Source organism: Sphingobium sp. ZW T5_29 (genome assembly GCF_044987515.1).
In the GTDB taxonomy this organism is placed as follows: domain Bacteria; phylum Pseudomonadota; class Alphaproteobacteria; order Sphingomonadales; family Sphingomonadaceae; genus Sphingobium.
This window is the reverse complement of the sequence record NZ_JBJDRM010000001.1, coordinates 1-56,721: the sequence shown is the minus strand read 5'-3', so window position 1 is coordinate 56,721 and position 56,721 is coordinate 1. Positions and strand designations below refer to the sequence as shown.

The 56,721-nt window shown below is 61.3% G+C and carries 51 protein-coding genes, 1 tRNA gene and 1 pseudogene (1 of these 53 only partly in view); 20 read left to right on the top strand and 33 right to left on the bottom strand.

The features are described from left to right. Together ACI3KQ_RS00265 and ACI3KQ_RS00260 are read left to right on the top strand one after the other, a co-directional pair. On the top strand, positions 1–1,659 hold the 3' portion of the coding sequence (locus tag ACI3KQ_RS00265) for a copper resistance system multicopper oxidase (RefSeq protein WP_404953639.1). It extends 60 nt beyond the left edge of the window; only the last 1,659 of its 1,719 coding nucleotides appear in the window; its start codon lies beyond the left edge, outside the window; the stop codon is at positions 1,657–1,659. Between the two features lie 5 nt (positions 1,660–1,664). Beyond that, positions 1,665–2,585 carry a copper resistance protein B gene (locus ACI3KQ_RS00260; protein ID WP_404954050.1) on the top strand — a complete coding sequence of 307 codons (921 nt, stop codon included), beginning with the start codon at positions 1,665–1,667 and terminating at the stop codon, positions 2,583–2,585. Positions 2,586–2,593: 8 nt separating this feature from the next. On the opposite strand, the gene ACI3KQ_RS00255 is transcribed toward ACI3KQ_RS00260, so the two are convergent. The 3 genes from ACI3KQ_RS00255 to ACI3KQ_RS00245 form a co-directional block, all read right to left on the bottom strand. Next, positions 2,594–2,959 (bottom strand): hypothetical protein, encoded by a 366-nt coding sequence (locus tag ACI3KQ_RS00255; protein WP_404953637.1) that lies wholly within the window; start codon positions 2,957–2,959, stop codon positions 2,594–2,596. Then, positions 2,883–3,482: an RNA polymerase sigma factor gene (locus ACI3KQ_RS00250; RefSeq protein ID WP_404953635.1), complete on the bottom strand. Its 600-nt coding sequence runs from the start codon at positions 3,480–3,482 to the stop codon at positions 2,883–2,885. The genes ACI3KQ_RS00255 and ACI3KQ_RS00250 overlap by 77 nt, the downstream gene beginning before the upstream one ends. 144 nt (positions 3,483–3,626) lie before the next feature. Beyond that, positions 3,627–3,818, bottom strand: coding sequence for a hypothetical protein (locus ACI3KQ_RS00245; protein ID WP_404953633.1), 192 nt, complete (start codon positions 3,816–3,818; stop codon positions 3,627–3,629). 116 nt (positions 3,819–3,934) lie between these two features. Here ACI3KQ_RS00245 and ACI3KQ_RS00240 point away from each other — a divergent pair. From ACI3KQ_RS00240 to clpX, 5 genes are all read left to right on the top strand, one after another. Continuing rightward, positions 3,935–4,019: transfer RNA gene (locus ACI3KQ_RS00240), tRNA-Leu, on the top strand. Positions 4,020–4,088: 69 nt separating this feature from the next. After that, positions 4,089–5,690 (top strand): trigger factor, encoded by a 1,602-nt coding sequence (gene tig / locus ACI3KQ_RS00235; protein WP_404953631.1) that lies wholly within the window; start codon positions 4,089–4,091, stop codon positions 5,688–5,690. A 195-nt stretch (positions 5,691–5,885) separates the two neighbouring features. Then, entirely contained in the window at positions 5,886–6,863 is a 978-nt protein-coding gene (locus ACI3KQ_RS00230; RefSeq protein WP_404953629.1) for a glycosyltransferase family 2 protein, read from the top strand. Between the two features lie 89 nt (positions 6,864–6,952). Further along, entirely contained in the window at positions 6,953–7,588 is a 636-nt protein-coding gene (gene clpP, locus ACI3KQ_RS00225; protein WP_404953627.1) for an ATP-dependent Clp endopeptidase proteolytic subunit ClpP, read from the top strand. A 131-nt stretch (positions 7,589–7,719) separates the two neighbouring features. Beyond that, positions 7,720–8,988, top strand: coding sequence for an ATP-dependent Clp protease ATP-binding subunit ClpX (clpX, locus tag ACI3KQ_RS00220; protein ID WP_167302863.1), 1,269 nt, complete (start codon positions 7,720–7,722; stop codon positions 8,986–8,988). Between the two features lie 252 nt (positions 8,989–9,240). Here the strand turns inward: clpX and mtgA are convergent, their stop codons facing one another. Next, positions 9,241–9,936 (bottom strand): monofunctional biosynthetic peptidoglycan transglycosylase, encoded by a 696-nt coding sequence (mtgA, locus tag ACI3KQ_RS00215; RefSeq protein WP_404954048.1) that lies wholly within the window; start codon positions 9,934–9,936, stop codon positions 9,241–9,243. Between the two features lie 271 nt (positions 9,937–10,207). Here mtgA and ACI3KQ_RS00210 point away from each other — a divergent pair, with 271 nt between their 5' ends. After that, positions 10,208–10,411 carry a hypothetical protein gene (locus ACI3KQ_RS00210; RefSeq protein ID WP_404953625.1) on the top strand — a complete coding sequence of 68 codons (204 nt, stop codon included), beginning with the start codon at positions 10,208–10,210 and terminating at the stop codon, positions 10,409–10,411. A 131-nt stretch (positions 10,412–10,542) separates the two neighbouring features. Here the strand turns inward: ACI3KQ_RS00210 and rpoH are convergent, their stop codons facing one another. Next, positions 10,543–11,454: an RNA polymerase sigma factor RpoH gene (gene rpoH, locus ACI3KQ_RS00205; RefSeq protein WP_404953623.1), complete on the bottom strand. Its 912-nt coding sequence runs from the start codon at positions 11,452–11,454 to the stop codon at positions 10,543–10,545. A gap of 77 nt (positions 11,455–11,531) precedes the next feature. After that, positions 11,532–12,482, bottom strand: a complete 951-nt coding sequence (locus tag ACI3KQ_RS00200) for an RluA family pseudouridine synthase (protein WP_404953621.1) — start codon at positions 12,480–12,482, stop codon at positions 11,532–11,534. A gap of 17 nt (positions 12,483–12,499) precedes the next feature. Here ACI3KQ_RS00200 and ACI3KQ_RS00195 point away from each other — a divergent pair, with 17 nt between their 5' ends. Next, positions 12,500–12,901: a Mov34/MPN/PAD-1 family protein gene (locus tag ACI3KQ_RS00195; RefSeq protein ID WP_404953619.1), complete on the top strand. Its 402-nt coding sequence runs from the start codon at positions 12,500–12,502 to the stop codon at positions 12,899–12,901. A 98-nt stretch (positions 12,902–12,999) separates the two neighbouring features. Further along, positions 13,000–13,653 carry a histidine phosphotransferase family protein gene (locus ACI3KQ_RS00190; protein ID WP_404953617.1) on the top strand — a complete coding sequence of 218 codons (654 nt, stop codon included), beginning with the start codon at positions 13,000–13,002 and terminating at the stop codon, positions 13,651–13,653. A gap of 301 nt (positions 13,654–13,954) precedes the next feature. Here the strand turns inward: ACI3KQ_RS00190 and glnA are convergent, their stop codons facing one another. The 3 genes from glnA to map form a co-directional block, all read right to left on the bottom strand. Beyond that, on the bottom strand, positions 13,955–15,367 hold the full coding sequence (glnA, locus tag ACI3KQ_RS00185) for a type I glutamate--ammonia ligase (RefSeq protein ID WP_404953615.1): 1,413 nt from the start codon (positions 15,365–15,367) through the stop codon (positions 13,955–13,957). 98 nt (positions 15,368–15,465) lie between these two features. Next, positions 15,466–15,804 (bottom strand): P-II family nitrogen regulator, encoded by a 339-nt coding sequence (locus ACI3KQ_RS00180; RefSeq protein WP_021239231.1) that lies wholly within the window; start codon positions 15,802–15,804, stop codon positions 15,466–15,468. A gap of 234 nt (positions 15,805–16,038) precedes the next feature. Continuing rightward, a complete protein-coding gene (gene map, locus ACI3KQ_RS00175; protein WP_404953613.1) occupies positions 16,039–16,869 on the bottom strand; it encodes a type I methionyl aminopeptidase in 831 nt (276 codons plus the stop codon). Between the two features lie 89 nt (positions 16,870–16,958). Between map and ACI3KQ_RS00170 the strand changes: the two genes are divergently transcribed. The 3 genes from ACI3KQ_RS00170 to ACI3KQ_RS00160 all read left to right on the top strand — a co-directional run bounded on the left by ACI3KQ_RS00170 (position 16,959) and on the right by ACI3KQ_RS00160 (position 20,890). After that, positions 16,959–17,720 (top strand): competence/damage-inducible protein A, encoded by a 762-nt coding sequence (locus ACI3KQ_RS00170; protein ID WP_404954046.1) that lies wholly within the window; start codon positions 16,959–16,961, stop codon positions 17,718–17,720. Positions 17,721–18,014: 294 nt separating this feature from the next. After that, positions 18,015–19,358, top strand: coding sequence for a UDP-glucose dehydrogenase family protein (locus tag ACI3KQ_RS00165; RefSeq protein ID WP_404953611.1), 1,344 nt, complete (start codon positions 18,015–18,017; stop codon positions 19,356–19,358). 149 nt (positions 19,359–19,507) lie between these two features. Next, positions 19,508–20,890: a family 16 glycosylhydrolase gene (locus tag ACI3KQ_RS00160; protein ID WP_404953609.1), complete on the top strand. Its 1,383-nt coding sequence runs from the start codon at positions 19,508–19,510 to the stop codon at positions 20,888–20,890. On the opposite strand, the gene ACI3KQ_RS00155 is transcribed toward ACI3KQ_RS00160, so the two are convergent. The 16 genes from ACI3KQ_RS00155 to ACI3KQ_RS00080 all read right to left on the bottom strand — a co-directional run bounded on the left by ACI3KQ_RS00155 (position 20,875) and on the right by ACI3KQ_RS00080 (position 37,985). Continuing rightward, the gene (locus ACI3KQ_RS00155) at positions 20,875–21,804 is read right to left on the bottom strand and encodes a glycosyltransferase family 2 protein (protein ID WP_404953607.1); all 930 of its coding nucleotides are present in this window, start codon (positions 21,802–21,804) and stop codon (positions 20,875–20,877) included. The two genes, ACI3KQ_RS00160 and ACI3KQ_RS00155, sit on opposite strands and share 16 nt — an antisense overlap. Beyond that, a complete protein-coding gene (locus tag ACI3KQ_RS00150; protein ID WP_404953605.1) occupies positions 21,801–22,886 on the bottom strand; it encodes an acyltransferase family protein in 1,086 nt (361 codons plus the stop codon). The genes ACI3KQ_RS00155 and ACI3KQ_RS00150 overlap by 4 nt, the downstream gene beginning before the upstream one ends. Beyond that, positions 22,883–24,010 carry an endo-1,4-beta-xylanase gene (locus tag ACI3KQ_RS00145; protein WP_404953603.1) on the bottom strand — a complete coding sequence of 376 codons (1,128 nt, stop codon included), beginning with the start codon at positions 24,008–24,010 and terminating at the stop codon, positions 22,883–22,885. The genes ACI3KQ_RS00150 and ACI3KQ_RS00145 overlap by 4 nt, the downstream gene beginning before the upstream one ends. Beyond that, positions 24,007–24,975 carry a glycosyltransferase family 2 protein gene (locus tag ACI3KQ_RS00140; protein ID WP_404953601.1) on the bottom strand — a complete coding sequence of 323 codons (969 nt, stop codon included), beginning with the start codon at positions 24,973–24,975 and terminating at the stop codon, positions 24,007–24,009. The genes ACI3KQ_RS00145 and ACI3KQ_RS00140 overlap by 4 nt, the downstream gene beginning before the upstream one ends. Next, a complete protein-coding gene (locus ACI3KQ_RS00135) occupies positions 24,975–25,919 on the bottom strand; it encodes a glycosyltransferase family 2 protein (RefSeq protein WP_404953600.1) in 945 nt (314 codons plus the stop codon). The genes ACI3KQ_RS00140 and ACI3KQ_RS00135 overlap by 1 nt, the downstream gene beginning before the upstream one ends. Continuing rightward, positions 25,916–26,845: a glycosyltransferase gene (locus ACI3KQ_RS00130; RefSeq protein ID WP_404953598.1), complete on the bottom strand. Its 930-nt coding sequence runs from the start codon at positions 26,843–26,845 to the stop codon at positions 25,916–25,918. Before ACI3KQ_RS00130 ends, ACI3KQ_RS00135 begins: the two co-directional genes overlap by 4 nt. Next, on the bottom strand, positions 26,838–28,208 hold the full coding sequence (locus tag ACI3KQ_RS00125; RefSeq protein WP_404953596.1) for an O-antigen ligase family protein: 1,371 nt from the start codon (positions 28,206–28,208) through the stop codon (positions 26,838–26,840). The genes ACI3KQ_RS00130 and ACI3KQ_RS00125 overlap by 8 nt, the downstream gene beginning before the upstream one ends. A gap of 3 nt (positions 28,209–28,211) precedes the next feature. Beyond that, the gene (locus tag ACI3KQ_RS00120; RefSeq protein ID WP_404953594.1) at positions 28,212–29,504 is read right to left on the bottom strand and encodes a lipopolysaccharide biosynthesis protein; all 1,293 of its coding nucleotides are present in this window, start codon (positions 29,502–29,504) and stop codon (positions 28,212–28,214) included. After that, complete coding sequence (locus tag ACI3KQ_RS00115) at positions 29,497–30,294, bottom strand: WecB/TagA/CpsF family glycosyltransferase (protein ID WP_404953592.1); 798 nt, start codon at positions 30,292–30,294, stop codon at positions 29,497–29,499. Before ACI3KQ_RS00115 ends, ACI3KQ_RS00120 begins: the two co-directional genes overlap by 8 nt. Next, entirely contained in the window at positions 30,291–31,196 is a 906-nt protein-coding gene (locus ACI3KQ_RS00110; protein ID WP_404953590.1) for a capsular biosynthesis protein, read from the bottom strand. The genes ACI3KQ_RS00115 and ACI3KQ_RS00110 overlap by 4 nt, the downstream gene beginning before the upstream one ends. Beyond that, the gene (locus tag ACI3KQ_RS00105; RefSeq protein ID WP_404953588.1) at positions 31,193–32,551 is read right to left on the bottom strand and encodes a GNVR domain-containing protein; all 1,359 of its coding nucleotides are present in this window, start codon (positions 32,549–32,551) and stop codon (positions 31,193–31,195) included. Before ACI3KQ_RS00105 ends, ACI3KQ_RS00110 begins: the two co-directional genes overlap by 4 nt. Next, entirely contained in the window at positions 32,548–33,978 is a 1,431-nt protein-coding gene (locus ACI3KQ_RS00100) for an ATP-binding protein (protein WP_404953586.1), read from the bottom strand. The genes ACI3KQ_RS00105 and ACI3KQ_RS00100 overlap by 4 nt, the downstream gene beginning before the upstream one ends. Further along, a complete protein-coding gene (locus ACI3KQ_RS00095; protein ID WP_404953584.1) occupies positions 33,975–34,778 on the bottom strand; it encodes a polysaccharide biosynthesis/export family protein in 804 nt (267 codons plus the stop codon). The genes ACI3KQ_RS00100 and ACI3KQ_RS00095 overlap by 4 nt, the downstream gene beginning before the upstream one ends. 25 nt (positions 34,779–34,803) lie before the next feature. Beyond that, positions 34,804–35,967, bottom strand: a complete 1,164-nt coding sequence (locus ACI3KQ_RS00090; protein ID WP_404953582.1) for a hypothetical protein — start codon at positions 35,965–35,967, stop codon at positions 34,804–34,806. A 293-nt stretch (positions 35,968–36,260) separates the two neighbouring features. Beyond that, positions 36,261–36,461 (bottom strand): hypothetical protein, encoded by a 201-nt coding sequence (locus ACI3KQ_RS00085; protein WP_404953580.1) that lies wholly within the window; start codon positions 36,459–36,461, stop codon positions 36,261–36,263. Between the two features lie 132 nt (positions 36,462–36,593). Beyond that, entirely contained in the window at positions 36,594–37,985 is a 1,392-nt protein-coding gene (locus ACI3KQ_RS00080; RefSeq protein ID WP_404953578.1) for a sugar transferase, read from the bottom strand. 978 nt (positions 37,986–38,963) lie between these two features. Between ACI3KQ_RS00080 and ACI3KQ_RS00075 the strand changes: the two genes are divergently transcribed. Beyond that, entirely contained in the window at positions 38,964–40,001 is a 1,038-nt protein-coding gene (locus tag ACI3KQ_RS00075) for a rod shape-determining protein (RefSeq protein WP_404953576.1), read from the top strand. Positions 40,002–40,013: 12 nt separating this feature from the next. On the opposite strand, the gene ACI3KQ_RS00070 is transcribed toward ACI3KQ_RS00075, so the two are convergent. Genes ACI3KQ_RS00070 through ACI3KQ_RS00055 form a run of 4 tightly spaced genes read right to left on the bottom strand, consistent with a single transcriptional unit; the run spans position 40,014 to position 42,592 of the window. After that, positions 40,014–40,808, bottom strand: coding sequence for a sulfite exporter TauE/SafE family protein (locus ACI3KQ_RS00070; protein ID WP_404953574.1), 795 nt, complete (start codon positions 40,806–40,808; stop codon positions 40,014–40,016). Beyond that, entirely contained in the window at positions 40,801–41,244 is a 444-nt protein-coding gene (locus ACI3KQ_RS00065) for a DUF6691 family protein (RefSeq protein WP_404953572.1), read from the bottom strand. Before ACI3KQ_RS00065 ends, ACI3KQ_RS00070 begins: the two co-directional genes overlap by 8 nt. Continuing rightward, the gene (locus ACI3KQ_RS00060; protein ID WP_404953570.1) at positions 41,241–41,678 is read right to left on the bottom strand and encodes a YeeE/YedE family protein; all 438 of its coding nucleotides are present in this window, start codon (positions 41,676–41,678) and stop codon (positions 41,241–41,243) included. The genes ACI3KQ_RS00065 and ACI3KQ_RS00060 overlap by 4 nt, the downstream gene beginning before the upstream one ends. Continuing rightward, complete coding sequence (locus ACI3KQ_RS00055; protein WP_404953568.1) at positions 41,675–42,592, bottom strand: MBL fold metallo-hydrolase; 918 nt, start codon at positions 42,590–42,592, stop codon at positions 41,675–41,677. The genes ACI3KQ_RS00060 and ACI3KQ_RS00055 overlap by 4 nt, the downstream gene beginning before the upstream one ends. 101 nt (positions 42,593–42,693) lie before the next feature. Here ACI3KQ_RS00055 and ACI3KQ_RS00050 point away from each other — a divergent pair, with 101 nt between their 5' ends. Next, the gene (locus ACI3KQ_RS00050; protein WP_404953566.1) at positions 42,694–43,317 is read left to right on the top strand and encodes a peroxiredoxin; all 624 of its coding nucleotides are present in this window, start codon (positions 42,694–42,696) and stop codon (positions 43,315–43,317) included. Next, positions 43,314–43,715 (top strand): ArsR/SmtB family transcription factor, encoded by a 402-nt coding sequence (locus ACI3KQ_RS00045; RefSeq protein ID WP_404953564.1) that lies wholly within the window; start codon positions 43,314–43,316, stop codon positions 43,713–43,715. The genes ACI3KQ_RS00050 and ACI3KQ_RS00045 overlap by 4 nt, the downstream gene beginning before the upstream one ends. Before the next feature lie 187 nt (positions 43,716–43,902). On the opposite strand, the gene araD1 is transcribed toward ACI3KQ_RS00045, so the two are convergent. Both araD1 and ACI3KQ_RS00035 read right to left on the bottom strand, forming a co-directional pair. After that, the gene (araD1, locus tag ACI3KQ_RS00040) at positions 43,903–44,880 is read right to left on the bottom strand and encodes an AraD1 family protein (RefSeq protein ID WP_404953562.1); all 978 of its coding nucleotides are present in this window, start codon (positions 44,878–44,880) and stop codon (positions 43,903–43,905) included. Further along, positions 44,877–46,442, bottom strand: a complete 1,566-nt coding sequence (locus ACI3KQ_RS00035; protein ID WP_404953560.1) for an aldehyde dehydrogenase (NADP(+)) — start codon at positions 46,440–46,442, stop codon at positions 44,877–44,879. The genes araD1 and ACI3KQ_RS00035 overlap by 4 nt, the downstream gene beginning before the upstream one ends. Positions 46,443–46,849: 407 nt before the next feature. Here ACI3KQ_RS00035 and ACI3KQ_RS00030 point away from each other — a divergent pair, with 407 nt between their 5' ends. From ACI3KQ_RS00030 to ACI3KQ_RS00015, 4 genes are all read left to right on the top strand, one after another. Next, positions 46,850–48,454, top strand: coding sequence for a DUF5597 domain-containing protein (locus tag ACI3KQ_RS00030; protein WP_404953558.1), 1,605 nt, complete (start codon positions 46,850–46,852; stop codon positions 48,452–48,454). A 119-nt stretch (positions 48,455–48,573) separates the two neighbouring features. Then, positions 48,574–50,343 (top strand): family 43 glycosylhydrolase, encoded by a 1,770-nt coding sequence (locus ACI3KQ_RS00025; protein ID WP_404953556.1) that lies wholly within the window; start codon positions 48,574–48,576, stop codon positions 50,341–50,343. 57 nt (positions 50,344–50,400) lie between these two features. Continuing rightward, complete coding sequence (locus ACI3KQ_RS00020) at positions 50,401–51,912, top strand: GH39 family glycosyl hydrolase (RefSeq protein ID WP_404953554.1); 1,512 nt, start codon at positions 50,401–50,403, stop codon at positions 51,910–51,912. A 130-nt stretch (positions 51,913–52,042) separates the two neighbouring features. Next, positions 52,043–54,910, top strand: a complete 2,868-nt coding sequence (locus tag ACI3KQ_RS00015) for a glycosyl hydrolase (protein WP_404953552.1) — start codon at positions 52,043–52,045, stop codon at positions 54,908–54,910. A 62-nt stretch (positions 54,911–54,972) separates the two neighbouring features. Here the strand turns inward: ACI3KQ_RS00015 and ACI3KQ_RS00010 are convergent, their stop codons facing one another. Continuing rightward, positions 54,973–55,626 (bottom strand): TetR/AcrR family transcriptional regulator, encoded by a 654-nt coding sequence (locus ACI3KQ_RS00010; protein WP_097093126.1) that lies wholly within the window; start codon positions 55,624–55,626, stop codon positions 54,973–54,975. Between the two features lie 312 nt (positions 55,627–55,938). Then, positions 55,939–56,522, bottom strand: a pseudogene (locus tag ACI3KQ_RS00005) (transposase); the annotation flags it as partial. Positions 56,523–56,721 lie beyond the last annotated feature (199 nt).

Sequence of the window (56,721 nt, the reverse complement as noted above, 5' to 3'; positions counted from 1 at the left end):
CTTGCCGGGCTGTTCGGCGCGGGCGGCGCTTTCCCCGCCTGGGCGCGCAGCGGAACACAGGGCCTGACGCCTTCTGCCGACGTGCTGGGTGGCGACGCCATCGCGCTGACGGTCGGCGAAAGCCATTTTTCGACCGGTGGCCGTTCGGCGCATGCGGTCACGGTCAACGGCACGCTGCCCGCGCCGCTCATCCGCTTGAAAGAAGGCAGCAATGTCCGCATCGCCGTCACCAACCGGCTGAAGGAGGATACGTCCATCCACTGGCACGGCCTGATCGTGCCGTTCCAGATGGACGGCGTTCCCGGCGTCAGCTTCCCCGGAATCGCGCCGGGCGAAACGTTCGTATACGACTTCCCCGTCCGCCAGTCGGGCACTTACTGGTATCACAGCCATTCGGGCATGCAGGAAGCTGTCGGCCATTATGGCCCGATCGTCATCGATCCCGCCGGGCCTGACCCAGTGCAGGCCACCCGCGAACATGTGGTCATATTGTCGGACTGGAGCCCCATTCACCCGCACATTCTGTTGAAGCGCCTCAAACAGAATGGCGGCTATTTCAACATGCAAAGGCAAACGCTGGCAGGGCTGCTGGCGGGCCAGGACCAGAGCCTGGGCGAACGGCTGCGATGGGGCGCGATGCGGATGGACCCCACCGATGTGTCGGACGTCAGCGGGTCGACATATAGCTTTTTGGTCAACGGCCATGGCACGGCGGAAAACTGGACGGGCCTGTTCACCCCCGGCGAACGGGTAAGGCTGCGCATCATCAATGCGTCGGCGATGACCAACTTCAACGTCCGCCTGCCGGGCCTGCCGATGACTGTGGTGCAATGCGACGGCCAGAATGTTCAACCGGTGGAAACCGACGAGTTTCAGATCGGCATCGCCGAAACCTATGACGTGGTGGTCCAGCCCGCAGAAGCAAAGCCCTATGGCCTGATTGCCGAAGCGATCGACCGTTCCGGGCTGGTCCGCGCCACCCTGGCCCCGCGCATCGGCATGACCGCGCCAGTGCCGCCGCTGCGCGCGCGACCGCTGCTGGGGATGAAGGACATGGGGATGGACATGTCCGGCATGGGCCATGGCGGGATGGAGCGGCACGCCATGAAAATGCGCGATCCCACCGTCGCGCCGCAGGTCAGGATGGGGCCAGGCGTCGCCACCCTGTCCCCCATGCCGGTCGATCGCACCGCTGACCGTCCCACCGGCCTTGAACATGTCGCCCATCGGGTGCTGACCTATGCCGACCTCAAATCGCTCACTCCCAATAGCGACCGACGGCCGCCCAGCCGCACGCTGGACATTCACCTGACCGCCAATATGGAACGCTATATGTGGTCGTTCGACGGGGTGAAGCTGTCGGACGGGGCGCAGCCCATAGCGTTCCGCCATATGGAGCGGATTCGCGTGAACCTCATCAACGATACGATGATGCCGCACCCCATCCATCTGCACGGCCATTTCTTCGAACTGGTCACCGGGGCAGGGGATCATAACCCACGCAAGCATAGTGTGAACGTGTTGCCGGGCGGCAAGGTCAGTTTCGACCTGACCGCCGACGCGCTGGGGGACTGGGCATTCCACTGCCACATGCTGCTGCACATGCATGCGGGCATGATGCGGGTCGTCACCGTCCGCCATGACGGAGAAGGGGCGTGAAGCCGATTGCCGCCGCCGTCGCCGCTCTGACGCTCGCGACCCTGCCGTTGCCCGTTTCGGCGCAGGACCATCAGCATATGGACCATGGCGCGATGGAGCAGGATCATTCCTCCCATCAACCTCCTGAAAAGACGCCACCTCCAGACCCTCACGCCGGTCATGGCCCGCCAGCGGCGAGCGTGCCCATTCCACACGGCATCGCTCCACCCCCGCCAACCGATCATGCCGCCGACGCAGTCTACGGCCCAGCCGCCATGGCCCGCGCCCGCCGCCTGATGGTGAAGGAAAATGGCGGCATGATCTTTTCCCGCTGGATGCTGGACCGATTAGAATATCGATCCGCACGGGGGGCGAACGGCTATCATTGGGAAGGCGAAGGTTGGATCGGCGGCGACATCAACCGCCTGGCCGTCAAGACGGAAGGGGAGGGGGCATTTGGCGGACCCTTGGAAAGCGCCGAGCTACAGGCACTGTTCAGCCGGGCCATCGACCCCTGGTTCAATCTGGAGTTTGGGGTGCGCCACGACATCCGTCCCAAACCGCAGCGCAGCTATGCCGTGATCGGCATCGACGGCCTCGCGCCCTATTGGTTCGAAGTCAGCGCCCAGGCGTTCCTGTCGAATCGGGGCGACGCGCACCTGCGGCTGGAGGGCAGCTATGACCAGCGCATCACCCAGCGCCTGATCCTGCAACCCGCAGTGGAGCTGAATATCGCAGCGCAGGATGTGCGCGAATTGAACATCGGCGCCGGTCTGTCGGACATCGAACTGGGATTGCGGTTCCGTTATGAAGTGGCGCGCGAATTTGCGCCCTATGTCGGGCTGAACTGGGAACGCAAGCTGGGTGATACGGCTCGGTTCACCCGCGCTGCGGGCGACGGCGCATCGGCGACCAGCCTTGTCGCCGGCGTGCGCTTCTGGTTCTGATCCTCTACTCAGCGGCCTGTCGCGCCAAAGCCGTAAAGCAGGATAAGCGCCGCGATGACGATCATCGTTCCCGCGACAGCCGCAGCGATCCACCATTTTTGGGAAGTCCGCCGTCTGTGATATTCACCAACGACATCGGTCGGGACCGCCAATGCGATTTTCGTCGCAGCGCATTTCAGCCGTTCTGCCGCGTCCCAGGCGGCCTGCGCCTTGGCAAAGGCGACGGCATGGCGGGCATCCGCCTCGACCCATGCCCAAAGTTCGGCTTCGTCCTGTGGCTTAGGGTCGCTTAGCAGCTTAGCCAGCAGGCGCGCGGCTTCCCTCTCTATCTCGTTCCTGCCTCCGCAGTTTGAACCTGGGCCCGACGCCTGCACGTTCGAAATCCGTTTCCTCGCGTTCCGACCAAGCCCGCATAACTATCCCGATCGCTTTGGCCAGATGTTTTTCAACTGTAGAAACGGACAGGGACATTTCTGCCGCTATTTCCAGCATGGATTTTTCGTGAACGCGGCGCAGGATGAACACCTTGCGGCACTGCGGCGGCAACGTGGCGACGATCCGTTCGACCTGGCGCAGCTCTTCACGGGCTTGGATCTGCGCCTCCAGATTATGCCCGCCTTGCAATAATTCCAGGTCGGCAATCGTTTCGAAGCTGACGATTTTGTTGCGGCGGGCGGTGTCGATAACCAGGTTGCGTGCGATCGTGAACAGATAGGCACGGCCAGTCAGCACATTTTGCCAATTTTCTGTCGCATAGGCGCGGGTCAGGACCTCCGCCACCATATCGTCCAATTCCTGGGTCGCAGGCAATATTCGACGCAAACGACCCCTAAGGGCCGGTTCCTGCGGCAGAATGACCGTTTTGAACCAATCCAACTTGGCGCGAACCTGATGCACGTGGACTCCCTTTTGCCAACCGCGCCTCTCCCGCTACCCATGTTGTTGCGGTTCAATCATGCCTGCAAGGACCTGTCCAGCGCCCGAATATGGAATTCGGGCGGCGTGGATAATTTCGGTGATGCGACAAAAAGTCCCCGCGCCTCAGTCCGGCGGTATCTCTGGAATCGAACGATCGGGCTGGTCGTAATCGGGCCGCGTGGGGACAAAGCCAGGCGGCTCTTCGCGCGGCGTTTCATCAGGCGACAAGGGCGGGGGAGCCTCCGGCGGCGATTGCGGCTGGATGGTGTCCGGCGACGGGACATTGATTGGATCGGGGTCGGGCTGAGTAGCCATATATCTCTCCTTTCGAAGGGCTACGCGCGGACAGGGGCGTGGGTTCCGCGCCTGTTATCCACAATTGCTTGCCTCCCCGGACGCTTTTCTCTATGCCGCGCCGACCGGCGACCGATGCGGGCGTGGCGAAACTGGTAGACGCGCCAGATTTAGGTTCTGGTATCGCAAGATGTGGGGGTTCGAGTCCCTTCGCCCGCACCAGTGCGCCCGGCCTTAGCGTCATACCAGGCGCCACCTGAATTCAGCTGAAGAAAGCGTTTGAGAGAAGAGATGCAGACTGTCGAGACGTTGAACGAAGGCCTGAAGCGCGCCTACACCGTGACCATCACGTCGAAGGATATCGACGCCCGCGTGGAAAAGGAAGTGGCCGCCATCGCCCCACAGGTCCGCATGCCCGGCTTCCGCCCCGGAAAGGTGCCCGCGAATCTCGTCAAGAAGATGCATGGCGAATCGCTGCAGCGGGACGCCCTCAACGGCTCCATCCAGGACAGCATTCAAAAGCTGATTTCCGATAACAAGCTGCGTCCCGCGATGCAGCCGTCGGTCGAACTGGATGAAGGGTTCGAATTCGGCAAGGATGCCGAAGTGAAGGTTGCGCTCGAAGTGCTGCCGGAAATCGCTGCCCCCAGCATTGATGGTTTGAAGCTGGAACGGCTCACCGTCGAAGTCGCCGACGCGCAGGTGGATGAAGCCGCTGGTCGCATCGCCGTTCAGCAGGGCGCGCTGGAAGAACATGCCGCTTCGCACAAGGCGAAGGATGGCGACACGCTGACCATCGATTTCGTCGGCAAGATCGACGGCGAAGCCTTTGAAGGCGGTTCGGCTGAAGATGTGAAGCTGAAAATCGGTTCGGGCCAGTTCATTCCGGGCTTCGAAGAACAGCTGACCGGCGTCAAGAAGGGCGAAGAAAAGACCATCACGGTTCCTTTCCCTGAAGATTATGGCGCGGCCCATCTTGCTGGCAAGACCGCGACTTTCGACGTCACCGTCAAGTCGATCCTGAACGCTGACAAGCCCAAGCTGGACGATGATTTCGCCAAGTCGCTGGGTCTTGAAGGTCTGGACAAGCTCAAGGAGCTGCTGAAGGGCCAGATCGAGCAGGAACATAATGGCCTGACGCGGACCTATATGAAGCGCAAGCTGCTCGACCAGCTGGCCGCTGCGCATGATTTCGATGTGCCGCCCAGCATGGTGGAGGCCGAATTCGACCAGATCTGGGCGCAGCTTCAGCATGAAGCCGGTCATGAGGAAGATCCCGAAGCTGCCATCAAGGAGATGGAGGCGGAGAAGGAAGATTATCGCGCCATCGCCGTGCGTCGCGTCCGTCTGGGCCTGCTGCTCTCTGAAATCGGCCAGGCCAATGGCGTGACCGTTTCCGATCAGGAAATGAATCGTCTGATCATGCAGGCGGCTCAGCAGTACGGCCCGCAGGATCGCGAACGTTTCGTCCAATATGTCCGTCAGGACCCGATGGCCGCCGCCCAGCTGCGCGCGCCGCTATATGAAGACAAGGTCGTCGATTTCCTGTTTGAAAAGGCGGAAATCAGCGAACGCGCTGTCAGCCGTGAAGAGCTGGAAGCCGCGATCGAGGCCGAAGATGGCGATCTGAAGCCGCACGTCCACGGGCCGGGCTGTGGTCATGACCATGATCATGATGAAAAGCCCAAGGCGAAGAAGGCTGCCGCTCCCAAGAAGAAGGCCGCTGAAACCGAAGCTGAAGAGGCTCCTGCTGCCGAAGCGCCTGCCAAGAAGGCGCCGGCGAAAAAGGCTGCGGCCAAGAAGGACGACGCCGTGGCTGACGAAGCCGCCGCCGCAGAAAAGCCCAAGGCCAAGAAAGCGCCTGCCAAGAAGGCTGCTGCCAAGGCAGAATAATCTGACAGGCAGGCCCTGCGCCATCCTTGTCCCCCGGTCGATCCGGCGGGCGTAAGGCCAGGAACATGAAAAGGCGTCCGTCTTTCCGGGGGAAGGACGGACGCTTTTCATTTCTGACTTGGCGTGGCAGATGAAATGTTAATCCAGCCCGTTCATGCGGGGTCTGAATGCAGGGACGTAAAAGGTGTGGGGGCGATGAAGGAATTTCCGGCAGTGGAGGGCGCAGAGGGGATCTCCACGCCCCGGATCGCGGTCATCCTGCCCTGCTACAATGAAGCAGGCGCGATCGTGCAGACGGTCCGGGATTTCCGCCGCGCCTTCCCGGCGGCTGACATCTATGTGTTCGACAATAACAGCAGTGACGGCAGCGCCGATCTGGCTGCCGCCGCTGGCGCGATTGTCCGCCGCGTGTCGCAACAGGGCAAGGGGCATGTCGTCCGCCGCATGTTCGCGGATGTGGACGCGGACATCTATGTCATGGCCGATGGCGACGCGACCTATGAAGCCGCCGCGGCCCCGCGCATGGTGGCGGCGATGCTGGAAGATAATCTCGACATGGTCGTGGGTACGCGCAAGAGCGAAGCCGACGAGGCGTATCGCCGTGGCCACCGCTTCGGCAATTGGGCGCTGACCAGTCTTCTCAAACAGCTGTTCGGTCGCACCTTCACTGACATTCTGTCGGGATATCGCGTCTTCTCCCGCCGCTTCGTCAAAAGCTTCCCCGTCCTGTCCGCCGGCTTTGAGATCGAAACCGAAATCAGCGTCCACGCGCTCGAACTGTCCATGCCGGTGTCCGAAATGCTGACGGCTTATGGCGCCCGCCCCGAAGGCTCCGTCAGCAAACTCAGCACCTATCGAGATGGCTGGCGCATATTGCGAACGATTATCACTCTTTACCGGATCGAGCGTCCTATTCTGTTCTTTGGTTCCTTCGCGGTTTTGCTCGCCGCAACCGGATTAATTTTGGCAACCCCACTCATCCTCACCTATATGGAAACGGGGCTGGTCCCGCGTTTTCCGACCGCGATCCTGGTCACCGGCCTCATGATCCTCGCAACCCTGTCAGGCACCTGCGGCCTCATCCTCGATACGGTCGTTCGCGGGCGCCGCGAAGTGCGCCGCCTTGCCTATCTGGGATTTCGCGCGCCGTCCGACTTCGCCCGCCGCGACTGACGCCAACGTCTGTTCACGCGCCCCCTTGAACCGCCCCGCTTTTGTGCCGATGTAGTGTCCGGGCAAAAGCACTTAGCTGAAAGAGCATAATGACTGATATCATGTCTGATCCCATGGCCGCGCTGGTTCCTATCGTCATCGAGCAATCGAATCGCGGAGAGCGAAGCTTCGACATTTATTCACGCCTGCTGCGCGAACGGATCATCTTCATCACCGGCCAGGTCGAAGATCACATGGCATCGCTGATCGTTGCCCAGCTGTTATTCCTCGAATCGGAAAATCCGAAGAAGGACATCTGGATGTACATCAACTCGCCCGGCGGCGTGGTGACGGCGGGCATGGCGATCCACGATACGATGAAATATATCCGTCCGCAGGTAGGCACCGTGTGCATCGGACAGGCGGCATCCATGGGCAGCTTTCTGCTCGCGGCGGGCGAGCCGGGCAAGCGGATTGCTCTCTCCAATGCCCGGATCATGGTTCACCAGCCTTCAGGCGGCGCGCAAGGCATGGCGAGCGATATCGAAATCCAGGCGAAGGAAATACTGCGTATCCGTCAGCGGCTGAATAGCCTCTACGCAACATATACGGGCCGTCCGCTGGAAGAGATCGAGCGGGCCATGGACCGCGACACATTTCTGGAGGCGGAAGAAGCAAAGGCCTTTGGCTTGGTGGACGAGGTATTCGATCGTCGGCCGGCGATGCCGGACTCGACGGAAAGTTAACATGGATCTTGATCGCGCGCGCCGTTTCTCCCCTTGTGAAACCGGCGTGACGCGGTCTAGGATGATCCTAGGACCGAAATATCCCTGGACTGGCGCGGCGTTCGCAAAGGGCAGGGAGGAAAGATTGGCGAATGACTAAGCTTACGGGCTCCGATTCCAAAAGTACGCTTTACTGCTCCTTCTGCGGCAAGTCGCAGCATGAGGTGCGAAAGCTGATCGCGGGGCCGACCGTGTTCATCTGCGATGAGTGCGTCGAATTATGTAACGACATCATCCGGGAAGAGACCAAGGGTGGTCTCGTCGGCAAAAAGGATGGCGGCGTACCTACTCCGCAGGAAATCTGCGATGTGCTGGACGACTATGTGATCGGCCAAAACCGGGCGAAGCGTGTCCTGTCAGTCGCAGTTCATAACCATTACAAGCGCCTCAATCACGGCAGCAAGCCGGGCGAGGTGGAATTGGCCAAGTCCAACATCTTGCTGGTGGGACCGACCGGTTGCGGCAAAACGCTGCTCGCGCAGACCCTCGCCAAGACATTTGACGTTCCCTTTACAATGGCCGACGCCACGACGCTGACCGAGGCGGGCTATGTGGGTGAAGATGTCGAGAACATCATCCTCAAGCTGCTGCAGGCGTCTGACTATAATGTCGAAAAAGCACAGCGCGGCATCGTCTATATCGACGAGATCGACAAGATCAGCCGCAAGGCCGAGAACCCTTCCATCACGCGTGACGTATCGGGTGAGGGGGTGCAGCAGGCGCTATTGAAGTTGATGGAAGGCACGACTGCCTCCGTCCCGCCGCAGGGTGGCAGAAAACATCCACAGCAGGAGTTCTTGCAGGTCGACACCACCAATATCCTCTTCATCTGCGGAGGTGCGTTTGCGGGACTTGAAAAGATCATCGGTGACCGCTTGGAAGCCAAATCGATCGGCTTTGGCGCCTATGTCGCGGCTCCCGAAGAACGAAAGACCGGCGAATTGCTGCGCCAGAGTGAACCGGAAGATCTGCTGAAGTTCGGGCTAATCCCTGAATTTGTAGGCCGTTTGCCGGTCATAGCGACGCTTGAAGATCTGGACGTGAATGCGCTGGTCAAAATTCTCGTCGAGCCGAAAAATGCGCTGGTGAAGCAATATGGTAAGCTGTTCGACATGGAGAATGTTGAGCTGAGCTTCACCGATGATGCGCTGACGGCGATCGCCAAGCGAGCGATCGAGCGCAAGACGGGTGCTCGCGGCTTGCGTTCGATCCTGGAATCAATCCTGCTCGATACGATGTTCGACTTGCCTTCGATGGAAGGTGTCGGCGAAGTCGTTGTGGACAAGGATGTCGTTGCAGGCACAAAGGAACCGATCCGTGTGTTTAGCGAAAAGGACAAAAGGGCTGAAGACGCAGCCTGATAGCCCTCGATTCGAAAGTGCAAAATGGCTCGCCCGGAGTGGTCCGGGCGAGCATTTTTTATGGGATTCGTTGAACAGGGCCTCGCCGTTGTCGTGCCAAAGGCTCAAAGGGCTGCTGGCACCGAGCCAGTTGTTCTCCATCGCGCCTCTGAGCTGCAAACTTATTTGTGCCGACCGACGACAGGTGGTCTGTAAACGACGATATACGGCCACGTCCTTTAGGGAGCAGCTCGAGCGGCGTTCTGCACATTCTCACCGAAGGCAGCTATCCAATTCGTCGCGGGAGACCACGCGGATACGGCTTGCGATGCTGTTGCCGTAGCGGCGCGTGAAGCCGCCTGGGGCGACGGCGGCGCGCTTTTTGGGCAAAGGTAGTACTGCCGCGATACGGGCCGCTTCGGCCCTGCTCAGTCTGCCAGCGCCGTGATGGAAATAACGAATCGCGCCTGCCTGGACGCCATAGGTGCCAAGGCCGGTTTCCGCGACGTTCAGATAGATTTCCATGATCCGCCGCTTGCCCCAGATTGCTTCGATCAACAGGGTGAACCAGGCTTCAAACCCCTTGCGGATAAAGCCGCCGCCTTGAAACAGGAACACGTTCTTCGCTGTCTGTTGGCTGATGGTTGAACCGCCCCGGATGCGTCTGCCACTGGCATTGTGGCGCAACGCCTGTGCGATGGCCACCGTATCGAAGCCATGGTGGCTGCAAAAACGGCTATCCTCGGCCGCGATGGCGGCGCGTGCCATGTCAGGGTCAATCTCGTCTAGGCTGACCCAATCCTTAGTGATGCCGTTCGGATCAAGCAGCATCGTCAGCGTCACTGGAGGCGGCACGAAGCGATAAAGAGCTACAAGCAACAGCGAAAGAATGACAAACCCGCCGATAGCTTTGAAGAAAATGCCGAGCCAACGGGAAATACGGCGAGGGGCAGCGGCACGGGCAATCATGCCATGCGTCGTAGCGCGATTCAGCACGCGTTCAAGCCGCTGAGTACGATCGGATGCGTGTGGCAGACGCTTCCTGTGGGAATTGATACTATGAGAGGGGGAAGGCCGTTTCTTGCTCGCCTGCTATTTGGCTGGCGTAAGAGTGAACTATGCGCTCTGACATGACGCCCGACTACATCCTGCAGATTGACATGGGAGTCTGGCCATCCAAAACATTGCTGAGCGCAGTTGAACTCGGCTTGCTTATCTAACTGGGGAGCGGGAGTGCAGCTTGAGCGGGCGCTCGACCTGCATCCTCGGGCAAACTACGGCTTCCTCAACGCGCTCGATCAGCACCCTGCAGATTGGTAAACCGCAGAATGAAATCAAACGTTCCGGCACGTCAATGTCTGACGCGCTGTATGATGATGAGGCTCGGCTCGATCAGTTTATGGACGCCATAAGCGGTGTGTCGATGGACAATTCAGAAGGTTAACCCGTCGTCTCAATTTTTCGAGTTATTACGATCTTGAAGACATTGGCGGGACCGCTGAGCAGCTGCCATGCTTCATGGCTACAGAAAGGCCCCGGATGGGTCCGGGGCCTGTCTCTACTGTTAGGCGTCGCTCAGGCGAGCACAAGCCGCATCTTGCCCAGTCGGTCGCCTGCAATCCGCATCATCGCCTTCTGTAGCTTTTCAAAGGCGCGGACCTCGATCTGGCGGACCCGCTCACGAGACACGCCGTAAACCTGGCTAAGTTCTTCGAGCGTCTTAGGCTCTTCAGCCAGCCGCCGTTCGGCGAGGATGTGCTTTTCGCGATCATTCAGGTCGTCCATCGCCTCGACAAGCATGTCGTGACGCAGCGTCTTTTCCTGCTCGTCCGCAACCCGCTCGTCCTGCAACGGATCGGTGTCAGCCAACCAGTCCTGCCATTGACCTTCGCCATCTTCTCGCATGGGGACGTTGAGCGATGTGTCGCCGCCCATCGCCATGCGACGATTCATGGAGATCACGTCTTCTTCGCTAACACCTAGATCAGTCGCGATTTTCCTGACGTCTTCAGGGTGGAGGTCTCCATCTTCGAACGCCTCGATATTGTTTTTCATCCGGCGAAGGTTGAAAAACAGCTTCTTCTGCGCTGCGGTGGTGCCCATCTTGACCAAGCTCCACGACCGCAGGATGAATTCCTGGATCGAAGCACGGATCCACCACATGGCGTAAGTCGCCAAGCGAAAGCCACGCTCCGGCTCGAACTTCTTCACGCCCTGCATCAGGCCAATATTGCCCTCGCTGATAAGTTCGCTAACCGGCAGGCCGTAGCCGCGATAGCCCATGGCGATCTTTGCGACCAAGCGGAGGTGAGATGTCACCAGCTGCGCCGCCGCTTCAGGATCCTGATGCTCGGCATATCGCTTGGCGAGCATATATTCCTGTTCGGGCTTGAGGATCGGAAATTTACGGATTTCCGAAAGATAGCGGTTGAGGCTGGCTTCACCGCCCAGCGCCGGAACCGCGGGGACATTGCTTTTATCAGCCATGTCGCTTCACCTTTCCCTTTCATGCGAGGCTGGACCCAAAAGTGGCATCCAGAACGCCGTCGCAAACTTGTCCAAAACTATACGTAGAGCTCGCTTAACAGTTCCTGCATATCGGTGGGCAGTGCGCTATCGAAGCTGAGCTTTTCCCCGGACACCGGATGTATGAACCCCAGCCTTTTGGCGTGCAATGCCTGCCTTTTGAAACCCAGCGTTTCCAGTATTGATTTGAAACCTTTTCTTTCTCTACCGTAAACGGGGTCTCCGATCAAGGGATGACCCAGATGTGTCAGATGGACGCGGACTTGGTGGGTCCGACCAGTTTGCAATCTGCATTCAATCAGGGCTGCACCCCGCATCCGGTCGATCACGCGATAATGGGTAACGGCACGCTTGCCCCTCCCGTCCGGATGAACCGCCATTTTCTTGCGATCGCTATTCGATCGCCCGATCCACGTATCCACTATGCCAGCTGCTGGATTAGGAATGCCGTACACGATGGCGGAATAGAGCCGGTCGATGTTGTGTGTGCTGAACTGATGGGCCAAGCCTTCGTGAGCCTTGTCCGACTTAGCAACGACCAAAAGGCCGGAAGTGTCTTTGTCGATGCGATGCACAATGCCGGGGCGCGCCACACCGCCTATGCCAGAGAGGCTGTCTCTGCAATGATGGAGCAACGCGTTTACCAATGTGCCGTCGAGATTGCCAACAGCCGGGTGAACGACCATGCCCGCAGGCTTGTCGATCACGATCAGGTCGGCATCTTCATAGACAATGACCAGTGGAATATCCTGTGCGACGACCTCCGATTCGGCCGTGGCTGGGAGTGTGATGGCGAAGACCTGCCCCGCAGCCACTTTGATCGATGGGTTGAGGGCACGGCCGCCAGAGGTCACCTGCCCCTCGACAATCAGCGCCTTCAACCGTTCGCGCGACAAGTCCGGCAGCAGTTCGGCAAGCGCCTTGTCGAGCCGCAAGCCCTGTTGCGCCTCGCCAATCGTCGTTTCGATGATGGAAACCCCCGAACCCATTGGCTAGGGATGTAGGCATGAAAGTGCGTATTGCAAGGCTCTTGCTGCGGCGCGTTGTCGCTATGGCGCAGGCTGAACAGGATGAGGTTTGCGGTCTTTTGCTGGGCGAGGCAGGATGGATAAGCGCAATCAGGCCGACGGCCAACGTCGCGCAAGATCCCGCACGGCATTTTGAAGTCGACCCGGTGGTCCTGATTGCCGCCCACCGTCAAGCGCGGGTTGGGGGGAACTCGGTCATCGGCCATTACCATTCCCACCCCAGCGGCCATGGCGAGCCATCAGCCACCGACGCGGCCAGTGCGGCGGCAGACGGCAGCTACTGGATGATCGCGGCGAATGGCACTGTGCGCCTTTGGCAGGCAGTGCCGGGAGAGCGGGGGGGCGTGCGTTTTGTTGCCATCGGGCTCGATATACTGTGAATGAAAGACGGCAGGGCGGGGTTGCATCGCGAGACAGGGCAGCGCATTAGCCGTTCATCCCCTTTCTTTTCTTCACTATCCCGGCGGCAGCGACATCTATGAATCATCCGACCGATAGCATCGAATTTGCCAGCCTGCTGTGCTCCCGTCTTTGCCATGATTTGTTGAGTCCTGTGGGTGCGCTCAACAACGGGCTTGAGCTGATGGCTGATGAAACCGATCCTGAAATGCGCCAACGCTGCCTGGAACTTCTGGGAGATAGCGCGCGGACATCGGCCAATAAACTCAAATTCTTTCGGTTGGCGTTCGGGTCAGCTGGAGGTTTTGGCGACGCGGTGCCTACGCACGAAGCACGTGTCGCCATCGAAGGAATATTCGCTGGGTCGGGCCGGGTGAAGATTGGCTGGCTGGTGGGCGAGGAAATGCTTGAGAAGTTGCCGGTCAAGGTGTTGCTGAATCTGGCCCTTATAGCGGGCGACGCGCTGGTGCGTGGAGGGCAGCTGGATATTGGCGCCGAACGGCGGCCGGGCGTTACCGAAATCGTTGTTCGGGGAGAAGGGCCAAAACTGGTGCTGGACCCGGATTTGCGTTCCGCGCTGGCCGGGACGCTCCCGGCGGAGGGGCTAGGATCGCGCACGGCGGCGGCATGGATGACGCGTAGTCTTGTGACAGGGGCAGGGGGTGACATTGCACTGTCTGCGCCTGGAGAGCCGATCTTGCTGTTTGGAGCGTCTATTCCAGACCGGGGCTGAAATCGGCACGATCGCGCCGAGGACCGCTCTTAAATCCCCCGCTGAAATCACGGCCCGGTGAGAGGAGGGCTTGCTGATTCTCAATCATCTCCTTCGTGCTACGCATAGGGATGAAGCACCGCAGGGGAGCGGCCAAAGGCTTGAACTTTCGAATTCCCCCTACGTCATATTTATTTGATCAACATCCTCCCACCTTTGGCATTGGAGGATTCGCATTTCTCGTCGGCAGATAAGCCCCTTCTGTAAACGAAAAAAGCCCGGCCGCTTGGACCGGGCTTCCTTTTTGCGAGCTCCCGAAAAATCAGGCGCTGTAATACATGTCGAATTCGACCGGCGAAGGAGCCATTTCCCAACGATAAACTTCCGGCCACTTCAGTTCGAGATAGGCTTCGATCTGGTCCTTGGTGAACACGTCGCCCTTCAGAAGGAAGTCATGGTCGGCGGCCAGCGAATCGAGCGCTTCACGTAATGAGGCGCAAACGGTCGGGACCTGGCTCAGTTCTTCCGGAGGCAGATCGTAGAGATTCTTGTCCATCGCGGAACCCGGATGAATCTTGTTCTCAATCCCGTCGAGGCCCGCCATCAGCAGTGCGGCGTAGCACAGATAAGGGTTGGCCATCGCGTCGGGGAAGCGGAATTCCACGCGCTTTGCCTTGGCACCTGCGCCATAGGGGATGCGGCAGGAAGCCGAACGGTTGCGAGCCGAATAGGCAAGCAGAACGGGCGCTTCAAAGCCTGGCACCAGACGCTTGTAGCTGTTAGTGGTCGGGTTGGTGAAGGCGTTGAGCGCCTTCGCGTGCTTGATCACGCCGCCGATGAAGTAAAGGCACATGTCGGACAGACCGGCATAGCCTTCACCTGCGAACAGCGGCTTGCCGCCGTCCCAGATCGACATGTGGGTGTGCATGCCCGAGCCGTTGTCCTGCGCGATAGGCTTGGGCATGAAAGTCGCGGTCTTGCCATAGGCCTGGGCGACCATCTGCACGACATATTTGTAGATCTGCATGCGGTCGGCGGTCTGCACCAGCGTGCCGAAGGTCAGGCCGAGTTCATGCTGAGCAGCGGCCACTTCATGGTGATGCTTGTCGCAGGGCAGGCCCATTTCGAGCATGGTGGTGACCATTTCGGCGCGGATGTCGGTGGCCGGATCGACCGGAGCAACCGGGAAGTAGCCGCCCTTGGCGCGCGGACGGTGGGCAAGGTTGCCACCTTCATATTCCCTACCGGTGTTGGTCGGCAGTTCGATATCGTCGATCTTGTAGAAAGATTCGTTGTAGTCCGAGTTGAAGCGGACGTCGTCGAACATGAAGAATTCGGCTTCTGGACCGACATACACGGTGTCGCCAAAACCGGCCGACTTTACGAACGATTCAGCACGCTTGGCGGTCGAACGCGGATCACGGGCGTAGAGTTCGCCGGTGTCGGGCTCAACGATGTCGCAGAATAGGATCAGCATCGGGGTAGCGCTGAAAGGATCGACATAGACGGCGTCCAAGTCGGGCTTCAGGATCATGTCCGACTCGTTGATGGCCTTCCAGCCTTCGATCGACGATCCGTCGAACATCAGCCCTTGGGTCAGTTCATCTTCGCCCAGAATGGATGCGACCATGGTCAGGTGCTGCCACTTGCCCTTAGGATCGGTAAAGCGCAGATCGACCCATTCGATTTCCTTTTCCTCGACCATCTTGAGGATGTCTTTTGGCGTGTTGGCCATGTGCAATCTGCCCTTCTCTATTGATACCCCCCGGAGGGATAGTTGATGCATGCGTTCGCGACCTCCGGTCAGGAGAGGCGAAAAGCTGTTGAAAATTATTAGATAGCGTCGCTGTCGCGTTCGCCTGTGCGAATGCGGACCGCGCCTTCAATCGCGGTGATAAAAATCTTGCCGTCGCCAATGCGACCCGTCTGGGCGGCTGATGAGATAGCCTCCACCACACGATCGGCGAGGGCATCATCGACCACCACTTCCAGCTTCACCTTGGGCAGGAAGTCAACGACATATTCAGCGCCGCGATACAGCTCCGTATGTCCTTTTTGTCGACCAAACCCCTTGGCTTCAGTGACGGTAATGCCGGAAACGCCAACCTCATGTAGCGCCTCCTTCACCTCGTCGAGCTTGAACGGCTTGATGATCGCCTCGATCTTTTTCATCATTCTATCCCAACAAAACGCGCGAACGAAGGCGGATGGAGCCGCCCATTTCATATCTCATCCAGCGACGATCATCATGTCCCTGAGACACGCACCGTCCCCCCTGCAACAATCAATTACCGTGCCAAATAGCGAATCGCCAGAACTCGCTTTCGGCGAAGCGGCATCCTTTGTCCATATTGCCCGTAATACGTGCAATCCTAACGGAAGATGCCTGTTTTTTGGGCAGGCTGTTCAAGCCGCGTAGGGAGGCGCATTCAAGCCAGCAAGGCTTTCAGTGAAGATTTCGCAGCCGGTTTGTGTAATGCCGATGCTATGTTCGAATTGCGCTGACAGCGTGCGATCGCGGGTCACGGCCGTCCATCCGTCCTCCAGCATCTTTACACCGGGTTTTCCAATGTTGATCATCGGTTCGATGGTGAAGAACATGCCGGGCCGCAATTCCGGTCCCGTGCCTGGCCGGCCGACATGGATGACTTCGGGGCTATCATGGAAGACCCGGCCCAGACCGTGGCCGCAAAAGTCCCTGACAACGCCATAACGGTGCTTTTCCGCGTGGCTTTGGATCGCATGGCCGATGTCGCCCAAGTGATTGCCGGGCTTTGCTTGCTCGATCCCCAGCATCAGGCATTCATATGTGACATCAATCAGCCGGCGGGCCTTGATAGAGGCTTCCCCGGCGATATACATGCGGCTGCTATCGCCATGCCAGCCGTCCACCAGAGGCGTGACGTCGATGTTGAGTATGTCGCCTTCCTTGATCTTCTGATCGCCCGGAATGCCATGGCAGATGATCGTGTTCAGAGATATGCAGCAGCTGTGTGTATAACCGCGATAGCCCAGGGTCGCGGGTACTCCGCCGCCGTCCAGGGTCATGCGACGGACTATATCGTCCAGCTCGCCAGTGGTGACCCCCGGCACGACATGAGGCACCAGCGCGTCCAGTATCTCTGCTGCAAGCCGACCTGCCTTGCGCATGCCGTCAAAGCCCGCTTCGTCATACAGTTTGATCGCTGTCGATCGGGAAATCGGCGCGTCGGCCGTCATCGTCATATAGTCGGTCATGAAGCGATTATAGGCAGGAAAACAGGATAATGCGAGTGGCGGTTCGACACGGGCTAGGCAGGGAAGCCAGCGCGGGTTATTGCGAGGCCATGCTTGCACCCGAACGCATATGGACAGCCGCACTGATCGTCATAGGTGACGAGATACTGTCGGGGCGGACACAAGATAGGAACGTCGCGCAACTAGCGTCCTGGCTGAATGTGCAGGGGATTCGACTGGTGGAGGTCCGCGTCGTCGGTGACGACAGTGACGCGATCGTCGAAGCGGTCAATGCGTTGCGGGTCCGGCACGACTATCTGTTTACCACCGGCGGTATCGGGCCGACGCATGATGACATTACGGTCGATGCCATTGCCCGCGCTCTCGCAGTGGATGTTGAGATCGATCCTCAGGCTCGTGCGATGCTGTCTGGCTATTACGAAGCGCGCGGTGGGTTGACTGAGGCGAGGCTGCGAATGGCGCGTGTGCCAGCGGGGGCGAGCCTCATCGAAAATCGCATGTCAGGCGCGCCGGGCATCCGGCACGGGAATATCTTCATCATGGCGGGCGTGCCGCACATCACGGCGGGCATGCTGGACAGCCTGACCGGAACGCTGGAAGGCGGCCATCCAGTCCTTTCGGCACAAGTTGGATGCTGGGTCGCCGAAAGCGAGATCGCGGACTTATTGGCGGCGGTTGAACGTGCGCATGAAGGATGTCAGATTGGTAGTTATCCCTTCTTTCGGGAAGGAAAGACGGGAGCGAATTTCGTCGTACGCTCTACAGATTTGCAGGCGATGGAAGGCTGTGTCGCAGACCTGAGTGCCGCGTTAGAAAATGGCGGGTGGCCGGTCTTCCCCGGCGGGATCTAATCCCCGTCACTCCGGGGCTCGTTTCAGAACTCTCTGCCGAACGCGCGCGATACTAGGCGGATCGCGTCCATATGTGCCCCGAGCGCGGCGGACTGCGTTGCTTTTATCGGGCGGCCCGCATTATGCTGCGGTGCGTCACGGTCGGGCTTGGACCGGTGGTGACGTTGGGCTTCATCGCCGAATATCCGATCTTAATGACGGTCGCTCCGCCTCATCCTGTCCTTCCAGGAGCTGGTTTCGTGCGCCTATGAAAGATGTTCGACGCAGAAGCATTTGGGTTAAGGAGAACTTCTGATGCGGATCGTTATGACGGGTTCGGGCTATGTGGGCCTGGTGTCAGGGGCGTGTCTTGCCGATTTCGGGCACGATGTGATCTGCGTGGACAAGGATGAGCGCAAAATTGCGCTGCTGCAGGATGGCGGCGTGCCCATTTATGAGCCGGGACTTGCAGACCTAATCGATCGCAACGTTAAGGCGGGGCGACTGACCTTCACGACCGATCTGCCGGCGTCCGTTGCGCAGGCAGACGTTGTGTTCATTGCCGTGGGAACCCCCGCGCGGCGTGGTGACGGCCATGCAGACCTGACCTATGTCTATGACGCAGCACGCGAGATCGCATCTTCGATCAGGGGATTTACTGTCGTCGTCACCAAATCGACGGTGCCCGTCGGCACAGGTGATGAAGTTGATCGCATCATCCGTGAAACAAACCCGGCAGCGCAGTTCGCGGTTGCATCCAATCCGGAGTTTCTGCGCGAGGGTGCGGCGATTGAGGATTTCAAGCGTCCCGACCGTATCGTCATCGGAATGGAGGATGAACGCGCCAGGCCGGTGATGGAAGAGGTCTATCGACCGCTCTATCTGAACCAGGCACCGATCCAGTTCACCGGTCGCCGGACAAGCGAACTGATCAAATATGCTGCCAATGCGTTTCTGGCGATGAAGATCACTTATATCAACGAGATGGCAGACCTGTGCGAGCAGGTGGGTGCGGACGTGCAGCAAGTCGCGCGCGGTATCGGCCTGGACAACCGTATTGGGTCGAAATTCCTGCATGCCGGGCCGGGATATGGGGGGTCGTGCTTCCCCAAGGATACGCTGGCGCTCGTAAAGACGGCGGAAGATGCGGGCGCGCCCATCCGGCTGATCGAAACCACGGTCGCGGTGAACGAAAGCCGCAAGCGGGCGATGGCGCGCAAGATCGTGGCCGTGTGCAATGGATCGGTGCGGGGCAAGACGGTCGGCGTATTGGGTCTGACCTTCAAGCCCAATACCGATGACATGCGGGATGCGCCGTCGCTGGCGATCATTCGGGCGTTGCAGGATGGCGGTGCGCAGGTGCGCGCTTATGACCCGGAAGGCATGGAGGCTGCGCGATCGATGGTGCAGGATGTGGAGTTTTGCACAAGCCCCTATGCTGCGGCGGAGGGTGCTGCGGCGGTTGTGATCGTGACTGAATGGGACGCGTTGAGAGCGCTGGACCTTCCGCGCCTTCGTTCGGCGATGAGTGGCGACGCGTTGGTTGATCTGCGCAACATCTATCGCGCGGATGTCGCGGAGGCGGCGGGGTTTTCCTATGTGAGCGTCGGACGGGGAGTGGCGCCGGAAATCGAGCCGTTGGTGCAGGCGGCTGAATGAGTGCATGAATGAAGTATATTATTGATTGAGATTAACGGGTCGTCGCAAATTTGGGTGATTTGCGACGACCTGCGGTTGACCGGAGGCTATTGTTAACCTTCCTATATGATCTTCCTGGGGCGGGGGAATAGTATAAGGGGGTTGCAATAATGAATATGAAGCTGACCGGTCCTGTGGCCGGAGCAGGACTGTCCCTGTTGTTCGTCGCCTTTGCAGGGGCGGCGACAATGTTGAGTGGCGGTTCTACTTTAACGACATCGGCAAGTAGTGCGAGTGAAGGGTCGGTGACTGCCACGGCGCCTACGACGAGTTATTCATCATCAACATCATCATCTGCAACGACAACTTCAACTTTTGCTGATTTCGATTTTGCCAACGGCACGAAACTGCCGGGCAAGGCTACATTATGGCTGGGTAACGCCACGGTCGCGCCGGGGTCCGGGGTTGCCTATGTTCCGGTGAGGCTGGATCGGGACACGCCCAATACGGTGATCGCCCGCGTCATCACGGTGAACGGGTCGGGCACGCTGCGCGCCCTGTCGGGCTATCATTATGAAACGGTGGACACGGTCGTCATATTCCGTCCGGGCGATCCGCTGGTGCAGACCGTAGCCGTACCGATCATCGGCATGGCGCAGGGACAGCAGTTCCAGTTGAAGCTGAGGGAAGTGCCCTGGGGCGGATTGCAGGGGCAGTCGGTAGCAACGGTGACGGCGACAAGCGCCACCGCCGCGACGGCCAAGGCGACCGGCACTTTCCGCCAGCCGCGCAGCTTTGCGGCCACGGGCACGCTGCAATTCGAACTGGCAAAGGACACGCACAAAAGATCGCCCGATGGCGGATGGAACCGATGGGCGACATCGTTGTCGCATGGCCGGACCCAGATCGCGAATGGCGAGACGGGCCTGTACCTGGATTCCACCGTGTTTCCCGGTGTGGAAGGGCCGGTCTATTGGGGGAGCCAAGGGCTGGTCCTGCACAGCCAGAAGTTGAAAAGCCCAATCCATCATGAAGGCCGCAACTGGTATTATGGCGCGACGGTGCTGGACGGGCGCAATTTCCTGGCTTCGCAGATCGGCTACGGCCAATATGAGTGGGAAGCCAGAATGCCCAGCCGCCGGGGATCATGGCCCGCATTCTGGCTGGTTTCGACCAGCGGCTGGCCGCCGGAAATCGATGTCTACGAAGGCTTTGGCTACCAAAGCTATTGGGATTTCGACCGCCATGTCGCTCATACCATCCATGGCGGTTCGGGCGGCGTGCGCAGTTTTCAGCGCGGCGTGACGATCCAGACGGAGCAAGCCTACGGCCTGAAGGATTATTCGACGGGCTTTCACCGTTTTGCCGTCGATATCCAGCGGGATTATATCACCTGGTTCGTCGATGGCGTGGAGACATATCAGTCGGTAAACCCGTTCAAGGGCCACCGCTGGTATCCGATCATGAACGTGGCGGTGAAGACCACCAGCGCCTATGACGACGGATCGGGCGACATGATCATCAAGAAATTCCGCATCTACAGCGCGCCATAATGGCTGTGGGCGCCGCCCGACAGGGCATAGAGGCGTCCCCAGCATTTGACCCATTGCCCGGCGATGTCGACCCGTCGCGCGCCGGGCAGCAATAATGCCGCCAGCCCGACCGTCCGCGCGGTCAATATGGCAATCGTGCGGGCCAGCAGGCGGGCGCGGCCCGCGACCCCCGGCCTTTGTTTTCGACGGGCCAGCGTTTCGGTAAAGCCGATCCGCCACATGCGTTTGAGCACCCAGGACAGGCGCGCGCGATCCGGCGGCACCCATTCATTGACACGTGCGTCGGGCGCCCAGCCGAAACGCGCGCTAGCCGCGTGGAGGCGGACGAGGAAATCCAGGTCTTCCCCACCGCTGTGGTTGAAACGGGGATCGAACCATGGTCGTTCGACCATGGTGAGCGCCTTCCGGCTGACGAGCAGGTTATTGCTGGCCCACAGCATGCCGGTCGCTCCCCAGGCGCGCTGTTCCGGCCTGAATATCAGGGTTTCGCGCGCCCAACGGGGGGGCTGCCCCTGAAAATGGCAGTCTACCGGTCCGGCGACGACATCAGCGCCCACGCGTTCCTGACAGGATAGCAGCGCGTCCAGCCAGCCGGGTTGCGGCCATTCGTCGTCGTCGATCATGGCGATGAAGCGCATTGCCGGATCGGCCATCGCCGTCGCGCAGATGGCGTTCCGCACGGCGCACAGGCCCGACTGAGGCACGGGCAGAAGGGTAAGGGGCAAAGGATAGCCTGCGTCGCGCAATGCCTGCACCACGGCCGCCCCTTCCTGCGCGGTGCCGTCATTGTCGGCGACCAGCAGCATGACGTCATGGCGCTGTATCTGCTTGGCCAGACTGTCGAGCAGATGGCGTAGTTCAACCGGCCGCCTGAATGTCGGTATGGCGATCCATATCGCCTTGCCAACGGTCATGGGGCGGTGGCCTCTACCACGGAGGGGCGTTGCGGCCTGCCACTTTGCAGCCATTTGATGAACTGATGCCCCCGGACCTCAACCAGCAGATAGCTTGCCCAGCACAAGAGCCAGGTGGCGACCAGCATGCCAGCGACGAAAAGCCAGTCCATGCCGGTGATATTATGACGATGCGCCACGGCCATGGCGCGCGCCGCGACATCGCGCACCAGCGGGTGCCACAGATAAATGGAATAGCTGATCAATCCCAGGTGGAAGCTGACGGGGTTTGCCATGATCGCGCGCGCGGCAGACCCGTCATAATAGCAACTGAGCACCAGCGCAGGCATGAGGCAGACGACGAGCAAATCCGCGCCAGGCAACAGCAGCGCCGCCGCGATCAGCGCGCAGATGATGGCAAAGCCGCCCGTGCGGTCCAGAATGCGCCTGCACCATGGCTGGTTCGCGCAACGATATGTCAGCACGCCCAGCGAGAAGCCCGCCAGACAGCGCAGCAGCGTGAGGACACTGTCGGAGTTGTTGACGTCCATCGGCCCGCTGGACCCAAGCCCGGATGTGGCGACCAGCAACAACAAGGCGATGCAGACCGCCGCCTGCGCCAAGGCCCATCGCGAAAAGGCGATCAAGGCGATCAGCGGGTAAAGAAGATAGGCGGCCAGTTCGGTGCTGACGGACCAACTGTTCCCAGCAATCGGCTGCGTACCCCATCCCCAGCTTTGCACCATGGCGAGGTTGGTCAGGATGTTGGCTGGCGTGAGTTCTATCGACTGGCTGCCCGACACGTTGAGGATGATGCGCGCCGCAAAGACCAGGGTCACGATCAGGTGAAGCGGCCACACCCGCGCCATGCGGTTGAACAGGAAATCGACATAGCTCTTCGTTCCGAGATGCCTGACCACCCGGTCATGATAGCCGAACGAAATCACGAAGCCGCTGAGGATGAAGAACAGGTCCACGGCCAGATAGGCACGCGAAAATAGCGGGATCGCGAACTGCGCGAAGGCCGGGTTATGGGGGATATGGTAAAGCAGGACGGCTACTGCCGCGATGCCGCGCAGGCCGGTGAGGGACGAAATCCTCATGCTGCGCCCCCATTTGCCGGAGGAGCGGCGTCGAACGCAGCGGCGATGGCGTCCCAGAAGGGCTTGCGCGCCATGTCGCCGTCGAACGGAAGGCCACGGGACAATTGCCCGTCGGGCCATTTATAGTCGGGATATCTGGACAGCCATGAATCGCGATCGGACACGCCCCAGCAGAGCAGCGACTGGGTGGCGGGATTGTCCAGCGCGACATCCAGAAACGCCTTGGCGATGGAGGCGACTTCGCGGTCCCGCTTGTCCGGGTTGGGCGGTCCGCCCCGGTCGGCAATGTCGAATTCGGTCACCGCAATCTTCAGGCCGTAGCCGCTCAGTTTCTGAAGGAAATCGGCAAATTGCCGTTGGTTGAACGGTTCTTTATAGGGCTTCAAATGTCCCTGGATGCCGATGGCGTCGATAGGAACGCCCCGGCCCATCAGACGGTCGAGCAGTTTCAGCATGGCCGTCCGCCGCCTTTCGCAGCGGGGCGAGTCATGTTCCAGCCCATAGTCGCCCAGATATAGCGTGGCGGCCGGATCGGTTTCGCGCGCATGGTAAAAGGCCAGATCGATATGATGTTCGCCCATCGCCTTCATCCACAGATTGTCCGCGCGCATGCCGTCGGCGCGGCCCTGATTGGGTTCCAGCGTTTCGTTGACGACGTCCCATTCGGAAATACGCCCGGCATAGCGGCGCATGGCTACGTCGATATAGCTGGTCATCAGCCGTTTTTGGTCTTTCTGGCTGGCCTGTTTTACCGCCGGTTCCAGCCATGGCGGATTGGCGGCATACCAGACCAGCGTGTGGCCGCGCGCGCGCATGTCATGCGCCTGCGCGAAGTCGATGATCTGGTCAGCGCCGCTGAAGTCATATTTGCCGGGCTTTGGTTCGGTAGTGCCGCGTTTCAGCTCATATTCCTGAACCAATATGTTGCATTCGCGCGCGGCGGTCGTCCGGTAGGGCCGGTCTTCCCGCAGCAGTCGCGATTTCACCGCCAGGCCGAAATGGCGGCCCGACCGCCGGGCATGTGCCGCCAGTCCTTCCCGCGATGCGCCACGCGCCACGCTGGGCGGCAGGGGAGAGCAGGCGGCGAGCGCGGCGGCGGCGCCCAGAAAATCGCGCCGCTTCATAGCACTTGCCTTTGCCCGACCAGCAGCCGGATGAAATCGATCCAGCGATCGCAAATCCTGCGGTAAAGGGCGTCGGGCAGCACGATCTGCATCAGCACCGCTCCGGCAAGGCGCGGGCCGTAAGCGCCGCGCAGCAAGGCGGCCAGATAATAGCCCAGCGCGCGGCTGGGTTGGGTGGGCCAGATGCTTTTGGCGGCGTGCCAGCCCATATAGCCGGAAAAGGCGCGCGCGGAGATATGGGGGCGCAGGTCGGCGAGCCACCGGAGGCTGCCGATATTGCCGCGCACCTGCGACAGCCGGTCGCCAGCCTGACGGTCGGTCCAGATCGTGCCGGGCCGGTCCGTCATGCGAAATTGCGCTCCCGCAAGCGACAGGCGCAGGGCAAAGTCGGTGTCGTCGCCGAACTTCACATCTTCCCGATAGCGTATTTTTTCGGCGAGCGGGCGGCTGAGCGCGACGCTGCTGGTCTGGATGAAGCCGCGGTCGCACATCAGATATTTGTCGAGCCGTTCCCCCTGGCCGATGGCGCGGGGAGGTTTCAGGAAATTGCGTCCGGCTCCGCGATCGGCGAGCACCTGGCCATAGGCGACGACATGATCGCCATCCTCCAGCAGGGGCAGCAGGTCGGCGAGGTGATGGGGCAGGAAACGATCGTCGCAGTCGAGGAAGGCGACATAGCGCCCCCTGGCATGGTCGATGCCGGTATTGCGGGCCGCCGCCGCGCCGCGATTGGGTTGGACCACGACCGTCAACCGGGGGTCGTTGATCGCGCCCAGCGCGATTTCGGTGCCGTCGGTCGACCCGTCCACGACGACGATCACTTCGATCACGGCGACGCTTTGATCCAGGGCGGACATGACGGCGGCGACCACGGCATCGCGCCTTTGATAGGTCGGGATGACCACCGAAAAGAGCGGCTGGGCGACGTCTGCCTGAAGCGCGGAGGGAGGTTGCCATGCGGTCATCACGACCGCCCTCCGCCATGGGCTGCTTCCGCCTTGCCAAAGCGCAGCACGAACCGGTTGACCAGCGACCGGTAGAGCGGTTTGGGCAGATAGGATCGCAGCACTTGCCGGGCGACGACCCTGGGGGGAACTCCCCCGGCCAGCATGCCGATGATGAGATCGCGCAACGCGAGCGCGGGGCGGACCGGCGCCATGTGATAGGCCAACACCGTGGCGCGATAGCCCCGTCTTGCCCGACCGGTCAGCATGTGGCCGCAGCGATTGAGCCAGTCGAGCGAGGTTTCATAGCCACGGACATAGGATGTCCGCCCGGCTTCGCTGGCGTCCAGCCAGATGGTCAGAGGCTGGTCGATCATGCGAAAGCGCGCGCCCGCGCCCTGCAGGCGGACGCAAAAGTCCAGGTCCTGCCCCTTTTTCAGCGCTGGGTCGAACAGCACTTGGCGGGCGAGGTCGGCGGGGACGACCATGGTGGACGTTTGCATGAACTGGTTGGCGCAGAACAGATATTCGCCCACATCCTCGCCATCGCGGATGCCTCGTTCGGGCCTGATCCAGTAGCGATCGACGCCGCGATCGACCTTCATCCGCGAATAGAGGACGGTCGTGCCATCGTCGCGGCTCAGCGCGTCCGCCATGATCGACAGCTTGCCCGGCAGGAACAGGTCGTCGGAATCGAGGAAGGCGATGTAGCGGCCGCGTGCTTCCTCTATGCCGCGATTGCGCGCTGCGCCGCCGCCCGCATTGTCCTGGCGGATATAGCGCAGGCGAGGGTCGCCAAATGCTTCGATGATGGGCGCGGGATTGTCGTGCGATCCGTCGTCCACGATCAGGATTTCATAATCCTGCCAGTCCTGCGCCTGCACGGACCGGATCGTTTGTCCCACGATGGCCGCCCGGTTGTAGAGCGGGATGACCACGGAAAAGAAGGGGGCTGCATTGGTCATGCGCCGTGCACCTTTCGATATTCTTCATAATGGATACCGGCGAGGCCAGCGATCTTGCCAGCCGCGCGATAGAGTTTGCCCAGGCGGACCAGCCTTTGGCCCCGGTCGAACGTCGCCGCCGCGCCCAGCGTGCCGACAAGGACGCCGGCGACGATGCGGGGCGCTTCGCTGACCAGGGTGCGCAGGCGGCCTTTGTGGAAACGTTCCACGATCATGTCGGTCATGCCCAGCCGATAGCCGCGCATCAGTAGCCACTTGGCCGTGACGCGGCTGGCGGGGATGAGTTCGGTCACAAGCGCGTCTTCGGCCCAGGCGAAGCGGCAGCCTGCGCGCGCCATGCGGGTGAAGAGCTGCTTGTCCGACCCGCCGGTCAGGGCCATGCGCTCATCGAAGGGGCGGGGGCCGATGGCGCGAAGGGTGGATGCGGCGATCAGGACATTGGCGGTGCTGTCGACCAAGGCGACGGGGCCGGACTGGCCGCGCCGTTTGGGTTGGAGAAGGGGGTGGCTGGCCGCCCATGGCGCGACATGGCTGTCCATTTCCCGCAACACCGCCCCGCCCACGACATCCGCGTTCCAGCGGTCGGCGGCCCGGACCATGGCGTCGATCCAGCCCTTGGACGCTGCTTCGTCGTCGTCCAGCATCGCGATGTGGGTGACGCCCGGACGCGCCAGGGCTGTTTCGACCAGCCGGTTGCGCACGATCGGTATGCCGCGTTCGGTGACGAGCAGCGCCTCGATCGGCCAGCGATAGCCCTGCGACGCGAGGCGTTCGACCACGGCCAAGCCCGCGCTTTGCGTCGCGTCATTGTCGGCAACCAGCACTTCGAGCTGATGGCGCGTGTCGAGCGCGGCGATGGACAGCAGCGTGCGTTCAAGCCCCTGCGGCCGGTTGCAGGTGGGGATGCAGATGATGATCCTAGCCATGGGTCGGCTCCGTCGAGGGAAGGGGTTGCCGCCTGTTCCACTGGGGACGCGGCTTTGCCTTGAAGGTCGCGTGAGCCGTCGCGATGGCGGCGAGGAAGATCACCCAGACCTGCCGGTCCTTGTCGAAGAAAGATGTTTCGAGCAGATTCTGGTAGAGGACGAAGGTCCATACGGCGAAGGCGGGGACCATGAGATGCTGGTTTTCCCGCGTCGCGCCGCTGAGGAACCACCAGGCGGGCAGGGCGATGAAGGACAGTAAAAGCATGACCAGCCCAAGGGGGCCGGTGGTTACCAGTATTTCCAGATAGCCATTGTGCGAATGGGCGGTCAGCATCTGAAACTGCTGGTTCAGATAATCATGGGCGGGGGAATGGGTGCCGACCTGCCAGAAGCCGCCAAAGCCCGCGCCCAGAAATGGATGGTCGCCCAGGTAATCGAACACCACCTGCCAAATGGATACGCGCCCGGTGAAGGATGTCGGATCGGCAAACAGCCTTTCCACCATCGGCTGATAGGCGATGTAGAGGGCGAGAAAGCCGACCATGCCAAATCCCAGCAACAGCAGCAGGATCGATCGTTTCTGGGTATTGTCGCTGAGCGCGCGATAGATGTTGCTGATCGCCAGCATGCCGAAGCATAGCGCCAGCGATGTCTTGCTTTTCGTCCCGATCACGAAGACGAAGGCCATCAGCGCGAACAGGCCGTAATACCATTTGCGCTTGTCGATCCAGGCGTTGCCGCACACGATGAAGGTCAGCGCCATGACCGCGCCCGCGATATTTTTATGAAAGAAAAATCCGCGCCATGCGCCGATCAATGCCTTGTCGCTTTCGGTCGGCGGATGGAAGGCCGATGATGTCAGCGGCAGCGATATCCAGCAGATGAGCAGTGAGACGATCAATGCCGACCGCAGCGCCGCGAACAGTCGATCAGGCCCCATCAGCGCCAGCGCGCAGAAGGTGATGTAGATCACGATCAGCTGTTGCATCACACGCTTGAAGGACACGAACGGGTCAACGCCCCAGCTGCATGTGACCAGAAACCAGGCTAGCATGATCGCCAGCGGCCAGAAGGAAAATCTGTATTTCACAGGATGTTTGCGCAGGATCTGCACGAATGTCAGCAGCAGCGCGAAGCCGATGAACAGCGCCTGTTTGAACAGGTCGGACCCGTCATTATCCTGCGCCATGGCGACCAGTTCATCCTGGGTACGCGACGCGAAAGGCTGCTGGCCGATGAAGACCATCATCAGGAACACGAAGTAGAAAATCTGCGCGACCAGCGTGATACGGCTGTCCTGCCCGGCGGCGGGCGAGGCGGGGAGCGTGGGCGCGTGGCCGGTGCGATGCCATGTGGAAGCCATGGGTCAGCATTCCCCCAGATGTTCGCGCCGCCATTTGCGGTCGAGGCTCCAGATGCCCAGCATCATCACCAGCTGCGACAGGACGACGCCCGCAATGGAGAAGATCGGCGCGACGGCGAGGGTGAGCAGGGTGACGGCCACGATGCCGACGCCGCAACTGCGCAGGCTTTGCGCCGCCAGCGGGCGAAAGGCGCGCCGGGCCTGTGTCAGGACGCTCATAGGCGTCTGGATGCACTGGACCAAGCTGAGCAGAGCGCACAGCATCACGGCGGTCGCGACCAGCCCGTGATCAAGCGTGGGTTTGAGGATCAGGCCGGGAAAGCCGTAGAGGACGACCGCCGCGAGGACGCAGGTGGCGAGCCATAGAAAGACCAGCGCGCCCATGAAGATGCGTTCCGCCCTGATCGCCGCGCCATGGTCTCCATTCGCCACGGCGCGGGTCATGCGTGGCCGTTCCAGCTGGGTAAGGGCGGTGATGCAGACATTGACCGGGCGGAAGAACAGCATCCCCACGGCCACGGGTGCGAAGGCGGCGGGGCCAGCCAGCAGCGTCACGATATAGCTGTGGGAATTGGATGTCGCTTCGGTCGACAGTACGCCGACCAGCGTCCATGCCGACTGGTCCCGCCATATCGGGCGATAGGCGCTGAGCGCCCGGCCCGGCCCCATCGCGGCATGGCGGCGCAGATAGGCAAGGCCAAAGGGCAGCAGTCCCGCGAGGCTGGCGATCACCAGCATGGCGCCGATCACGCTGATGTCCGCGCCGGTTCGGCTGGCGATCAGCAGGCCCGCGACGATTGTCCCGGCATAGGCAAGGTCGGATCGCGCCGCATGGGCGGGGGCGTGATGGGCATAGGCATTGGACCGCCCGAACCAGCGGATGAGCGACAATGTGCCTGCCAGCCCGAACATCAGCGCCGCGAGCGGAGACGCCGTCGCCCAGGCGATGGCCGCGCAGATCAGCCCCTGACTGACCGACAGCATCAGGTTCATAGGAAAGAAGAAATCGAAACCGGCGCGATCCGCATCGTCGGTCTGGTTGACCGCGATGGTGTAGGGGGTCGAAACCAGCGCGTTCGACAGGCCATATCCGAACTGGATGATGACCAGCAGAAAAGCGAGCGTACCGATGGCCGCCGTGCCGAGATGATGGATCGAAAACAGCTGCACGGCCAGGTGGCTGACCGACACGATGGCGGACGACAGGCTGGCAAGGCCAAAGCGGCCGAACAGGCTGCCAAGGGTCCTGATGCGGCCCGTAGCCCCATGTTGTTCGGCCAGCTGCGTTTCAGGCACGGCGATGTTTCCAGATCAGCCACAGCGCGTGCGGATTGGTGGTGATGTAGCGCCAGGCGAGCTGGCGCGGACGGGTCACCATGCGGTGCAGCCATTCCAGCCCGGCCTTTTGCATCCACATCGGCGCGCGGGGATAATCGCCGGTCACATAATTGTAGAGGCCGCCACAGGTGACGATCCACCCGGCCTTGATCCGGTCGCGGTTGCGCACGCAAAAAGCCTGCTCACGCGGTTTGCCGGTGCCGACCCACAGCACGTCGGGAGCGGCTGCGTTGATCTGATCGATCACTGCATCCTCTTGCTCCGCCGTCCAGAAACCGTCGCGGCGGCCCGCCAGTTTGAGGCCCGGCGTGGACTGGCAGATCCGGCGTGCGCATTCGGCATTCACCTGATCTTCGCCGCCCAGCAGATAGTAGCTGACGCCATGTTCAGCGGCGAGTGGCAGGCTGTCGATGAACATGTCGGTCGTGCTGGACCGGTCGGCAATGGGGGGCTGGCCGAACCAGCGCGACGCGGTGACGATGATCTGCCCGTCGGCATGGATCAGGTCCGCCTGGGCCAGGTCATCGCGGAAGCGCGCATCGGTGGCGTTCATGGACAGGCCCTGTCCATTGCAGTCGAACACCAGCAATGCAGGCTGTTTCAACATCCGGCGCAGCGGGGCGTCGCGCACCATCTTGTTGATGAGGGCGTCCAGGGACAGGGTCGATACGGCAACGCCGCCGACCATCGCCCGCTTTTCCTGTTCGACCGGAGGAAAGGGCTGATGCAGCGCATGTTCGGCGCTCATGCGATGACCGTGCCTGCGATCGGAACGCCTTGTCGGTCAAGATCGTCGATGATCCGCCGCATGTCCGCGATAGCCGTGTCGCCCCGCCGCGCCACGATGACGGCGGCGTCGAACCCGGCAAGGATGCTGCCAAAGGGGGTTTGATCGCCCTTGCGCTCGGCAAGGTAGAACAGCATCGACGTGTCCCGAAGGCCCCAGCCATTGGCGGTTTCGGCCAGCGGACCACGAGTGATCAGGCTGGTGGCGCTGCCCGAAGCGCGTCCGGCGGTCATCAGCCAGAGGCGGTCGATGGCCGTGCGGGCTGCAGGGAGAAGGGCTGCGCTGCCCATCAGCTGTTCGGCCAGGCCCGCCTTGTTCGCGACCCGGAACAGCCGGTCGAGACGGGGCGTGCCCATGTCTCCGTCGATCAACATTGTCGGGCCATCCATCTGCGCCAGCACGACGGCGAGGTTCGCGGCCATGATCGCCGCCTCTTCGCCGGCATCGATCGACAGCACCGCGAGGCGGAGGGACGATGGATCGCCTGATTTCGCCACCGCGCGCATTTTTGCGCGGACGGTCCGTACCTTGGCCGCATAGGGGCTGGCGGGATCGAAGGCGGCGACGACCAGCGGGTCTATCCGCTCATCCCCCTCCGGCAGAAGCGCAAAGCCGCCCTGCAACGCTGCCAGCAGTCCGGCGGCGTCATCGTCCAGCAGGCCAAGGTCAACGGCCGCTTCGTGGAATGGCAGCCCCTGCGACCGGGCGTGCGCATCGACGCGGTTGACGTCCGATTCCGCGAGGAAACCGTTGTCGACCGCCAGTTTCGCAAAACTTTGATGGTCCCTGGCACGGGGGCGCAGCGCGCCACCGCCCCCTGGCATCATATGGGCTGGGGCACCTGCCGTAGAACGCAGTCTCATGCGGCCTCCTGCTGTTTGAAGAGCCAGCCGTTCCGCGCAGGGATCGGCTTTAGTTCGGTGATGACGTCGACTTCGGTTGCGCGGGCCACGCCAGCGGCGGAGCGGACGCGGGGGCGCAGGATTTCGGCCATGACGACCGTGGTGATGCCGCCGATCAGGCCCAGGGCGGCACCCGCGACCAGCCACAACATCAGGTTGGGCTTGGCTGGAAGCAGGGGCACAGACGCCTTGTCCAGCAGGCTGGCATTGGGCTGCGAAATCTGGCTTTTCAGCGTGGCTTCGTTGAAGCGCTGGCGCACCGTGTCGAAGGTCTGGCGTGCGGCGTCCACGTCCCGCTGCATGATCATCAACTGGTCCTGCACGTTGGACATGCGGATCATGCGATCTTCCTGCCCGGCCATGTTCGAACGCAGGTCACCTTCGCGCCGGGTTGCCGCGCGGCTGTTCGCACTGACGGCCCCGGCCTGACTGCCCCTGGCGGACGCCAGTTTCGACTGAAGTTCGGACAATTGCGCGCTTGCGGCCGCCATGGTGGGGTGATTGGGGCCCAGCGTCTTGGACAGTTCCGATACCCTGGCCGACTGGGTCGCGACCTGTTCCTGCAGGTTCTGGACGATCAGCGATCCTTCGATGTCAGACACCGAACCTGCCCCGGCCTTGGACCGTGCGGCGGCTGCTTCGGCCTGCGCTTGCGTGAGTTGATAGGACATGTTCTTCAGCTTTTCGGCTTCAAGATCCATGCGGTTGATGCCGATGATGTCATGCGCACGCTGAAAATCGGACAGGCGTTTTTGCGCCATTTCATAGCGATGGCGCACTTCCTTGGTCTGTTCATCAAACCATTTGGCCGATCCGCGGGCGGGGGAGGCGCGCAGTTCGACCTGTTCGCGCATGTAGATCTGCGCCGTCAGGTTCGCGACCTTTGCCGCGATTGCAGGATCGGCATCCATATATTGCAGTTGCAGGACATTGCTCTGGCGCCCGGTCGTGACGGTCAGGCCGGCGCGGACGCGATCCGCCGCTTGCTGCAGCCGCGCGGCGGGGGAAATATCCTTGGGCAGGGCATCGACGAAGCCCGCTTCCTTCGCCACGGCGTTGATTACCTTGGCCGATCGGATAACGTCGGTCTGCGTGCCAAGGATGCTGTCCACATCGACGCGCGCGCCCTGTTGTGCGTTGGAATCGGTCGGATCGGTTTGCGACAGGTCCATCAGCAACGAAGATGTCGCGGCATATTGGCGGGGTTGTAGAAAGGCGAAGATGGCGACGACCAGGAACAGCGCGCCGCCCAGCAGCAGCGCCGTGCGCCAGCGCGCCTGCACCGCCGACAACAGGTCCATGGGGTTCATGGTCATAGCCCGTCCACTCCCTTGAGCATGGCGCGCATTTCCTCTGTCGGGGTCGGCGGCGGGGGCGCCGCTGACACGGGCTGCTTGGCCATCAGCAGCAGGAATTGCGGGGCCAGCGTATCTTCGAACATGAACAGCTCTCCACCCGGCATCGGCGTCAGCGCAGGTTCCAGCCGCCGCATGGCGTCGGTCGCGAGCCCTTCGTTGATCGATCCGCCGCCCAGCACTTCGTCGCCCAGGCGGACGAGCCGGTCGAAGGAGATGGTCGACATTTGCGACGCCGCCACGCCCGCCAGAGCGATCATGCGGCGGCTGGTGGTGGCGTCCCACAGGATGCGGCGGAACAGGGCGTGGGTCGCGCCGCTCATCTCCGCCCAGTCTTCCAGCGCGCAGGCAAGCCCCTGGTCCACGTCGGACAGCGTCATGCGATCGCGCCCGCCCGCTTCGGTGACGAGCGCGGCCTGCATGCCGAACAGCCGTGCATGATAGGGCGAACCCATCGCTGCCCCGGCCAGCGCATCAAGTGCGTCGGGATCGAGTTGAAGCCGGGCGTTTTCAGCGCAGCTCAGCAGCAGCCGTTCCAGTTCCGGCTTAGGAATGGCAGCGACCCGCTGCGGGGCGATGTGCCTGCGCAGCGACGGGTGCGCCGCGATCAGTCCGTCCACGTCTCCGGCGATGCCGACCAGCACGACCTGAACCGGCGAGTGGATGTCGGTCAGCAATTTGAGCAGGGTCGCCACGTCGGATTTCGCTTCGTCCGAGCGCACCCGGTCATATTCGTCCAGGATCAGGATGGATCGTTGCCGCACATCCTCCACCAGCAACGCCGCCAGACGGGTCACGTCCAGCGGTTCGTTCATCAGCTTTCGCGCGCGTTCCTGCCCCGCCGCGCTCATCGGCAGTTCGGTGAGGAACGGTCGGAAGAGCGAGTCGAAGTCCGCGTCGCCGCTGGCCGATCCGTAAAGGGCGATGCAGCCTGCTTCATCGGCCAGGTCGCCGAACACGCGCGCGAGGGACGTCTTGCCGGACCCGCGCGTGCCGAAGATGACGGCGTGTTTGCGCTGAACCACGATGGCTTCGACCAGCCGTTCCAGTTCGCTGTTGCGCCCGGCCAGGCCGTGGCGGTCGGACACCGGCATGGCCGTGTTGAAGGCGTTGTAGATGGAATCGCGGCGCAGGCTGATCGGCTTGATCGGCGCGGCCATCGCGCCCATCGACAGGGGGCGCGGATCGTCGTCCTGCACCTGCTGCGGGGCGGGGCGGAAACCCGGCTGGACGGGGGTGTCCAGCAGCAATGGCGGTGGGGCCGCCGGTGCCGCCCGCGACGCGGTGACGCCATCGTCCGCGCGCGCCATGCTGCGGCGGAAGGACAGGAGCCAGTCCAGCATGCCGCTGGGCCGGTCGTGCACGAAGCCTTGATCGATTGCGGTCAAAACAGCTTCTCCCGGATGATGAGAACGTCTTCGGGCCGGACGGGATCGTCGAGATCGGCCTGGATTTCCTTGCCCTCCCGACGGACCTTGATGCGCTTTGTCGATCCGGCGAGCGTCGGGCCGCCAGCGAGCGCCAGCGCCTGCCGGAAGCTTTGCCCCGGCGCGTAGGAAAAAGCGCCGGGATCCTGCACCTGGCCGTAGACGTAGATTTTTTCGGCAGGCGGCACGAACAGGATGTCGCCGGGTTTAAGCATGCGATTGGCGCCAGCGGTCATGTCGGCCAGCGAGATACGGACAGGGCCGCTGCCGTCGGCGGGCGTCAGCACGACCGCATTCGCGCCCGCCGTGGTCGATCCCCCGGCCTTTGCCAGCATGGATGCGACCGTATAGTTGCGGTCGAGCGGGTAGTTGCCCGCCTGCGGCACATTGCCCAGCACGGTGACGAAGCGGCTGACGAAGTTGCTGACCTCTACATTGACCGAAGGACTGGTGAGGTAGCCGCCCGCCGCATAGCTGGACGCGATCGCCTGAGCGAGCTGTGCCGTGGTTTTGCCGCGCGCCGAAATCGGGCCGATCAGGGCGAGGGTTACGGTGCCGTCCGCCTTGATCCGTGTGGTGGAGGACAGATCCGGCTGGCCGAAGATGGCGATCTTTACCTCATCGTCGGGACCAAGCAGATAACCTGTGTCCACCGCCGCCTGGGGAGGAGCGGTGGTCGGCGCGGTTTGTGCATAGGCGCCCAGACAGGCCGAAAAAGCGAGGCCGGTCGACAGGCATTTGAGGAGAGTTTCAGCTTTCACAGCTCAAGCTCCTTCATGTTCGAGGTCAAAATCGGAGCGCCGCGCCCAGCGTCACCTGCGTGCCGCTGAAATTGGCGACGCTGGTGTCGGTGCGACGCACATAATGCTGGGCGTCGAGCACCACGTCGGCGCGGTCGGACAATTTGCGTTTCAATGTGCCGCCAAACCGCCGGTTGCGGTCTGCCGTGATCGAAAAGGGGCGCAGGGCGGCGTCCTGACGGAATTTGCGTCTTTCCCATTCGGCATAAAGTCCGGCCGAGGTGAGTTCCGAAATAGCGAATTGTCCTTCCACCCGGTGGCGGGTGCGGATGGCGAAGCCGCTGGCGATCAGGCTGTCATTGACGACGTCCCGCTTAGTCGTGGCGGTCAGTTTCAGGCGGGGCACGACGCTGCTCGACAGGCTGACGTCCCAGCCCAGGCCGTCATAGCTGCCGACGGCGGCGGAATCGCTGGCGACGTCCAGCCAGCGCAGTTCGGCGTCGATCTGGGTGATGGGGGATACGGAACGCTGGAATTTCAGGCCCCAGCTATTGATCCGGTTTTCGACCCCCAGGGTCCGCCGGTCGCTGTTCACCCGTTCGTAAAAGGCGGTGAACGTGCCGAGGCTGGGCTTATGATAGCCAACGCCGCCCATGAAGCTGTCGCTTGTCTGGTCGGCAAAATCGAACGCATCGGCATTGCGGGTCATGTCCCGTCGGTAGCTGGCCACGGGGAACAGGCCCGGTCGTTCGCAATTCAGGTCCGCGCCAAAGGTGGTGAAGCGTTGCAGATTTTCCGTCTGCTGGTTCAGGTCGCCATAGTCGGCGCGCTGTTGCCGGTATGACGCCAGCGGCGTGACGGAACAGGTGGCGCCGAAACGGATAACCGCCTTGGCTTCCGTATCGATCCTGAGCTTGCTGCGCTGTCCTTCGGAAATGAAACGATCATAGCCTACACGTCCGCGCAGCAGCAGGTCGTGCCGACCGATGGGCTTGCCATAGGCAAGTTCGACCCAGGGCGTCACGATCAGATCATCGGTCGGATCCTCCACCCGATCATCGACCCGATACACATTATCGTCATAGAGCAGGTCGAGACCAGCCGTGGCGGTCAGCCCCATCGTCTTGACCCGGCTTTCATCGTCAAGATCGTTGATGTTCACGCCGGTCGTTTGCGCGCACAATATAGTCGGCGCGCCCGCAGCAATCATGCACCCGGCAAGCACCGCTGCTGCGGAACCATGCGAGGTAAATGATTGTTTTGCAGGCGCAAAAAAGCGCTTCCGAAAACGCGGAATTACAGGATTAATCAAACGCAGACCCTTTATTGCATTGCAGCAACTCAGGTCATGCTAGTCGCATTTTCTGACAAAACGAACCACCGAGGATGCGGTTGGTCGCGACAATCCAACGGCTCAGTTGGTCGCAAAAGCGGTGTTTTGCGATCGCCCTTGAAAGGCCGTTTTTCGTTAATCTGGGAGCAAGCTAAATAGCGCTTTTTTGGTCAGAGGATGACGTAGATGATCCCCGCCACGACTCCGGCGAATGTCAGGATGCCCGCCCATCGGGACAGCAGTTCGACGCCGCGATCGGCACGATCTGCAAAAGACGCAGCGGGAAGTGGGGGCGGAATGACAGTGCCCTCCGCCTGGGGCCGGGCCTGAGAAGGTTGCGCCACGGCAACCGTTGCAAAATCGTCCGCCACGTTTCGATGTCCGCCTGTTCGTGATGACGGACATATCGGATTTCGTGCCTAACAAACAGTTATCGCTGCGTTGGAAACGACCGCATCTCATCGCAAAATCGGGGGGTGTTGCTCAAACGCCCACCGACCAAGTCAGTAGGCGTTGCGATGCACCAGCACGTTGAACGTGCCGATAAGGATGCCGATGTCGCGCATCAGGCTCCAGCCGTGGAGATATTCAAGGTCCGCTTCGACGCGGTTCAATATGTCGCGGCGGGTTTCAGTCGCTCCGCGAAAACCGCGGATCTGGGCCAGGCCGGTGATGCCGGGCTTGAGCGCGTGGCGGTGCCAATATTGGCGGTCGACCTGCCAGAAAAGCTGTTCTTCCGCCGTGGAGCCAAGGGCATGCGGGCGAGGTCCGACCAGGCTCATTTCCCCCAGCAGCACGTTGATCATCTGGGGCAGTTCATCGATGCTGGTCTTGCGGATGAATGCGCCGACCCGTGTGATGCGGTCGTCGTCGCGCTGGGTGGAGGCCGCCCCGGCAGCATCGCAGCGTTCGACCCGCATGCTGCGGAATTTGAGAATGTGGAAGAGGCGATTGCCCCGACCGATTCGTTCCTGCCTGAAGAAGATCGGCCCGGCGGAATCCAGCCGGATCGCGATGGCGACGGCGATCAGCAGCGGCGACAATGCCATCAGCAGCGGCACGGTGATCGCGATGTCCAGCAATCGTTTCTTTGCACGGTTTGCAAGGTTCAGCGGCCCGCGCGCCACCACCAGCGTCGGGACGCCACGACAATTTCGCACGGCGAGCGGCGCCATGGGATCAAGTTCCGGCACGATGATTTCGCCGAGGATATTCGCGCCCTTCAGCATCTGCGCCCAGTCGGCCTTGCGGTCGCCGGGGCAGGAAATGACGACCCGGTCATAGTCGCGCAGCAACGTGCCCAGACGGTGCAACATATAGGGATCGTCAAGATCGGCCCTGATGCCAGCGGCGGCGGCGTCGACCAGCACCATTCCGGTGACGTCGTCGGGGATGGCCCCGTCGTCGATGATCAGCAGTTGAGCGAAGAGATTGTCGCTGAAGTTCCGGCGAACCGACTGAACGATCAGCAGACGCTGGAGCGCCAGCAGCGCGCCGCTGCACAATATCCCCGTGGAGATGCCCAGCCGTGACAGGTCCCCCGTCGCCTTGAGTGAAAATACGACCAGCAGGAAGATCAGCAGCGTGCCAGCGAACGCCATGATGGCATTGCGCAGCGATGGGGTGATGCGGGTAAGGCAGACCGGATTATAGGCCTGGTTATGGAAGGCAACCGCGCCATAGACGGCCATGCCCCCGGCCAGGGGGTGCCAGAATTCGCCTGCGGCCAGCGGCACGCCAGCCACGCGCAGGCCGATGGCAAAGCCCGCCCCCAGCGCCGCCATGTCGGCGACGAACAGCAACAGGCACAGCCAGAGCCGAACGGTTCGCTGAACAGCGGATGTGGCAGGCTGGCGACTGGGAGAACCTTCGATCGCCAGATCAATTTTCGACATCTGCAACCCTTTTCATGTCGTAACGTCGTGGCATGGCCAGCCTGTAAGGGTCGGCCCGCGTGCATCAGACATTCGCAGCTTTGTTTATTTATGTTGCGCAGCAGCAGGCCATAAATGTCAGGGGCAGGCAATCGGGGGTGGGACGCCCGGACGATCTTTTCCGATGATCCGTTGGGTTGTGAGGATGTTCCGCCCCGCAGGCGCGACCAATGGAAAATTCATGTGCCGCAATGCACACAAAATATTAACCAATGTGAGACGAATCAGCGCGATAGGCCGCGCGGGTCAGTCGATGATCCACCAAACTACGCCTACGACCGCGATCGCCAGCGTGGCCGGGCCTGCCCAGCGGGACAGGAGTTCGACACCTGCTTCGGCCCGTTCCGCCGACAGGAGGCGCCAACGCGCCGGTGATGAATGGTCGACAGCCCTGCCCGAAACATCATCATGACGAGGGGTTGTGCGAAGCCCGACCGTGGCGGGACTTTTGTCATCAACTTGAGGTGGCAGGTCTGTCATTTGCAATGGCCCCAGGCGTCAACCGCCTTCACCTTCGACAGATAGCGCCTTTGTCCGTGATTTTGAAGGGTAAGGCGCTATTTCCTGTCCGCAATAGACCCGGACGCCATGAATTGGGCAGCCAGCTTTAAAAGGATGAAGCCAGTTCCAAAATGAGACGCGCAAGCTTCTGCAATTCCACGGCAATATTGTTGCCTTGACCTGGATCAATTTGTTTCCATCTTGTCATCATCAGATGGTCATGACTTAATGCCCATGCAGGCATTTGCCCGCATTGCGACCCGAACTGCCCCGCTCCTCATATATGTGGAGCGGGGCTTTTGGTTTATATGCGGTTGGAGTGCGGCTTCATCCTGCCGCGCTAAACGGACGGACCATCGCACATCCCTTCTGCTGGAGCGGGTGCTTCTGCAGGGGATGGCTCCCCGCCTTCGCGTCAGCAGATTGCTTATATTTTCAATGAAATTTCCCCGCTTCTTTTCTTCGTCGGCCTGCGACATGGCCATCGACCTTGGCACCGTGAACACCGTTATCTATGTGCGGGATCGCGGCATCGTGCTGAACGAACCGTCCGTCATCGCCATAGAAACGCGCCAGGGCTCTCGCCGGGTCAAGGTCGTCGGCAATGAAGCCAAGCTGATGATGGGCAAGACGCCTGCGAATATTCAGGCGATCAGGCCGTTGCGCGACGGGGTTATCGCCGATATCGACGTGGCCGAGCAGATGATCAAACATTTCATCGACAAGGCGCTGAACGGCAGCCGGTTTGGGCGGCGTCACGAAGTCGTGGTCTGCGTGCCTTCAGGCTCCACCATGGTGGAGCGGCGGGCTTTGCGGGATGCCGCATCCAACGCTGGCGCAGCGCGCGTGCAGTTGATCGAAGAGCCGATGGCGGCGGCGATCGGCGCGGACTTGCCCGTTACGGAGCCTCGCGGGGCCATGGTCGTGGATATTGGCGGCGGCACGACCGAAGTCGCCGTTCTGTCCTTGCGCGGGGTGGCCTACAGCAATTCGGCGCGCGTCGGTGGAGACCGGCTGGATGAAGCGATTGCGTCCCATATCCGCCGGACCCACAACCTCATGATCGGCGAAGCCACGTCCGAACGGGTGAAGTGTGAAATCGGCGCAGCCACCGTGCCTGATGGCGAAGGACGGCGCATCATCGTGAAGGGCCGCGACCTGGTGAACGGGCGTCCGGCCGAAATGACGATCAGCGAGACGGAAATCGCGGAGGCTCTTGCCGAACCGGTCGGCCAGATCAAGATGGCCGTCATGACGGCGCTTGAACAGACTGCCCCCGAACTGTCGGCCGACATTATCGAGGAAGGCATCACCCTGACCGGCGGCGGCGCTTTGCTGCGGCGGCTGGACGAAGCACTGATGGATGTTACCGGCCTTCCGGTGAGGGTTGCGGACAGCCCGCTGACCTGCGTCGCCACCGGCGCGGGCAGGGCGCTGGAGGACGGCGCTTACGAGGGCGTGCTGACCATATCCTGAGGAGGGATGCGGTCAGCTTGCCATGGCCGGCATGAAGGCCGCTGCGCTGCGCCAGAGCATGTAGATGGCGACGACAAAGATCAGGCCGGCGAAGACGGTTGTGAGGCGGCCGCTCCTTTCGCCCAGCCTTTCGGCAGCGCGTGTTCCGCCAACGCTGCCCACGACGCCGCCGAGGACGAAGACCAGCGCCAGAAGCCAGTCCACCAGGCCGGAAAAAGCGTAGTTGGCAGCGGTCGCAAGCCCGAAAGCCGTGACCGCGACAAGCGATGTACCGACGGCCATCAGCATCGGCATTCCGGTCGACGCGACAAGGCCGGGCACGATCAGAAAGCCGCCGCCAATGCCGAAAAATCCTGAAAAAATGCCTGAACCCAGTCCGTAGGCGACGACCTTTGGTGCTTTTTCGGCGTTGCATTCCACGCCAGGGTTGCCAGGGTTGGCCCGGCCCCGGAGCATCAACGCTCCCACAAGCAGCATCACCAGGGCGAACAGCAACAGCAGCTTGTCGCCGTCCACCATCTTGCCGAAGGTGGAGCCTGCCAACGCTCCCACAATGCCCGCCGCCGCGTAGATGCCGCCGCACCGCCATTTTACATGATGAGCGCGGGCGTGGCTGACCAGCCCGGCGGCGGCATTGGCTGCTACGGCGAGCGCGCTGGTCCCGATCGCGACATGGGCGCTTGGCACTCCGACCAGATATACCATCAGCGGCACCGCAAGGATTGAGCCGCCGCCGCCAACCAGCCCAAGCACGAAGCCGACCAGTCCGCCCGACACGGCGCCAAGCACGTAGTGAAGGCTATCCATGGTAGCTGCCGGGGATCATCCGGGGCCCTTGCGTCATCAAGCGGTGCAGCGCCATGCCCACCAGCATGGCCAGGACGAAAGGGGCGGCTGACAGGGGCGCGAGGGCCAGGCTGGCGACCGCAGGGCCGGGGCACAGGCCGCCAAGGCCCCAGCCAATACCGAACAGGATAGCGCCCAGTGCCAGTTTCCAGTCGATCCCGCGCGTTTCGGGAAGGTTGAAGGTCGATCCTGCGAGTGGGCGCTCCAGCCGTTTTTGTACGATCCAGGCGAGCGCCATCGGAATCATGGCCCCGCCCATGACAAAGGCGAGCGTCGGGTCCCACGGGCCCAGCAGGTCAAGGAAGGCGCGCACGCGCATCGGGTCGGCCATCCCGGACAATGCAAGGCCAGCCCCGAACAATGCGCCCGACAGCAGGGCGAGGGTGATCCTGATCACAAGCCACCTGCAAGGCGCAGCGCCGCGACAGTGATGAAGCCGCTCGCCATGAAAAGCCCCGTCGCGAGAACCGAGCGGAGCGAAAGGCGGGAAACGCCGCAGACGCCGTGACCGCTGGTACAGCCTGACCCCATCCTTGTGCCAAAGCCGACAATCAGTCCCGCGATCAGCAGCAGGCTCAGTGCCGGAAAGCGCGCAGGGACCGCGCCGGACAGCAGCGACAGGATCAATGCTCCCAATGGCAGCCCGATCATGAAGGCTGCCGCGATGCTGCGGGGCGCGCCGCTGTCGGCCAGGCCTGTTGCGCGGGCCACCAGCCCGCTGACACCGGCTATTCGGCCAAGGCCCAGCAGCATGATCGCTGCGGCGATGCCAATCATCAGGCCGCCGATCAGGCCTTCGACCGGCTGGGCGTGAGGGAAGGCGGGGATCATAGCTGGTTCACCGGGATCTTGAGGTAAGCGACGCCATTGTCTTCAGGCGGCGGCAAATGTCCCGCCCGCATGTTTACCTGGATCGACGGCAGGATCAGGCGCGGCATGTCCAGCGTGCGGTCGCGGGCTTCGCGCATGGCGACAAAATCATCTTCGCTGATGCCGTCATGAGCGTGGACGTTGGCGCGGCGTTGTTCCGCAACGGTGGTTTCCCAGACATAATGGTCACGGCCTTCCGGCAGATAGTCGTGACACATGAACAGGCGTGTTTCGGGCGGTAGTTCCAGCAAGCGGCGCAGGGAACGGAACAGTTGGCGCGCGTCGCCGCCGGGGAAGTCGGCCCGCGCGGTGCCATAGTCCGGCATGAACATCGTATCCCCGACGAAGACCGCATCGCCGATGACATAGGCGACGCAGGCGGGCGTGTGTCCCGGCACGTGAAGCACGGTCACTGACAGATTGCCGATGTTGAAAAGGTCGCCGTCTTCCCAGAGATGGTCGAACTCTGACCCGTCACGCCGGAATTCGGCGCCCGCATTGAACAGCTGCCCAAAGCTGTTTTGCACCTGGCGAATATGGCTGCCGATTGCGATTTTTCCGCCCAGCTTCTGTTGCAGATAGGGCGCGGCGGACAGATGGTCGGCATGGGCATGCGTTTCCAGATGCCAGTCCACGGTCAGTCCCTGCTGTCCGACATAATCGATTATCGGATCGGCAGGGTCGAAACTCGTCCGCCCGGATGCGGGATCATAAGCAAGAACGCTGTCGATGACAGCGGCGCGCCGTGTCTCTGTGTCGTGAACCACATAGGTTACGGTGGAAGTGGGCGCGTCGAAAAAGGCCTGGATCACCGCTATGCCCGTGCGCGCGGCGAGCACCTGTTGTGCGGCTTTCGTGACTATTTCATCGGGCATGTGACGATCCATGATTTATCATTTACAATAATAATGTAATTATATAGTCTGAAATCGTCAAGGGCTTCCCTCCCGGTAAGCCCGCTTGCAGGGACGCGGACATGAGTGACGGAATGATCGATGCCACGACTGCCCTGCGAATCGGCGATATGGCTCCCGATTTTCAGGCGCGTTCGACACAGGGGGGCTTTCAGCTTTCCGCATTGCGAGGGCAGTGGGTGATCTTCTTTTCCCATCCTGCCGATTTCACGCCGGTATGCAGTACGGAATTTTCCGCATTGGCGCGCAGGCAGGCGGAGTTCGATGCGCTGGGTTGCAAGCTGGTCGGATTGTCGGTCGACAGCCTTTACGCTCATCTGGCCTGGGTGCGCGCGCTCAGGGAAGTGTTTGATGTAGAGATCGGCTTTCCCATCATCGAGGATCCGAGCATGGCCGTGGGGCGGGCCTATGGGATGATCGGGGAGGGCGCGACCAGCAGCATGACGATGCGATCGACCTTCTTCATCGACCCCCACGGCGTCATTCGCGCGACCACCTGCTATCCTCATAATGTGGGGCGTTCGGTGGATGAGATGCTGCGGCTGTTGTGCGCGTTGCAGCAGGTCGACCGGACCGACAGGCTGACGCCCGAAGGCTGGGCACAGGGGCAGCCGCTACTGCTTCCCCCCGTCGATCAGGCCGATGCCGCGCCTGACTGGTTCTGCCGGTTCGAGCAACAATCGTGAACGGGCTGTTTGAAGATCGCGATGCCGCGAGCGCAGCTGTCGAGAAGATCAAGATATTCGCCCAGCCCCAGCGTTTGATGATCCTGTCATGCTTGTTGCGGGGGGAGCGCAATGTCGGGGAAATCGCGGAGCTGACCGGCATTGTCCAGCCAGCGCTCAGTCAGCAACTGGGCGAGTTGCGCCGTGCCGAACTGGTTCACACTCGCAGGGAGGCCAAGCAGGTCTGGTATATGCTCGCCGATGACGCTGTTGCCCTGTGCGTGCGAAACATCGAAGCGATCTTTGCAGGGATTGGTCCGGCAGAGCCCGTTGTTTCGGATGAGTGGGCCAGTCGTGCGGCGGTGGGAGTGGGGGTCAATGCGGGTGTGGCAGGTTTCGCGCGTGTTATTGAGGGATGATGGTGCCGGAACCTGCCCGCGTCCCCCGGAAGTCACGTTAGATCGACTCCGGTTTTGACGACCTTAGGCGCTGTGCAACCGCAACTGAAAAGAACCGCGCCATGCTGGTGGGCGGCTTCCGCATGGTCCTGACCTGCTGGCGGCGCTCGCCGGTTTTCGTTCACTCGGTTCAGCGCCATCGGAACGCCTACAACGGCTTCACCCTTGCAATGCCCTGGTCCGCTGCCCGGACCAACGGATTGCGGACCGGCAAGCTGAAACAGTCGGCAGCCACTTCGAACAGGTCTCCGACCTTCGTCTGCACCTTGTCGGTGAAGGAGAGGGTGGCTGTACCGAAGAAATGCACATGCACGTCGCCTGGCCGCCGGAACTGCGCATATTTGAAATGGTGATGTTCAAGATTGTGGATGCTGTGCGACATGTTGGCTTCACCGGACAGGAATGGCCGTTCCCACAGGGTTTCGCCGTCTCGCAAGATGCGGCTGATGCCACGAACATCGGCAGGCAAGTCGCCCAGCAGCAATTCCGGTCCCAAGGCCGCCTGCCGTAGCTTGCTATGCGCGAGCCATAGATAATTGACCCTTTCGGTCACATGATCTGAAAATTCATTGCCGAGGGAAAAGCCGAGACGAAAGGGCGTGCCGTCCGGGCCGTTCAAATAGATGCCTGCAATCTCAGGCTCTTCGCCTCCATCACCGGCGAAGTGCGGCATGGCGAGGGGAGCGTCCGGCGATACCAGGATCGATCCGTCGCCCTTGTAGAACCATTCCGGCTGCACTCCTTCCTGGCCGTCACCGGGCTTACCGCCCTCTTCGCCCATCAGGAACATGCGCATGCTGTCGGTGGCATGCCCTGCGGCAGCCGCTTTGTGCATTTTGTCGCGGCCTTCGGCGGAACCCAGATGGGTTAGACCAGTCCCGCTGATCAGCAGATGCGCTGGATCCGGGTGGTCGATCGGGGCCAGAAGTCTGACGCCTTGCAGCGAAATTCGGCTTCCACGCAAGGCATTGGCCCGCTCCAGCAGCGTCTTGCCCCTTTCGATAGCGTCGAGAGCGAGGTCGCGAATGGATGAGACCCCCACCAGCTGGTGAGCGTCGCCCTGTGCGTCCAGAGCGGCGACGCCGCGTCCGGCGTCATCGGCATATTGTATGAGTGAACGGATCATGCGGACTCTCTTTCGCCATTGATTCGGCGAGGAAGTTTCCATGGGTTGTCATGCTTCACCGGTACAGGCAGCAGCTCGTCGGGAATGTCCTGATAGCAGACCGGCCGCAGGAAGCGCGCCATGGCCAGGGTGCCGACGGAGGTGGAGCGTCCGTCTGTGGTTGCCGGGAAGGGCCCGCCATGAACCATCGCCCAAGTCACTTCCACGCCGGTTGGCCATCCATTGGCAAGGATCCGTCCGGCTTTTCCCTGGAGCAGGGGCAGTATCCGGGAGGCGGTTGGCTCATCTTCGGGGTCGAGGTGGATGGTGGCCGTCAGCTGTCCCTCCAACCCTCCAATCGCTCGCGCCATTGCGTCTATATCCTTGCAGCGGACCACCACTGACGATGCGCCGAACACCTCTTCCCGCAGGGAGGCGTCGCTGGCGAAAGCTTCCGCGCTGGCGGCAAACAGGGCCGCGCTGCCGCAGGTGGAATGTGCGGGTCCCACAGCCAGCAAATCCGCATTGGGATTGGCGCGCAATGCGGCGACGCCCTTCGTATAGGCGAGGTGGATGCCAGCCGTCAGCATCACTTGAGGCGAAGCGGCTGTCACAGCGCCCGTCGCAGCGGCGAGGAAGCGGTCGAGGTCCGGACCGTCCATGGCGATTACGATGCCGGGGTTGGTGCAGAACTGCCCAGCCCCGAGCGTCAACGACGACACAAAGTCCCTTGCCAGGTCTTCCGCCCGTGCGTTCAGCGCATGGGGCATAAGGATGACAGGGTTGATGGCGCTCATTTCGGCATAAACCGGAATGGGTTCTTCCCGTTTTGCAGCGATGGCCGCAAGAGCCAGTCCCCCCGCGCGCGATCCAGTGAAGCCGACTGCCTTGATGCGCGGATCGGCCACCAGCGCGCCACCGAGTTCATTGCTCGCGCCTGGGAGGTAGGAGAAAACGCCCGGATGCAGATCGCAGGCGGCGACCGCACGGCCGATGGCGCGCGCCACCAGTTCGCCCGTGGCGGGGTGGGCCGGGTGGCCCTTCACGACGACGGGGCACCCGGCTGCGAAGGCGGAAGCCGTGTCGCCCCCCGCAACAGAAAAAGCGAGAGGGAAATTCGATGCGCCGAACACAGCCACGGGGCCGAGGGGTACATTCATGCGGCGCAGATCAGGCCGCGGCGGCGTGCGGTCAGGCATCGCAGGATCGATCGTGATGTCGAGCCAGAGACCGGCGCGGACTTCCGACGCGAAAAGGCGCAACTGGTTTATCGTGCGCGCCCGTTCGCCTTCAAGCCGGGGCCGTGGCAATCCGCTTTCGACCATGACATTGACGATCAGGTCGTCGCCAATCGCTTCAATCTCATACGCCACAGCTTCCAGAAAACTGGCGCGCGCCTCTGGACTGAGCGTGGCGAAGCTTTCTGCCGCGCTTGCGGCTAGCAAGCACGCGTCTGCTACATCCTCATTCCCCGCAGTGGAGAAATATTGTGGGCCGGCATCGCCATTCGTCGCGTCAAACCCTGTGAATTTGGGCGCCCGCTGACGTGCTTCTCTGCCAATTAAAATGCTGCCATCAATCACGAAGGAAAACTCCCGATCATTTTCAGAACTATGCGGGCCATTTTGCTCCTGCGACCAACGGGCGCGCCGCGTCTCTTCGATCTCGCCGAGCCGAGCGCGACAGCGCAGGATGAAACTTGGGTAAAGGAAATCATGGGGCTCGCTAAGCTGTGCGGCTCGTTCGTCTGATTGGCGAAGCCGAGCATTACAAAATTCATAAAAGCAGATATACTCATACAAGTAAAACATCAACCGCAAGCGGTGACTGGGTGGAGCGAAGGTCGAAGTGACCACATCGGCGGGTGAACGACGACGAGGGGGTGGAGATCGCGCGAACGCAGGCAGCAGCCGATCCGCACAAAATGCAACGATGTGGTTTACTTATGGGGCAAGGGACGTATAACGGTCGGCAGTTGATAGGAGATCATGTGCGCCACTCTATTCGCTTGATGACGCTAATCCTTTGCAGCGTCGCTGCCGCTGCGTCGGCCCATGCAGGTGAACTGCCGCGTCTTCGCACGGAAGATGGGCGGCACGCGTTGCTGGTGGATGGCAAGCCCTATCTGATGCTGGGCGCCCAGGTGCATAATTCGAGCAATTATCCCTCGGTACTGCCTCAGGTGTGGCCGGTGATGCAGGCGCTGAGCGCCAATACGATCGAAATTCCCGTCGCCTGGGAACAGTTTGAGCCTACCGAGGGTAGGTTCGACTATAGCTGGGTCGATACGCTGCTCGCCCAGGCGCGTAAAAATGACATGCGCGTTGTGCTGCTATGGTTCGGAAGCTGGAAAAACGGCGATTCAACCTACACGCCGGAATGGGTGAAAAGCGACACGAAGCGCTTCCCCCGTCTGCAGAAGCGGGACGGCCGCCCCACAACCACGCTTTCCCCACTTGGTGAGGGGACACTCGCTGCCGACCGAAAGGCCTTTGTCGCGCTGATGCGGCATTTGCGCGAGGTCGATCGCGAGCACACGGTCATCATGGTCCAGGTTGAAAATGAGATCGGGAGCCACGGCGTTGCTCGCGATTATTCGCCTGCAGCCGATCGGCTTTTCGCCCAGCAGGTGCCCGAAGACATCCGCCGCGCATCAGGAAAGCAGGCGGGGACATGGGCGGAGGTGTTCGGCAAGGAAGCGGACCAGGCATTCGCCGCCTGGACCTATGCGCGGTTCGTGCAGGAAGTGGCTGTCGCTGGCAAGGCGGAGAAGAACTTGCCCCTCTACACCAACGCCGCGGTCTTCGACGCGACGGGCACTGCCATGGCCGCCCAGGTCGCGAGCGGCGGCCCCAATTGGAACGTGCTGCCAATCTGGAAGACGGCTGCGCCTGCGCTGGATCTTATCGGACCTGACCTCTATCTGCCGCTTGAAAAGACCTATCTGGGCCTGCTGGATCGCTATGCGCGGCCAGACAATGCGCTGTTTGTCCCCGAGACGAGCAACGCAATCTGGGCCGTTCGTTTCTTTTGGGCCGCGCTGGGGCGGGGGGCTATCGGCTGGGCGCCATTTGGAATGGATGCGACGAGCTACTCCAATTACCCGCTCGGCGCGCGCAAGTTGGACGCTGCCACAATCGAAGCGTTCGCCGCCCCTTACCGCCTGTTCCGGCCTATCGCGAGCGACTGGGCTGCGATCGCCAGCAAGCACCCGACCTGGGGCACCGCCAAGAACAGCGCGGGTGAGGACTCGACCTCCATGGGCAGCTGGAAGATTTCCGTCACCTATGGGCGCAACAATTTCGACATTCCCTGGCCGGGCATGGAACCGCCGCCTTGGGCGAAGGAGCCTGTCGGTGGCGGTGTGGTCGCTCAACTCGGCCCCAATGAATTTCTGGTTGCCGGGCAATATAGCCGCTTTCAATTCACGCCCGTCGATCCGGCCATGAACGGGCAGATCATGAGCGCGGAGGAGGGGACCTTCATCGATGGCCGTTGGCAAGCAAGCCGCCGCTGGAATGGTGATCAAATCTCCTATGGCTTCAACTTCAACGAACAGCCTGCGCTGCTTCGCGTAAAGCTTTCAACCTACTAGGTTTCTGGATCAGCCTTAACGGTGCGCAAAGGGCGCAAAATACAAACTATTTCTAATCACAACCAAGTCGTCGAGAATTTGAGGGGGTCTGCAGGAACATGGCAAATGACGTGGTCAGAATGATTTTAGGTCCCTGTTCCAGCGCTCGACCGGGGCTGTCTCGGGTCGCCTGCCTGATGGCCACTGGCGCGATGTTGTTTTCCATGCACCCGCTGCAAGCGGCTGGCGCTGACCGATTTGCGACTTATGCGAACCCGGTCGATCTGCCCTACCGCTATCAGGCGCCTTCGCCCTTTCGCCCGCTTCAGCCGCGGCCCAAGGAGTCCTTCCGGGAAGCTGCAGATCCCACGATTGTCTTGTTCAAGGGCCGCTACTGGCTTTTCGCTTCGCACTCGAGCGGCTACTGGCATTCGACGGACCTTCTGCGATGGGAGTTCGTCCAGCCGACCGGTTACGCCGTTGACAAATTTGCTCCGACCGTCGTGGTCATCAACGACAAGCTGTATCTCGCAACCAGCGAGGATACCCGGCATATCTGGATGACCGACGATCCAATGAGCGGAAAATGGCGCGTGGCCGCAGACATCAGTCCGGGCTATCAGGACCCCGCCCTATTTCTGGACGATGATGGACGGCTCTATCTTTACCACGGCCTCGCATCCAAGGGGCCGCTCCATGCTGAGGAGCTTGATCCCAAGACGTTTCAGCCGATCGCGAAGGTGGACATCCCCCAGTCGCGCAAACCGGACGAACGGGGCTGGGAAGTTCCCGGTGACAGGAACGAGAAGTTTAAAGGCATGACCTTCGTCGAGGGCGCCTGGATGACGAAGCGCAAGGGGCGCTACTATCTGGAATATTCAGCGCCTGGCACGGAGTTCAAGACTTATGCCAACGGGATGCTGGTATCGGAAAAACCGTTAGGGCCGTTCGTCTATCAGGATTATAGTCCGTTCGCGTTCAAGCCGACCGGCTTCATTACAGGCGCAGGCCATGGATCGACCTTCCAGGGGAAGGATGGTCAGTGGTGGCATGCGGGAACGATGACGATTTCCCAACGACATATTTTCGAGCGGCGTTTGGGGCTGTTTCCGACGAGCTTCTCGCGATCGGGTGAAGTTATCGCAGACACCTATCTGGCCGATTACCCGCGCTACATCGGGGGGAGCCGCAAACTTACGGGATGGATGCTGCTCTCGCGGCTGAAAAGCGTAAGCGCCTCTTCGACGCTGGACGGATATTCTGCGAAAGATGCGGTCGATGAGGATGTGCGGAGTTGGTGGTCAGCCAAGACCGGCGGGGCAGGCGAATGGTTTCAGATAGATCTCGGCGCGCCCAAGCGGATCGAGGCGGTGCAGATCAACTTCGCCGATCAGGACGCCAAAGCGCTGGGGGTCAGCGCGGACGTCTATAATTATATCCTCGAACTCTCACTGGATGGCCGGACATGGAAAGCCGCGGTCGATCGCTCGCAAAACGGCGTCGATGCTCCCCATGACTATGAGGTCCTCCCCAAGCCAGAGCGGGCTCGCTTTGTCCGTTTGCGCAACATCCATTCGCCTGATGGGGGGAAATTTTCGCTCTCGGATCTGCGGGTCTTCGGCAATGGTGGAGGCGTAAAGCCCGCCAAAGTGCGCCGCGCGTCTCTTCGCCGGGACGGCGATGACGGGCGCAGCGCAGTGATCAACTGGGCACCGGCAAAGGGGGCCGAATTCTACGTCGTGCGGCTTGGGGTTCGCCCCGACCTGCTGAACCAGAATTACCAGGTTTATGATGGAAAGACGTCGATCACCGTAGCGAGCCTCAACATTGGGAAAGGCTACTGCGTCACGATCGATGCGGTGAACGAAAATGGCATCACCCGCGGGGGGAGGCCTGCCTGTTCACGATGAGCGGGCGTTCACACGCTCAAAATTCCCAATGTTACAGAAAAACAGGATAAAAGACCGATGGATGAGATGCCTGTCTGGACACGCCGCCAGTTCACAGCCCTGAGCGGAGCGGTTGGCGCCGCCGCGTTGACTTCGCCGGCGTGGGCGGAGGAAGCGAGCCAGGTTGTTGAAATAGATCTTCGGCGCGAAACAGGCAAGCTGGACCATATCTGGTCACGCGTCATGGGATCGGATCGTGCGGCGATCACGATGAGAGAGCCCTGGCGTAAGGATCTCGAACGCTTCAAGAACGAAGCCGGTCTTAAACGCGTGCGTTTTCACGGAATTTTCAATGATGAAATGGGCGTGGGCGCGAACGGCAATTTCCAGAACGTCAACGCCGTCTATGATGGCCTGCTGGACCGTGGCGTGCAGCCCTTCGTCGAACTGAGTTTCATGCCGCAGGCCTTGGCGAGCGGAACGAAGAAGTTCGGCTTCTACAGGGCTGATGTCAGCCCTCCGCGCTCGATGGAGAAATGGTCCGAACTGGTCGAGAAGTTTGTGCGGCATCTGGTACAGCGTTATGGCGCGTCGGAAGTGCGGCAATGGTATTTTGAAGCCTGGAATGAACCGAACCTGACGTCCTGGTTTTGGGGTGGAACGCAGGAGCAATATTTCGAGCTTTACAAGGCGAGCGCTCGCTCGGTTAAGGCTGTTGACCCGTCGATCAGGATCGGCGGCCCGGCGACCTCTGCTATCCAATGGATCCCGCAGTTTCTGGAATATTGCGAAAAGACTGGCACGCCGGTCGATTTCGTATCCACCCACATTTACCCTGGCGATGACCAGGCGATGATCTTTGGCAAGGCTAATCGATACCGGGAATATGACGTCGTGCCGGCGGGCGTGGCGCTCGCCCGCAAGCAGATCGATGCGACGCGGTTCAAGGGAGCCGAATTGTGGTTGAACGAATGGTCATCCGACAGCCCGGCGATGATCGCGCACGCCATTACGCAAAGCCTTCCTCACTGTCATGCCATGGGTCAATGGCAGATCAGCGGCGAATATGAGGAAAATATGGTCGCAAACTGGGTCTTCAAGGAAGGACAGAATGGTTGGGGAATGCTGGCCCGGGGCAGCGTCGCGAAACCCGAGTTCAACACCTATAAGTTGCTCAATCGCCTGAGTGACCGCAGACTTGCGGTAAAAGGACCCGCCCTGGCCTCGACAATGGACGGGGGAAAATTTGCCGCTCTGGTCTGGAATCTCGCCGATGTGCAGCAGGCGCCAGGCATCCCCGGCGCGAGCAGGGAGCGCAAGGTTACAGGTACGCGCAAAGCGATGCTCGTGAGGATGCGCGGCGCGCAGGCGGGGCAGCGGGTACAGGTGAGTTATGTCGATCAGGAGCGCGGTTCCCCTTATCCTGCATGGCGCGCCATGGGGTCTCCGCAATATCCCACGCGAGAGCAGATGGACGCCATCCGCAAATCTGCGGAGTTGGCTGCGCCTGAATTGAAAACGCTCAATGGACGTGGCGAAATCATCCTGGATCTTCCGCCAGAAGGCGTAGCGCTGGTCGAGGCTGTCTGATCCTGGGAAGGATGGTCTTCAGGCTGTAACATTGACCGACCCGAATGCGGACGGCCGACGATGTTTGCCGTGATGTCGCGTGTGTTGCGCCTGAATGGCCCAAGTTAATAATCGAGAGAGAGATCAGATCATGTTCGCCAACAGGGTAACGGCAAAGCTTCTGGCAGCCACCGCGATGGCATTTTCCGTGCTGAACGTGCAGGCATCGGCTGAGTCCTTGTCGGAGGCGTTCAAGTCGCCACCGATGGAGGCCAAGCCCCGCCTCCGTTGGTGGTGGCCGGGCGACGCTGTAACTGATGTGGAGTTGCGGCGCGAAGTCCAGCTGATGGCGCAGATGGGCTTCGGCGGTGCCGAGGTGCAATCCTTTTCGCCGAATTTCGTGAAATTGACCCCTGAAGAAAGGGCAGTGGTCAACGACTATGCCGAACCCAGCTTCTTCGCGCATCTGCGCGCAGCGGCGGATGCCGCGAAGAACGCCGGTCTCAGTCTCGACTATACCCTGGGCTCGGCCTGGCCGTCGGGCGGTGGCGAAGCGATACCGCCAGAAAAGGCGTTCACCGAATTGGCCATGGCGCGCACGATGGTCAGGGGCGGCACGTCCGGCCCAATCAAGGTCGAACAGCCCAAGCGGACCAAGAGGCTTGGCGCTCTCAACTTCTTCGATCCGCGTACAAAAGATCCTAAATATGCGGACTGGGGTAAGCGGTTGGACGCGCGGGCGCGCACCGTGGCCGTGGTTGCGATGAAAGGCAGCGCGCCTGACCTGAAGAAACGCGGCGGCATGAACGGGATGACCATTTCGCCGTGGAGCGATGTGCTGACCTCCGGCACACTAGATCCGGCCAGCCGCATTGTCCTGACCGACAAGCTGCGGGAGGATGGCACGCTCGACTGGTCGCCTCCGCCTGGTGACTGGCAGGTCTTCGTCTTCCGGCAATTTGCTTCTGACGTCGGGGTCTTGGGCTCGGCCGGACGGGGGCCTCAGCTTATCCTGGACCACACCGACCCCACGGCCTTTGCAGCCCATGCCGCACGCGTCGGCGATCCCTTGGGCAAGAACCCGCCGGGCATGCGCTCGACCTTTGTCGATTCTCTGGAACTGATGCAGGATATTCAGTGGGGCCCAAAACTGCTGGAAGAATTCAAGAAACGGCGCGGATATGATCTGACGCCTTATCTTCCCTTTGTGTTGCAGCCGGGCTGGATGCAGGCATGGGACGAACATTATTCATTGCCCTATTTCGACGCCGCAAACAGCGACATCGCCGAGCGGGTGAGGGCGGATTATCGCCATACGGTGTCGGACATGATCATCGCGGGCTTCATCGAGCCCTTCGTGGCGTGGAACCATGCCCATGGCCTGAAGGCCAAGTTCCAGGCGCATGGCGGCGCGTTCGACACCATTCGCGGCTATGGACTTGCCGACATCCCAGAAACCGAGGATCTGGTTCACAGCGGTGATCCGCTGTTCATGCGCCTCGCCCGCTCCGCCGCCAACCTTTATGGACGCCGCATCGTTTCGGCGGAAAGCCTGGTGTGGCCCGACCGGGCATATAGCGTTACGCCCACGGAAATGCGGCGGCGCACCGACCTCATCATCGCCGGCGGCGTCAACAGCATGATCCTGCACGGCATGAACTACCGTTTCCACGCCGAAGACTGGCCGGGCTGGCACGCCTTCCAACCGAGTCCTTTCTCCCTGGGGTTCAGCGGTCCGCTGAACGAAACCAACCCGGTCTGGCCTGCCATGAAGCCGCTTGCTGCCTATATGGGTCGGTTGCAGGCCGTCATGCAGGCGGGCGAGCCGGTAGTTCCGGTTGCTTGGTTCTATGGCCGCTACGGCTATTATATCGGTATCGAGGATGATGGCGCGGGCAAGCAGGCCGGCGAAAAGGCTTTCCTTGCCGCCGGATATGATTTCGACCGGATCAATCCTGACTCGATTGCGCAGGCGAGGGTCGAGGGTCGACGGCTCATATCCAAGGGAGGGCACGCTTATGGCGTGCTCGTGTTGCCGCCGATCGACGGCATTCGCGCCGATACGATGGAAGCGATAGCTGGCTTTGCCAAGGCGGGACTGCCTGTCTTCTTCACCGATCACGCACCCCGCCGCGATGAAGGACTGGCCGACGCGAAGAAGCGCGACGCTCGCGTGAAGAAGGCGGTAGATGCAGCGATGAAGGCGGGAGCCAAGATCGTGCCTGCCGCGGAAGTGCCTGCCGCGATCCGCGCCGCAGGTGTCGCGGGAAATCTCCGCTTTGACGGCGACGCTTCGGACCTGGTGTTCGTTCAGCGGCTGGTCGACGGGCAGACCGTCACCTTCGTTCACAATCGCAGTGACAGCGCACGAAATGTCACGCTGTCGTTACCCGGCGTCGGCGGCGTTACGCGCTGGAATGCGATGGATGGCAGCCTCAGGCCCGTCTCGGCGAGCGCGACGGCGGACATGACGCGGCTGCCTCTGTCGCTTGCTTCCGGGGAAAGCGCACTCCTTGTCCTCGATCCCAAGGCAAGGCCCCAGACCTTGGCGGCTCCGGCTTTAATCGGATCGGCGACCTTGCCCGCCGAAGGCTGGGCGCTGTCCGTGTCCGGTCATGTAGCGCGCAAGCCCTACGCCCATGATTTCGGCAAGGTCGCGCTGCAGGACTGGAGCAAGGTGCCGCAGCTGGCGGGCTTCTCCGGCGAAGCGAGCTACAGTCGTTCGATCACGGTCGATCCATCCTGGTTCAAGCAAGGCACTCGCGTCAGTCTAGACCTGGGACAAGTGTATGACATGGCGACGGTGACGATCAACGGCCGCACTTTGCCGCCGGTTATCGCCGCGCCGTTCCGCCTTGATGTAACGGATGCGCTGCGGCCGGGCGCGAATATGCTCAGGGTGACTGTGGCGAATGTTCCGCAGAACGGCATGATCGACCCCAGTAACCCGGCCTTCAAGAAGCTGAAGCCCGTCGCGGCGGGGTGGGTTGGCGCAGGACGGCTGGAGGCCAGCCGTTGATCAGGAGCGCGAGCGGGGAAGTCCCGCTCGCCTTTGCGCGCCCTGGTCGCGTCCGCAGGTCATTACCAGCGGTCGCGAGCGAGGAGCATCAGGTCGACGACTTCCCTTCCATGCGCTTCGATATCCTGGGCCGTGAGTTCGCGGACCAGATCATATTGCAGGAACCAGCCATGCACGGCGGTGAGTATATGTTCCGCCACCGCTTCAGGCCGGGCAACCGGAATGCCGTCTCTTTGCGCGGCGGCGCGGATGTCGTTCGCCAGTAGCCGAACCGCGTTCAGATAGCCCAGATCATGCATCAGGGGGGCAAGGTCGGGAAAGCGGTGGCGGTTCAGAAGGATCAGCGCGTGAAGGCCGCGGAAGAGCGGATCCACGAGAAGCGACGCCATGTCAGCAACCCGCAGGTGCAATATCTGGCCTATGTCCGTGACGCAGTCGGTGGCTTCGACCCGAGAGACGGCGTACCAACGCGCCAAAGTTTCCCTTACGACCGATCGAAAAAGGTCGGATTTGGTGGCGTAGCGGCTGTAAAGGGTCGTGCGAGTTATTCCGGTTGCCGCCGCGATCTTTTCCATGGACACGCCGTCAAAACCGTCCGCAAGGAACATGCTGCGCGCGGTCGCAAGGATTGCTTGCTCGATCAGGGCCACTTCCGTGGAAGTGGGGCGGCCCCTTCTTAAAGCGAGTTTCGCAGGAATGGGAATTCGGCGTGCCATCAGCACCTTCTGATGCGGTGCCGTCGCGATGGCAACGCAGCGACAGAAGCTGTTTTCCTCGCAAAAAGCCAAGGGGATAGTGCAGACGGCAGAAGACCCTGCCCGGAATTTGCTCAACTTTGTCATTGCGATCGCTCCCGCAGCTCGAGGTTCGCACCCAGGCGACGGAAGGTCAAGCGACACTCGGCTCAGATGTAATCGCCGACGGAACCTTTCAATTACCCACAAGTGCGCCCGGTGAAAGCAATTGGAATTTTCATGTTCATAAGATGGGACCAGCCGCGCCATATGACGCGATTTCCTGGAGGCGGGTCGGCGCGCGTGGCTCCAGCATAGGGCACGGGTTAGCGGCGCTGACAGTCTGTCGGCGTGCAACAACGCATTATAATCGGCATAGGCATCGGCTTGGCGAATGCCTCTCTAACTGCGCAGATGTTCGACGGGATGTTCGCCCCGCCGGTGACGGGAACAATGGGAGATCGCCGCGGGCGGCGCGGGCCCGCCGAATGGCGGATCGTCCCGAACATAGGTCCAGATGCGGCCCGTATCGGGCCAACAGCGGCACCGTCGTATCGTCGCTATGCAGTCGCTCGGCGGTAAGGACATGCGGCTTGATCAGCAGGTAGAGCGGCATCAGCGCAGCGGTACAGGCGCCGACCTGATCGGCCAGGGTGGGCTCAGGTCCATGCCTTCACGGTCATAGCGATCGCGCTGGCGGTTGAGCGGCTGATGCGCGCCGAACTTCTCGAACAGCAGCATGGCGAGGAAGCTGGGGCCAAAGAGCCCACGGGGCTTGACATGGAAGGAGTCGGCGGTTGCGTGATCTTCTCGCAGGCCCGACAGGAGAACTTCTCCCGCGCGGTCTGAACCACCTTCCACTGGCGCGGCACCACCTCACTGTTCCTGAGCGTGGACTATGGTAAGATCGAGCGCAGGGTATCGCTTCTGCTTCCGATCGGCGCTGGGACAGTAGGCATTCGGTGAAGGCCGCGGATCAGGCGGCTTCGCGTTGATCTTCGGCGGCGCGCCAATTCCATGGCAGCAGTTCGTGGAGACGGTTCTGGGGGATGTCGGCGATGCGGCTGAGCACATCGG

What these genes read in the sequence shown, in the direction of transcription:
- ACI3KQ_RS00165 (WP_404953611.1), top strand. Translation starts at nt 18,015, where the DNA reads ATGCGGATCGTTATGACGGGTTCGGGCTATGTGGGCCTGGTGTCAGGG.
- mtgA (WP_404954048.1), bottom strand. Translation starts at nt 9,936, where the DNA reads ATGATTGCCCGTGCCGCTGCCCCTCGCCGTATTTCCCGTTGGCTCGGC.
- ACI3KQ_RS00025 (WP_404953556.1), top strand. Translation starts at nt 48,574, where the DNA reads ATGATTTTAGGTCCCTGTTCCAGCGCTCGACCGGGGCTGTCTCGGGTC.
- ACI3KQ_RS00075 (WP_404953576.1), top strand. Translation starts at nt 38,964, where the DNA reads ATGAAATTTCCCCGCTTCTTTTCTTCGTCGGCCTGCGACATGGCCATC.
- ACI3KQ_RS00110 (WP_404953590.1), bottom strand. Translation starts at nt 31,196, where the DNA reads ATGAGACTGCGTTCTACGGCAGGTGCCCCAGCCCATATGATGCCAGGG.
- ACI3KQ_RS00170 (WP_404954046.1), top strand. Translation starts at nt 16,959, where the DNA reads ATGCTTGCACCCGAACGCATATGGACAGCCGCACTGATCGTCATAGGT.
- ACI3KQ_RS00055 (WP_404953568.1), bottom strand. Translation starts at nt 42,592, where the DNA reads ATGCCCGATGAAATAGTCACGAAAGCCGCACAACAGGTGCTCGCCGCG.
- ACI3KQ_RS00020 (WP_404953554.1), top strand. Translation starts at nt 50,401, where the DNA reads ATGGATGAGATGCCTGTCTGGACACGCCGCCAGTTCACAGCCCTGAGC.
- ACI3KQ_RS00050 (WP_404953566.1), top strand. Translation starts at nt 42,694, where the DNA reads ATGAGTGACGGAATGATCGATGCCACGACTGCCCTGCGAATCGGCGAT.
- ACI3KQ_RS00190 (WP_404953617.1), top strand. Translation starts at nt 13,000, where the DNA reads ATGAATCATCCGACCGATAGCATCGAATTTGCCAGCCTGCTGTGCTCC.
- glnA (WP_404953615.1), bottom strand. Translation starts at nt 15,367, where the DNA reads ATGGCCAACACGCCAAAAGACATCCTCAAGATGGTCGAGGAAAAGGAA.
- ACI3KQ_RS00135 (WP_404953600.1), bottom strand. Translation starts at nt 25,919, where the DNA reads ATGACCAATGCAGCCCCCTTCTTTTCCGTGGTCATCCCGCTCTACAAC.
- ACI3KQ_RS00070 (WP_404953574.1), bottom strand. Translation starts at nt 40,808, where the DNA reads ATGGATAGCCTTCACTACGTGCTTGGCGCCGTGTCGGGCGGACTGGTC.
- ACI3KQ_RS00155 (WP_404953607.1), bottom strand. Translation starts at nt 21,804, where the DNA reads ATGACCGTTGGCAAGGCGATATGGATCGCCATACCGACATTCAGGCGG.
- ACI3KQ_RS00080 (WP_404953578.1), bottom strand. Translation starts at nt 37,985, where the DNA reads ATGTCGAAAATTGATCTGGCGATCGAAGGTTCTCCCAGTCGCCAGCCT.
- ACI3KQ_RS00130 (WP_404953598.1), bottom strand. Translation starts at nt 26,845, where the DNA reads ATGGCTAGGATCATCATCTGCATCCCCACCTGCAACCGGCCGCAGGGG.
- clpP (WP_404953627.1), top strand. Translation starts at nt 6,953, where the DNA reads ATGACTGATATCATGTCTGATCCCATGGCCGCGCTGGTTCCTATCGTC.
- ACI3KQ_RS00140 (WP_404953601.1), bottom strand. Translation starts at nt 24,975, where the DNA reads ATGACCGCATGGCAACCTCCCTCCGCGCTTCAGGCAGACGTCGCCCAG.
- ACI3KQ_RS00150 (WP_404953605.1), bottom strand. Translation starts at nt 22,886, where the DNA reads ATGAGGATTTCGTCCCTCACCGGCCTGCGCGGCATCGCGGCAGTAGCC.
- ACI3KQ_RS00090 (WP_404953582.1), bottom strand. Translation starts at nt 35,967, where the DNA reads ATGATTGCTGCGGGCGCGCCGACTATATTGTGCGCGCAAACGACCGGC.
- ACI3KQ_RS00195 (WP_404953619.1), top strand. Translation starts at nt 12,500, where the DNA reads ATGAAAGTGCGTATTGCAAGGCTCTTGCTGCGGCGCGTTGTCGCTATG.
- rpoH (WP_404953623.1), bottom strand. Translation starts at nt 11,454, where the DNA reads ATGGCTGATAAAAGCAATGTCCCCGCGGTTCCGGCGCTGGGCGGTGAA.
- clpX (WP_167302863.1), top strand. Translation starts at nt 7,720, where the DNA reads ATGACTAAGCTTACGGGCTCCGATTCCAAAAGTACGCTTTACTGCTCC.
- ACI3KQ_RS00125 (WP_404953596.1), bottom strand. Translation starts at nt 28,208, where the DNA reads ATGGCTTCCACATGGCATCGCACCGGCCACGCGCCCACGCTCCCCGCC.
- ACI3KQ_RS00060 (WP_404953570.1), bottom strand. Translation starts at nt 41,678, where the DNA reads ATGATCCCCGCCTTCCCTCACGCCCAGCCGGTCGAAGGCCTGATCGGC.
- ACI3KQ_RS00200 (WP_404953621.1), bottom strand. Translation starts at nt 12,482, where the DNA reads ATGGGTTCGGGGGTTTCCATCATCGAAACGACGATTGGCGAGGCGCAA.
- ACI3KQ_RS00180 (WP_021239231.1), bottom strand. Translation starts at nt 15,804, where the DNA reads ATGAAAAAGATCGAGGCGATCATCAAGCCGTTCAAGCTCGACGAGGTG.
- tig (WP_404953631.1), top strand. Translation starts at nt 4,089, where the DNA reads ATGCAGACTGTCGAGACGTTGAACGAAGGCCTGAAGCGCGCCTACACC.
- map (WP_404953613.1), bottom strand. Translation starts at nt 16,869, where the DNA reads ATGACCGACTATATGACGATGACGGCCGACGCGCCGATTTCCCGATCG.
- ACI3KQ_RS00245 (WP_404953633.1), bottom strand. Translation starts at nt 3,818, where the DNA reads ATGGCTACTCAGCCCGACCCCGATCCAATCAATGTCCCGTCGCCGGAC.
- ACI3KQ_RS00160 (WP_404953609.1), top strand. Translation starts at nt 19,508, where the DNA reads ATGAATATGAAGCTGACCGGTCCTGTGGCCGGAGCAGGACTGTCCCTG.
- ACI3KQ_RS00010 (WP_097093126.1), bottom strand. Translation starts at nt 55,626, where the DNA reads ATGGCACGCCGAATTCCCATTCCTGCGAAACTCGCTTTAAGAAGGGGC.
- ACI3KQ_RS00015 (WP_404953552.1), top strand. Translation starts at nt 52,043, where the DNA reads ATGTTCGCCAACAGGGTAACGGCAAAGCTTCTGGCAGCCACCGCGATG.
- araD1 (WP_404953562.1), bottom strand. Translation starts at nt 44,880, where the DNA reads ATGATCCGTTCACTCATACAATATGCCGATGACGCCGGACGCGGCGTC.
- ACI3KQ_RS00230 (WP_404953629.1), top strand. Translation starts at nt 5,886, where the DNA reads ATGAAGGAATTTCCGGCAGTGGAGGGCGCAGAGGGGATCTCCACGCCC.
- ACI3KQ_RS00105 (WP_404953588.1), bottom strand. Translation starts at nt 32,551, where the DNA reads ATGACCATGAACCCCATGGACCTGTTGTCGGCGGTGCAGGCGCGCTGG.
- ACI3KQ_RS00145 (WP_404953603.1), bottom strand. Translation starts at nt 24,010, where the DNA reads ATGAAGCGGCGCGATTTTCTGGGCGCCGCCGCCGCGCTCGCCGCCTGC.
- ACI3KQ_RS00115 (WP_404953592.1), bottom strand. Translation starts at nt 30,294, where the DNA reads ATGAGCGCCGAACATGCGCTGCATCAGCCCTTTCCTCCGGTCGAACAG.